Source organism: Rhodococcus sp. WB1, from assembly GCF_001700945.1.
Lineage (GTDB): Bacteria > Actinomycetota > Actinomycetes > Mycobacteriales > Mycobacteriaceae > Rhodococcus > Rhodococcus aetherivorans.
This window is the reverse complement of sequence record NZ_CP015529.1, coordinates 3,440,029-3,496,637: the sequence shown is the minus strand read 5'-3', so window position 1 is coordinate 3,496,637 and position 56,609 is coordinate 3,440,029. Positions and strand designations below refer to the sequence as shown.

Here is a 56,609-nt window from a genome sequence, read left to right as displayed (position 1 = left end):
AGAGCGGCACCGCCAAGAACTTCCAATGCCCGTATCACGGATGGACTTTCAAGAACACCGGGCAGCTCGTGGGGGTGCCGTGGCCCGACGCGTACGGACCGGACTTCGAGCGCACCGACCTGAACCTCGGCGTGGTGCCGAGGGTGGAGAGCTACCGCGGCTTCGTCTTCGGCACCCTCAACGCCGATGCGCCGCCGCTCGCCGAGCATCTCGGCCCGGTCCGCGAACCCCTCGACTACTGGATCGACCGCGCCCCGGGTGGTGAGGTGTTCCTCCGCAACTCCGCGCACCGCATGGTCTACCGCGGCAACTGGAAGCTGGCGTACGACAACGCCGGCGACGGATACCATCCGGCGTTCTCGCACCGCTCCCTGCTGCAGATGGCCGAACGGCTCGGCGAGTCCAAGGACATGACGTACTTCGGCCGCACCCCCGACCGCGGCCCCATGTACGTGCAGTACCTCGGCAACGGACACACCTTCATCGACCAGCGCCCCAGCTACGACGGCCCCGGCGCGTTCTGGGCCAACCAGCGCCCGCAACCCGGGCGGGAGGTGTTCGAGGAGCTGATCCGCAGCGAGTACCCCGACGACGCGCTGCGCTACCTCGACCTGACCGTCGGCGCCCAGATCAACCTCAACATCTTCCCGAACCTGCTCATCATCGGGAACCAGGTGCAGGTGATCGAGCCGCTCGCCGTGGACCGTACCCAGCTCACCTGGTACGCCACCACCGTCGGCGGTGTCCCGGACGAGGTCAACGTCCTGCGCATGCGCACCCAGGAGGACTTCCCGGCCTTCGGCGAACCCGACGACCAGGCCAACTTCGAGGAGGCCCAGCGCGGCCTGAGCATCCCGGAGGTCGCATGGGTGCAGATGAACCGCGGATTCGGTGTGGAGGGCCGGCAGAAGGTCGACGCCGACGGCGTCGTGACCGGGCCGGTGACCGACGAGCTGCACATGCGCGGCTACTACCAGGAATGGCTCCGGCTGATGAGCCGGTGAAGGGACACGACAGATGACCGTGCAGAGCAACGAACGCCACGACACTTCCCGGTACTCGTACTACCTGGACTCCGCCTACTACGACCACCTGGCCGAGCTGATGGGGGCCTGGCAGGAGGACTGGAGCGAACCCGATCCGCGGGTGCGCTCCGAGGTCGAGAACCTGCTCTACCGGGAGGCGCGCCTGATCGACGACGGCCGCTTCAACGACTGGGTGGAGCTGTTCACCGACGAATGCCTCTACTGGGTGCCCACCACCCCCGGCGGCGGCGACCCCCGGCGCGAGGTGTCCCACGCCTTCGACGACCGTCGCCGGCTGATGGACCGGATCTACTGGCTGCGCACCGGACTCGCGTTCTGCCAGATCCCGTCGTCGCGCACCCGGCGGCTCGTCACCAACGTCGAGGTCCTCGACACACCCGACCGCCGGCTCGTGCGATCGAACTTCCTGATCACCGAGTTCCGGGCGGGCACGACCAAGACGTACGCCGGCTGGTGCGGGCACGAACTCGTCCGCCGGGACGAGCAGTGGCGGATCGCGGTCAAGCAGGTCAACCTCGTCGACTGCGAACACGGCCACGAGAACCTGACCCTCGTCCTCTGACGGGCCCGCCATGACCGACAACACCGAACTCGACCGCCTGCGCGCCGAGGTGGACCGGCTCACGCGGCGCGTCGACCGCCTCGACCGCGAGCTCGCCGCCCACCGGCAGGTCGCCGACGCGATCCGGCGCGCGCAGTTCTGGGACTTCACCCCCTACGAACTCGTCCCGGACGGCAGCTGGATCGCCGTCGACCGCGCCGACGCCGTCGCCCTGCTGCGCGCCCTCGCCGCCACCGACCACTGGCGACCGTGGACACACACTCTGGAACCCCGAGGTGCCGTATGAAACCCCTGCTCGTCGTCGCCCACGTCGACGACCCCGACCTGACCGTCCTCGGCGACGTCGTGCGCGATCACGGCGTCCCGATCCGGATCGTCCGCCCCTTCCGCGGCGACGTGCTGCCCGCGCCGGACGAGGCCGCCGCGGTGATCTGCCTGGGCGGTAAGGAGTCCACCGACGACCCGCACGACTACCTGCTGCGCGAACGGGACTTCCTGCGCACCGCCGCGGCCACCGACGTGCCCACGCTCGGGATCTGCCTCGGCTCCCAACTGCTCGCCCTCGCGCTCGGCGGCACGGCGGTGCGCGGCAGCGACCGTGCCGAGGTCGGCTTCGTCGAGGTCACCGCCTGCGGGGCGGGGCTGGATCACCCCGTCGATTTCACCGGCACCCGGTTCTCCTTCCACTGGGACACCTTCCAGCTGCCGCCCGACGTGACCGTCCTGGCCCGGTCCCGGGACTTCGTGCAGGCCTTCGCGTTCCGCTCCGCCATCGGGGTGCAGTACCACCCCGAGAGCTCCGTCGACGGCATCGCCGGGCTCATGGCCGGCGAGCCGGACAAGGTCCGCGCCGCCGGCGCAGACCCCGACAAAATCCGTTACAAGGCACCGGAGTTCGCCGATCCCTCCCGCGATCACCTCGCCGCCCTCGTCGAGCACCTGCTCGCCCCGGCGCTGTGCCCGAGCCCCGGAGCCGGTCATGAACACTGACACCGACCTGCTCATCCTCGGTGCCGGCCCCACCGGCCTGTACGCCGCCTACTACGCCCGCATCCGCGGCCTGCGCACCGTCGTCGTCGACGCGCTCCCCGAGCTCGGCGGCCAGGTCGCCGCGCTCTACCCGGAGAAGGAGATCTACGACGTCGCCGGCCTGCCCGCGGTGAAGGGCAAGGACCTCGTCCGGCAGCTCGTCGAGCAGGCCGGCGACGACGTCGAGTACTTCCTCGGCCGGCAGGCCGTGGACCTCGATCGCGACGGCGACGTGCTCACCGTCCGCACCGACGACGACGAGCGCATCCGCACCCGCGCCGTCCTCGTCGCCGGTGGCATCGGGTCCTTCCGGCCCCGGCCCCTCGACGCCGCCGACAGGTACGCCGGGCGCGGCGCCGCGTACTTCGTCACCGACCTCGGCGACTACCGCGACCGCGACGTCGTGGTCGTCGGCGGCGGGGACTCGGCCCTCGACTGGGCGCTCGCCCTCCATCCGATCGCCGGGTCCGTCACCCTCGTGCACCGCCGCGACCGCTTCCGCGCGCACGCCGCGTCGGTGGACGAACTGCGCCGCCGCGGTGCGACCATCCACACCAACGCCGAGGTCACCGCCGCACACGGCACCGACAGTCTCGAACTCGTCGAGGTCCTGCGCCACGAGCACGGCGACACCGTGCGGCTGCCGGCGCAGAAGCTGATCGCCGCGCTCGGCTTCACCGCCCAGCTCGGGCCGTTGCGCACCTGGGGCCTCGAACTCCACGGTCAGCACATCGTGGTCGGCCGCGACATGGCCACCAACGTCCCCGGCGTCTACGCCGCCGGCGACATCGCCGAGTACCCCGGCAAGGTGCGGCTGATGTCCGTCGGCTTCGGTGAGGCCGCGACCGCCGTCAACCACATCGCGCACCGCATCGACGACGATGCGCCGCTGTTCCCCGGCCACTCCACCGACGCCGGCCCCGTCCCGAGCTGACGCACCCCCAGGAGGAACCGTGCCGTACTTCATCGGAGAACCCTGCACCGACGTCATGGACAAGTCGTGCATGGAGGAATGCCCCGTCGACGCCATCTACGAGGGCGCCCGCAAGCTCTACATCCACCCGTTCGAATGCGTCGACTGCGGTGCCTGCCAATCGGTCTGCCCGATGGAGGCCATCTCGAACGACCGCCGGGTGGACGAGACCACTCGCATCCATCTCGAGGACAACGCCGTCTTCTTCAGTTCGGTGCTGCCCGGGCGCGACGCCCCGCTCGGCTCCCCGGGCGGGGCGGTGCACACCGGCCCGATCGGGGTCGACACCCCGCTCGTCGCGGCACGCGACTGACCCCACGAACCCACCCCTCACGGAGGACCGCATGTCCACTTCAGCCAAGTTCGTCGCCCGCCACGCCCTGTACGACGCCGCGCAGCAGGAGGCCGCCGACCGCGCCCGGAACCTTCTCGCGGAGAAGGGCATCGAGATGGTCCGCCTGGCCTGGCCGGATCAGCACGGCCTGATCCGCGGCAAGACGATGACCGTCGACAGCTACCTGGCGGCGCTCGAGTCCGGCACCGAGATCACCATGGCGCCGTTCTTCTTCGACACCGCCAACGCCATCGTCTTCAACCCGTTCAGCCCCGGCGGCGGGTTCGACATGCCCGAGCTGTCCGGCAGCCCGAACCTCACCATGGTTCCGGACCCCACCACCTTCCGGGTGCTGCCGTGGGCGCCGGACACCGGCTGGGTGCTGTGCGACCTGTACTTCCGCGACGGCAGCCCCTTCCCGTTCTCCCCCCGCAGCATCCTGCGCAACACCCTCGCCCAGCTCGAAAGCGCCGGCTACCACCTGATCACCGGCCTCGAGGTCGAGTGGTATCTCACCCGCGTCCTCGACGACAAGCTCGTCACCGGCTCCCTCGGTGCCCCCGGGATGCCCGCCGACCCGCCGGAGGTCGCGGCCGTCGCCCGCGGCTACAACTACCTCCTCGAATCGCATCTCGACGAGATCGACGACGTGCTGCGCCCGGTGCGACAGGCCGTCACCGCGCTCGGGCTGCCGCTGCGCTCGATCGACGACGAGTGGGCGCCGAGCCAGGTCGAGACCACCTTCGACGTGCTCGAGGGCATGGCCGCCGCGGATTCGATGCTGCTGTTCCGCTCCGCCGTCAAGCAGATCTGCCGCCGCGGTGGCTACCTCGCCTCCTTCATGTCCACCCCGGGCATCCCCGGCTTCTACGCCAGCGGCTGGCACCTGCACACCTCCCTGGTCGACACCGTCACCGGCGAGAACGTCATGGTGCCGGGGGAGGGGGAGCTGCTGTCCGACATCGGCCGGCACTACGTCGGCGGCACCCTGGCCCACGCCGCCGCCGCGTCGCCGTTCATGACGCCCACGATCAACGGGTACCGCCGCCGTCGCCCGTACTCCCTGGCCCCGGACCGGCTGACGTGGGGCCTGGACAACCGGGCCGCGATGATGCGCGTCATCAGCGCCCCCGGTGACAAGGCCTCACATGTCGAGAACCGCGTCGGCGAGCCCGCCGCCAACCCGTACCTGTACATCGCGGCGCAGGCCGCCGCGGGGCTCGACGGCATCAAGAACAAGACCGAGCCGGGTGCCCCGTCGGTGGATCCGTACGCCGCCGACGTTCCGCACCTGCCCACGAGCCTGAAGGAAGGGCTCGCGGCCCTGGGGGCGAGCCGGTTCTACCGGGAGGCGTTCGGCGACCGTTTCGTCGACTACCTCGTCACCATGAAGTCCAGCGAGGTCTCGCGCTACGAAGCGCACCTGGCCGAGCAGCCCGACCCGCAGGGCTACGCCGAGACCGTCACCGAGTGGGAACACCGCGAGTACTTCGAACTCTTCTGACCACCGCTCCACCCACCGGCACAAGGGATGACCGCCATGAGAAGAATCTCCGTGATCGGGGCCGGCCAGGCCGGAACCCTCCTGTCGATGGCCCTGCAGGCCAACGGCTTCCAAGTAGACCTCTACACCGACAAGACCGCCGAGGAGATCCTGCACGAGACCTCCCCGACCGGCACCGCGGCCCTGTTCCACCGCTCGGTCGCCACCGAGCTGCGGCTCGGCTGCCCCGGCTACGACGACAAGGGCGTGCCGATGGACGCCCTGCACGTGTGCTTCAGCCCGAAGATCGGGCAGGAGCTGGTGCACTTCGGCTCCGCGCTCGGCGACGCCGCCGGCGGTGCCGTGGACGTGCGCCGCAAGTCGTACGACCGGATGGTGCGCCTGGCCGAACTCGGCGGCAACATCGTCGTGACATCGGTGCAGCCCGACGACCTCGACGACATCGCCGCCGGCAGCGACCTGACCGTCGTCTCCACCGGCAAGTACGGATTGTCGTCGCTGTTCGCCCGCGACGCGCGGCGCAGCGTCTACGACACCCCGCAGCGCAACCTCGCCATGGTGCTCGTGCGCGGCATCCCCACCGACGGCACCGCCTTCCCCAACCGTGTCGAGGGCTCGACGGGCGTGTGCTTCAATCTCTTCGGCGACGCCGGGGAGATCTTCTGGGTGCCGTTCCTGCACAAGTCCGGCGAGAACGTCTGGTGCCTGGTGTTCGAGGCCAAGCCCGGCGGCCCGTTCGACTGCTGGGCCGACGTCACCACCGTCGAGCAGGCCTTCGCGACCGCCTCGCGCCTGGCCCGCGACTACGCCCCGTGGGACTGGCCGTCGATGCGGAACATGGAGCCGATGCTCGACGACCCGCACTCGTGGCTCAAGGGCCGGGTCACCCCGTCCGTGCGCTCCGGGCTGGGCACCACCCCGGGCGGCCGGCCGATGATGAGCCTCGGCGACACGTCCGTCGCCTACGACCCCGTCGCCGGTCAGGGCGCCGGCTCCGGCATCCGGCAGGCCGGGCACTACTTCGACGCCCTCCTCGCCCGCGGCGACGGACCCTTCGACGCCGATTGGATCACCCGCACCTTCGAAGGCGTCTACGAGGAGCACATCGCCGGCACCTACCGGTTCACCAACCTGCTCCTCGAACCGCTCGGCAAGACACCGCAGCGGGTGCTCACCGCGTGCTTCGCCGACCAGCGCCTCGCCACCCGCTTCGCGCAGGTCTTCGACGCACCTCCCACCGCCTTCCCGTGGCTCACCGAGCGCGCGGCCGCCGACCGGTGGATCGGCGAGCACACCGGTCGCCGCCCCGGCGCGGTCGTCGCCGCCGGCACCGCGAAGATCCTCGCCGGGCAGGTCCGGAACACGCTGCGCGGCAGCCACTTCCCGCGGGCGGTGAGCGCGTGATCGCCACCCTCGCCGAGCGCGACCGGCGCTGGCGGCTGCTGCACGAGCGGATGGAGCGCGACGGTTACGACGCGCTGCTGTTCGCCGCCGCCGACTACCGCGGCCACAAGGGCGCCCTGCGCTACCTCGCCGACTACAACCTCTCGCACCGCTTCGGCTACGCCGTCCTGCACCCCGGCGCCGCGCCCACCCTCGTGCTGCCGAAGAACCTCGAGGGCGGCCGCCGGCCCCGCACCGGCTGGATCGACGACTACGTCTACGCCGAGAAACTCTCCGAGGCGCTCGTCAAGACCCTCACCCGGGGTGCGGCACCGGCCCGCGTCGGCATCGTCGGCATGGGGCAGGTCATGAAGGTCGAGGACTACCTGCACCTCACCGAGGAACTGCCCGGCACCGTGTTCGAGGACGCGAGTGCGATGTTCGAGCAGGTCCGCGCCGTGAAGACGGCCGCCGAGATCCGTGGCGCCGAGGAGTCCGCGTACATCGCCGACCGCTGCTTCGAACGGCTGCTCGAGATCGCCCGCCCCGGCACGACCGAACGCGCCGTCGCCGCCGAGATGTACCGCGTCGCCTACTCGCTCGGCGCCGAGGACCCGCTGTTCCTCACCATGTACGCCGACGACGAGCCGACCGGCCCGTGCCCGACGTTCGGGGCCCCCGGCGGCCGGGAACTCACCGCCCACGACGTGTTCACCTTCAGCTACGAACTCGTCGGGCCCGCCGGCTACTGGATGGAACTGTCCCGCATGGTCACCTTCGCCCCGCCCACGCCGGAGGTGCAGCGCCTCGCCGACGCGGTGTGCTCCGGCCTGGCCGCCGGAAGCGCCGCCCTGCGCCCCGGCACCACGATGTCCGGTGTGCAGCGCGACGTCATCGCCGCGATCGAGCAGCACGGGGTCAGGTCGTCCTACTGGTCCGGCCACGGCCTAGGCCTCGACGTGCTCGAGGAGCCGTGGGTGGGCCTGGAGATGGTGCAGGACAACGAGAACCACGAGGCCGTCACCGCCACCGCCGAGGGCATGGTGATCGCCCTGCACCCCATGCTGTGGGACGCCGACTCCGGCGCCATGGGCTACATGGCCGACACCTGCGTCGTCGAGGCCGGGCGCACCCGCACCCTGTCCAAGTTTCCGACCGAGCTGTACCGGGTCTGAGAGAGGTAGAGCAATCATGACCACCCTGGAACGCCCCACCGCCGGCACGGCGGGCGGCACCGCCATCGACCCGATCCTCGCGTCGGTGCTGCAGCGGCGCGTCGACGCCATCGCCAAGGAGATGGCGACGATGCTGATGCGCTCGTCCCGCTCGCCGATCTTCAACGAGATCGGCGACCTGGTGACGGTGCTGTTCGACAAGCACGGCCGCACCCTCGCCCAGGCCGAGTTCGCCGCCATCATCGCCTTCGGCGCCCAGCCGCCACTCGAATACATCATCGACTACTTCGGCGACGACATCGCCGAGGGCGACGTCATCCTCCACAACGACGTCTACACCGGCGGCAACCAGAACGCCGACACCGGCGTCTACCTGCCCATCTTCCACGAGGGCGAACTCGTCGGCTGGGCCGCCGCCAAGGGCCACATGGCCGACATCGGCGGCATGACCATCGGCGGCTACAACCCCAGCGCCACCGAGATCTGGCAGGAGGCCCTGCGCATCCCGCCCGTGAAGATCATGGCCGGGGGAGTGCTGCGCAAGGACGTGTGGGACTTCGTCGGCGCCAACATCCGCATCGACTTCGTCATGGAGGACATCAAGTCCATGGTCGGCGCGTGCACCGTGGGCTCGCGCCGCCTCGTCGAACTGCTCGGCCGCTACGGCCGCGGCACCTTCGACGCCCACATGGACTACATCCTCGACAGCTCCGAGAAGCAGGTCCGTGCCGAGATCGGCCGCTGGCCCGACGGGGTGTACCACGGCGAGAGCTGGATGATCTCCGACGGCCTCGACCCCACTCGCCGCTACAAGGTCGCCTGCGACATCACCGTCTCCGGCGACGAGGTCACCTTCGACTTCTCCCGCACCGACGATCAGGCCCCCGGCATCACCAACATGCCGCCCGCCTCCGCGATGGGCGCCGTGCGCATCGCGTTCCTCATGCTCGTCGCCGCCGGCGGCATCAACATCCCCACCAACGACGGCCTGTTCCGGCCCGTGCACACCGTGTTCCGGCCCGGCTCGCTGCTCAACCCGCACTTCCCGGCCGCGACCATCTTCGGCAACCAGATGTGCGACGAGGTCGTCGACGCCATCATGTCGGCCCTCGCCGACGCCCTGCCGGACCGCGTCACCGCCGGGTGGAACAAATTCATCTGCACCGCCCTCAACGGCACCGACCCGCGCACCGAACAGCCGTTCGTGACCCTCACCGTGTTCCAGCGCAACGGCCCCGGCGCCATGAAGGGCACCGACGGGTGGGACGCGCTCGGCTTCACCGGCACCGCCGGGCAGATGCGCTCCCCGGACCCGGAGATGTTCGAGCTGTCGAGCCCGCACTTCCTCGAATATCACGAGTACCTACCGGATTCGGCCGGCGCCGGCCAGTGGCGCGGCGGCCTCGGCACCCGCTCGGCGTGGCGCTGCTACGGCGACTCCGAAATCGGCGTCACCATCGGCGAATCCGTCGAATCCGAGGGCGGCGCCCCCGGAGCCGGCCTGTTCGGCGGCGGCCCCTCCGGCATGAACCGCATGACCGTCGAATACCCCGACGGCACCACCCACGAGTGGGGGTCGAAGGAACTCGTCGAGCTCCCGTCCGGCTCGGTGGTCCGCTCCGTCAGCGGCGGCGGCGCCGGCTACGGCGACCCGCTGCTGCGGCCCGCCGACCTCGTCGCCGACGAGGTCCGCAACGAACTGCTCTCCGCGGAACAGGCCCGCATCCGCTACGGCGTTGTCGTCGACGCCGCCACCCGCACCCTCGACGCCGAGGCAACCGCTCAGCTGCGCAACACCCGGAAAGGCGGACAGTGACCATGTCGGCAACACCCAGCATCCGCATCGGAGTCGACGTCGGTGGCACCTTCACCGACTTCCTCGTCGTCCACGAGGACGGCACCCGGCTCGTGCACAAGACCAGCTCCATCCCCTCCGACCCGTCCACCGCGGTCGTCAAGGGCCTGACCGAGATCGCCGAGCGGCGCGGGGAGACCCTCACCGGCCTGCTCGCGCAGGTCCACACCATCGTGCACGGCACCACCGTCACCACCAACGCCCTGCTCACCCGCACCGGCGCCAAGACCGGCCTGCTCACCACCGAGGGCTTCCGCGACGTGCTGCAGATGCGCGACGGCACCCGCGAGGACGCCTACGACAACCGGCTCACGCCGCCGGCGCCGCTCGTGCCCCGGGCGCTGCGCCGGCCCGTCGGCGGCCGCCTCGACCACGAGGGCACCGAGGTCACCCCGCTCGCCACCGACGACGTGCGTGCCGCCGCCGAACTGTTCCGGCGCGAGGGCGTCGAGGCCGTGGCGGTGTCGTTCATGCACTCGCACGCCGGCGACGAGCACGAACGACAGGCCGCCGACATCCTCGCCGCCGAGCTGCCCGGCGTGTACCTGACCCGCTCGAGCGAGCTGCTGCCGCAGGTGCGCTACTACGACCGCACCAGCACCGCCGTGCTCAATTCCTATGCGGGACCGATCATCACGCGCTACCTTCGGGTGCTCACCGAGGCGCTCGACGCGGCGGGATTCACCGGCATCCTGCTGCTCATGCAGTCCAACGGCGGCGTCGCCACCCCCGACGAGCTGGCCCGCCGTGCCGCCCTGTCGCTGCTGTCCGGCCCGGCGTCCGGGCCCACCGCCGGCCTGCTCGAGGTCGCCCCGCACGGCTGGGACCGCTGCCTGACCGTCGACATGGGCGGCACCAGCTTCGACGCCGCCGTCGTCAACGACGGCCGGCCGCTCGTGATGACCGACGGGCAGATCGACCGCGGCCGCATCGCCCTGCCCATGGTCGACATCCACACCATCGGCGCCGGCGGCGGCAGCATCGCCTACGTCGACGAGGGCGGCCTGCTGCGCGTCGGCCCCGAGAGCGCCGGCGCCGTCCCCGGACCCGCCTGCTACGGCCGCGGCGGCACCCGCGCCACCGTCACCGACGCCGACGTCGTCCTCGGCTACGTCGACCCCGCGAGCTTCCTCGGCGGCGACATCCCCCTCGACCGGGAGGCCTCGATCGAGGCGATCCGCCGCGACGTCGCCGAACCCCTCGGCATCTCCGTCGAGGAGGCCGCCGCCGGCATCTACGACGTCGTCAACGTCGGCATGGCCGCCGGTGTCCGGGAGATCACCGTCCGCCGCGGTCTCGACGCCCGCGACTTCCCGATCGTCGTCGCCGGGGGAGCCGGGCCCGTCCACGCCGCCGCCATCGCCCGCGAACTCGAGATCCCCGTGCTCGTCACCCCGCGCGAGTCGTCGATCTTCTGCGCCGCCGGCATGCTCGTGTGCGACTTCCAGCACGACTTCGTGCAGAGCCACAAGGCCGAACTCGCCGCCCTCGACCCCGGAGAACTCCTCGGGATCTGGAACGACATGGCCATGCGCGGCCGCAAGATCCTCGCCGAGGAAGGCGTCGCCGACACCGAGGTGACCCTGCAACCCTCGCTGGACATGCGCTACCGCGGCCAGTGGTACGAGATCAACGTGCCGCTCGACCCGTCGTCCCTCGACGGCGTCGACCTCGCCGACGTCGCCGAGCGGTTCCACGCCATGCACGACACCCTGTTCGGCTACCGCTCCCCGGACATGCCGATCGACGTGCTCAACATCCGGCTCAGCGTCGTCGGCACCACCCCCAAGCCGCGCCTCGACAGCGCCGTCGTGCCCACCGGCGACGGCACCGGGCGGATCGGCACCCGCCCGATCTGGTCGGTGCTGCACCGGACGATGGTCGAGGCCGCGGTGTACGACGGGCACGGCCTCGGCGTGGGCGCACACTTGGAGGGGCCGGCGATCATCGAACTGGGCACCAGCAGCGTCGTGGTGCCCGACGAGTTCGCCGTCGAGGTCGACGACCGCGGGTCGTTCGTCCTCCGCTACCGGCCGGCGGCGTCCTGAACGCCGGGCGGGTTGCCGATACGAGGGTGGAGGCCGCCGCACGGGCGGCCGAGGAGGTGCAGGGGGCCATGGACATCGAGTTCCCGTTCGACGGTGACGACGACGATCGCACCGTCGCGACCGATCTCGCCGACGTCGCCGAGTCCCTCCTCGCCGTCGACACGGTCGAGGCGATCCAGGACCTGTGCATGGACCTCGTCCCGCGGGTGCTGCCGTCCCGTGCCTTCGGCATCTACCTGTTCGGCGACTCGCCCGGCCGCACCCCGCTGGCCGCCGCGGAGGGCGTCAGCGAACGCTTCCTGACGCTGTACGAGGAACTCGGCCGTCACCAGGACCCCGTGCTGCGCACGCTCGAGCAACGCCGCCGCCCCACCCACAGCAGCCGGCTGATGAGCGAGAACACGTGGACCGAGTCCCCGTTCTTCCGCGACGTGGCCCGCCTGCACGACATGCGGATGGTGCTCGAGGCGCCCATCATCGAACGCGGCCACGTCGTCGGCACCCTCAACTTCGCCGACAACGACCGGCTCGCGCTGGCGTCGCCCGCGGAGATCGCCGTCGCCGGCGCCCTGGGCCGGCTCGTGGGTGTCGCGGTCACCGAGGTGGCTCGGCGGGAGGCGGCCCGCGCCGTGCAGGACGACCTGTGGGCCGCGCTCGACCTGTCGAGCGAGGCCACGGTCATCCTCGATCTCACCACCGGGCAACGCCAGGTCAACGCCGCCGCGCGGACCCTGCTCGGCCGGGTCGGCATCAGCGAGCCCACGCTCTGGCTGACCGGGCTCATCGAAGCCGGCGGGCCCGGCCGCGACGCCGACGCCGGCATGCGGCAGACGTTCGTCCTGGACGTGCGCCTCGACGGGGTGTCCCGGCACCTGCAGGTGCAGAGCTGCGTCACCGACCGGGGCGGCGCCCGCCGCGTCGTGGCACTGCTCGAGCTGTTGCCCGCCGCACCGGGCGTCGCCGCGCTACCCGACCACCTCGCCTCGCAGCTCTCCGCCCGCGAACGCGAGATCGCCGCCCTCGCCGTCGCGGGCCTGCAGGACCAGCAGATCGCCGAGAAGCTCTTCCTCAGCCGCTACACCGTCAAGCAGTACCTCAAGACCACCTACCGCAAGCTCGGGATCCGATCCCGGCTCGAGCTCACCCGCGCCGCCCTCACCGGCGAACCCGCCGACGACGGACCGCGCCCCACGACCCCGGAGCAGCCATGACCACCACCGCCCCCACTGCCGTCGTCACCGGCGGCGCCACCATGATCGGCGCGGCCGTCGCCGAAGCCCTCGCCAAGGACGGCTGGTCCGTCGCGATCGTCGACGTCGATCCCGCCGGCGGAGCCGTCGCCGACCGGCTGGGCGAGCAGGCGAGCTTCCACCGCACCGACCTCACCGACGACGAAGCCCTCGCCGGCACCGTCGCCGCGATCGCCGACCGTCACGGCGGCATCGACCACCTCGTCAACCTCGCCTGCGTCTACCGCGACAACGGGCCCGCCTCCACCCGCTCCGACTGGCTCGCCACCCTCGACGTCAACGTCGTCAGCGCCGCCGTCCTCACCGGGCTCGCGCTGCCGTGGCTGCGCCGCTCCGACCGGGCCGCCGTCGTCAACTTCACCTCCACCTCCGCGCGCGTCGCGCAGGCCGGGCGCTGGACGTACCCCGTCAGCAAGGCCGCCATGGTCCAGCTCACCCGCAACATGGCCCTCGACCTCGCCGCCGACGGCATCCGCGTCAACTCCGTCTCGCCCGGCTGGACCTGGTCCAACGCCATCGACCAGCTCTCCGGCGGGGACCGCGTCAAGGCCGACCGGGTGGCCGCGCCGCTGCACCTGCTCGGCCGCACCGGCGACCCGGCGGAGGTGGCTGCCGTGGTGCGGTTCCTGCTCTCGCCCGAGGCGTCGTTCGTCACCGGAGCCGACTACGCCGTCGACGGCGGCTACACCGCCATGGGCCCCGAACGGGCCGATCAGCTCATGGCCGAACTCGCCGGACAGGAGTGACGCCATGACCACCCACGGACTCGATCTCCGCGACCTGCGCAACGCCTTCGGCCAGTTCGCCACCGGCGTCACCGTCATTACCGCGCGCGGTGCCGGCGCCCGGCGGGCCGGCATCACCGCGAACTCGCTGACCTCCCTGTCGCTCGATCCGCCCCTGCTGCTGTTCTGCCTCGCCAACCAGGCGCCCAGCTATGAAACGTTCTGCACCGCCGAGTATTTCGCAGTCCACGTGCTGGGGGTCGAGCAGCGGGGGCTGTCGCAGCGGTTCTCCCGGCCCGCCGAGGACAAGTTCGCCGGGCTGCCGGTCGACGAGGGGCCCGGCGGGGTGCCGCTGCTCGGCGGATGCCTCGCCCGGTTCGTGTGCACCCGCGAAAATGCTTACGTGGAGGGCGATCACACCATCTTCGTCGGCCGGGTGCGGGAGTACGAACGGGGAGAGGACGAGCCGCTGCTGTTCCACGCCGGCAGTTACCGGCTCGCGGCACCCCGGGAGGCCGTGCCCGGGTGCGTCGCCCGCTCGCCGGCCGCTCGGTAGGGCCGTCAGCCGCGCCGCCTGCCGCACCCGACGGCCGGGCGCGCGTCCATCACTACCGCCACGCCCTGGTCGGACTGTCGTCGACGTCGACGAGCAGGTGGTTCCCCGAGTCTCGGAAGATTCGGTGCCGGAACATCACTCGAATCATCGCCACCGGAACGCCCCTTCCTGTCCTACTCGCCGGCTTCGATGATCGTCCGGAGGGTGGTGAGTTGCTCGGGGGTGATCCCCGTCGGTTGCATGACCGCGTTCCACCCGTCGACGTACCCGGAGGTGTATTTGTGGCCGTGGCCGCCCGGGACACCGGTGGAGAACGGCAGGTCCGCGGTGACCTGCCAGAACGTCACGAACGGCATCCAGAACATCTCCTCGAGCACATCCTGTCCGGGTGGCTGACCGATCCAGTCCGGTTCGCCGAGGATCAGATTCGGGCTCCACCAGACGATCGGGTCGGACGGATGCATCAGGTACAGGACCCGACTGCCGTCCCAGGGCGTGTCCGCGGGAGGAATCTCCGTCCGGGGATCGTTGGTGAATCGCACCGTGCGCCCGTTCTGGTAGACCGGCTCGATCTCCGGGCTGCCCGGGGCACGCCGATCGCTGAATTCCCGGAACAGGGTGTTGAAGTTCGGGGGGCCGACGAACAGCGTCCCCGAGGTGCGGTTGCGCAGATCGTATTCGCCGCTGAAGGCGGTCTCGCCGCCGAACGAGCCGAGGCTCTCTCCGGCGACGAACAGCCGGGGGCGGTTGTCCTGTGGCAGTTTCGACCACACGTCGTAGACCGCGTCGAACAGATCGCGACCGGCTTGCCGGGCCTTGGATTGATCGACCAGATAGGAGATCCACGACGGCAGGTACGAGTACTGGAGCGCCACGGTCGCCGCGTCGCCACCGGTGAGATACTCGAACGAATCCACCAGCGCGGGGTCCACCCACCCGCTTCCCGTGGTGGTGATCACCAGCAGGTTCCCCCGCTGGAAACCTCCGGCACGGCTGAGGTCCTCGACCGCCGACGCCGCCCGGGATTCGGAGTCGTCGGCCGACGCCAGTCCGGCATAGGCCCGGATCGGCTCCAGGGCCGGGCGTTGGGCGAACTGTGTGAGCTCCTCCGTGGAGGGGCCGGAGCCGATGAAGCTGCGCCCCTGCCACCCCAACGACTCCCACGGCACCACCGATCCCGGTCCGCCCGAACGCAGGCCGGTCGTGGGCTGCTGTATGCCCTCCGGGGTCATGGTGTCCCGCACCGAGAACGCCGAGTTGGCGACACCGACGAGGCCACCGAGCAGCACACCCGACACGACCGCATAGACGAGCCAGGCGACCGCGAGCCACCCGACCACGGTCGCCGCGCGATGTCCGATCCACCGGTTGAGCAGAGCGGCCAGCCAGCGATACAAGCCCCGGACGCCGCGCCCGACCGCCAGGAGGAGACCGAACATCACTGCAGCCACGACGGGGGAGAGGACCACGAGCGCGACGTTGTACTCGGTGACCCCCATCAACCCGCGGATCTCGTGCTGCCAGTACTGACCGACGGCGAAGGAGCCGACGAACAGCACCGCCGCGGCGACGAGGAAGACCAGCCAGGAGCCGCGCCGCGGACGTCGAGGGCCTCGGTCGGCGAATGCGCGCCACACGAACGCCGCGAACACCCCCAACCCGTAGCCGATCGCGGCAGTGATGCCACAGATCATGCCCTGGAGCAGGCCTCCGCGTGGTAGCAGCGACGGCGTGAACGACAGGCACGCGAAGATCAGTGCGCCCCAGCACCCCGGAAGGGTGACGTACAGCAGCTTCCGGCGGCCCCCGGTCTCGGGCGACCGGCTCTCGTCGTCTCCTTCCGCGGCCTCGACGGTCGCGGCGCGAGCTCCGGAGCCGGGAAGACCTGCACCGGTGTTCGCCGTGTCGGGCGCGCCCGGCGCCGAATCGTCCTGGGCGCCGGTTCCCTGTTGTGTCATCGCTGTCCGCCTATGTGCGACCGGTCCGGGACGAGCGAGAAGCATTCCCGATTTCGCGCCAGGCCGACTTCTCGATCAGCAGGGGAACGAAGGTCCGGATCTCCTCCTCGGCCTGGTCAGTAGTAGTCGGCTCGCGGGTTCCAGGTCGAGATCGCCCAGATCACCACCACGTCGAGCGCGATGATCAGGATCGACCACCACGGGTAGTACGGGAGCCACAGGAAGTTCGCGAGGATCGACAGCGCAGCGATGACAATTGCCGACACTCGTGCCCACGTCGCGCCGCTGATCAGGGCGATGCCCACGACCACCATCACCACACCGAAGACGATATGGACCCACCCCCAGGTGGTCAGGTCGAATTTGAAGGTGTACTCCTGGCCCTGGACGAACACCTCGTCCTCGGCCACCGCCGCAATCCCTTGGAAGAACTGCAGGATGCCGATCGTGGCCATGATGACCGCGGCCCCGATCGACGTCCCCGCGGCGATGCCCTGTTTGACGGACATGCCTTCCTGATCGGCACGCACGTTCTGAGACATGATGCTCCCCTTCCGAGGCGGGATTGGTCTCGCCCAGTGTGCGCTTCGGCTCTGTTTCTCTGCAGTGGCTTCGGGCCTTTTTCCCGTTTCGAAGCGGTCACGAGACCGGCATGCGCCGGGGGCGGGTCGGTGTCCCGATGCCGCATGTGCAAAAACCGATGCGGGTTGCCGCGCGCGGACTATCGTCGAACAGGTGGTGGGTGGTGCGCCCGCCGAACACTGGTTCCGTCGCTGAAACGAGGCTCCTGGTGACCGATTCCGATATCGACGAGATGGGTCCGGTCGACTATCTCGTCATCGAGTTTCCTGCCGATCGCCCTCCCGACGGGTCGGCGCTACCGCTCCTGCGCGACCTCGTCGAGCGCGGCATCATCCGGGTGCTGGACCTGGCGTTCGTCCGCAAGGACCCCGACGGCTCCGTCGCCGGGATCGACATCGCCGAGGTCGGGCTCGAGGGCGAGTTCGACGTGACCCTGTTCGCGGAGGCCGCCTCGGGTCTGCTCGACGACACTGATTTCGCCGAAGCCGGAGCCGCGCTCGAGCCGGGCTGCTCGGCAGCCGTCCTGGTCTACGAGAACACCTGGGCCGCGCCCTTCGCGCGGGCACTGCGTCGCAACGGCGCCCAGCTCGTCGCGTCGGGCCGCATCCCGGTGCAGAGCATCCTGTCGTCTCTGGACGCCCTTGGATCTGAAAGCTGAAGTAGAGCAAAGTAATTCGAATCGACATGCCATTCGAGTACCCGAGGAGTGCACCATGCCCGGACTGCTTCGCGGAGTCGCCCGTACCGCCGTGGTGGCCGGAACCGCCACCGCCGTGTCCAACCGGGTGTCCCGGCGGCAGGGCCGGCGCTGGGCGGCGCAGGAGCAGGCTCCATACGACCGCGATGCGCAGTACCCGCCCGAACCTGCCCCGACGCCGGCCGCCCCGGCGGCGCCGGGAGGGACGGACCGGATCGCCGCATTGAAGGACCTCGCCGAGCTGAAAACACAAGGCGTGCTCACCGAGGCCGAGTTCGAGGCCGAGAAGGCCCGGATCCTGGCGTCCTGATCCCTCCGCTCGATCGGCACGGCGGCCGGCCGTCGCCGGCGGGTCGGCCGGTCAGCGAGGGCGACGCCGCGGCGCGGCAGCGGGCTCAGCCGCGCCGCCTGCCCCACTCGATCGCCGGGCACGCGTCCATCACCATCGCCACGCCCTGCTCGGTGGTGCGCCGGAACGCGTCCTCGTCGATCACGCCGAGCTGGAACCACACGCCCTTCGCGCCGATCGCGACGGCCTGGTCGGCGAACTCGCCCGCCGACTCCGACCGGCGGAACACGTCGACCACCTCGACGGGGAACGGGACGTCGGCGAGGGACGCGTAGCCCTGCTCGCCGAGCACCGTCGGCGCGTTCGGATGAATGGGGACGATCCGCTTGCCGCGCTCCTGCAACAGGCGCGCGATCCGATACGCGGTCCGGCCGGGATTGCCGGACAGCCCGACCACCGCCCAGGTGTCGCAGTCGTCGAGCATCAGGTTCACAGCCTTCGGGTCCTGCCAGGACGTGCTCATGGCAGCAAAATTACCCCTCGTCGGCGCGGGGCGGACATCGTCGCGGCACCCGGTCCGACCCACCGAAGGCCGACTCGTCCGGCCACCGCCGAACCCCTGCCCGTACTCTGGAGTACAGAAACTCGAGTCGTGCCGCGTTGGACCCGTCGCAACACAGCTCACCGATGCGTACGGGGCGCAGCACAGAAATGGACGCAGTCGAGTGCAAGATACGGCCGGTCGAGGCATCCAAGCCTTCATTTCCGAGGTCATCCAGCGCGGGGGCCGCGCCGAGCGGCTCGAGCACCTGCCGCGCAACCCGGTCCAGGTGTGGGGCGTCGACGGGGACAGCTGCATCGTGCGCGTCCGCGCCAAGATCGACGGGGACTGGCAGGCGCGACGGCAGGACGCCCTGCCGGACGCCGACGACACGGGCTCGCAGTTCTGGGTCTTCGTGGACCTGGGGAGCACCCCGGTGACGTACTTCGTGCTTCCGTCCGACGAGGTCGCGGCGGGGATCGCCGCCGAGGTCGACATCTGGATGGCCGATGCGCGCGGCCGGACCCGCACCGGAAGCCACGCCATCCCGCTCAGCAGCGTCGCCCACGGCAAGGACCGCTGGGACCTGCTCGGCCTGACGCCGGCCAAGGACACCACCCGCTACACCGACGACGACGCGGCCGAGGCCGAGCAGGAGCGGCTCGCCCGCAACCGCGCGCGCAAGGCGAGCGCCTCGGGCAAGGCACGCGGGGCGGCCGAACCCGAGGTCGCCGAGGACCCGCGGCTGCCGGTGCTCGCCGACTGGGACGGCTACCGGGTCAAGGGGCGGTTCGACCCCGCCACCGGCGTCCTCGAGATCACGGCCGGTCCGATGGAGGGCCGGCGGTTTCCCGATCCGACCACCGCCGCCGTCGCCGTCGCCAGCTACCTCAGCGGTGACGTCGAATCGTGCGACGGCGGCATGTTCTGGCGCCTCGACCAGCCGGAATCCACGCCGTTGGGGGCGCACCTCGCCTGACGGCACCCGAGGTTTCCGCCCTGTTCGCCGTCGCGTCGACTCCGGGGTGCCCAAGGGCAACCCGAACCCGTTCGACTATGGTCATACTCGACGTGTGCGCCTGAGCACGTCGGCGAACGGAAGTGAGAGATCATGGGCAGCCCTCGTGGGGCCGAGCGAATAGCCGAATACCCGAGGCCCTCGCACACCCTGCTGCACATCACCGACACCCACCTGGTCGGCGGAGACGAACTGCTCTACGGGACGGTCGACGCCGACGCCCGGGTGCGGCAGATTCTCGCCGATATCCGCGCGTCCCAGGTACAGCCGGACGCGCTCGTGTTCACCGGCGACCTCGCCGACCGCGGCCAGCCCGACGCCTACTCGAAGCTGCGCGGCCTCGTCGAGCCCGTCGCGCAGGCACTCGGCGCGCAGATCGTGTGGGCCATGGGCAACCACGACGACCGCGCCACCTTCCGCGAACTGCTGCTGGATCAGGCGCCGTCCACCGGCCCGATCGACCGCGTATACGACGTCAACGGCCTGCGCATCATCACCCTCGACACCTCGGTGCCAGGCTTCCACCACGGCGAGATCTCGCAGGAACAGCTGAACTGGCTGGCGCAGGAACTCGAGACGTCGGCGCGCTTCGGCACCATCCTCGCCATGCACCACCCGCCGGTGCCCAGCGTGTTCGACCAGGCCGTGCTCGTCGAGCTGCGCGACCAGGCCGGCCTCGCCGAGGTGCTGCGCGGCACCGACGTGCGCACCATCCTCGCCGGGCACCTGCACTACACCACGACCGCGACCTTCGCCGACATCCCCGTCTCCGTGGCCTCCTCGACGTGCTACACCCAGGACCTCAACGTTCCGGCCGGGTGCCAGCGCGGCCACGACGGTGCCCAGGGCTTCAACCTCGTGCACGTCTACCCGGACACCATCGTCCACTCCGTGGTGCCGACCGGCAGCTACATCACCACCGGCCGGCCGTCCACCGCGGAGGACGCGGCCCAGCGTCTCGCCGAGGCCGGAATCCGCATCCCCGAGAACCCGGACGTCACCGTCCGCGTCTAGGCGCGCGCCGCACAAACTCGGACGGTCGGTACCGGCGTCGCCACGGCCGGCCTACTCGGCGGGCGCCAGCACGATGTCGAAATCGACGCTCGCCCAGCTGCGCCCCGCGAGGTCGTGTCCGTCCGGCGGAGTCTCCTGGGCCGAGTGCTGGACGAAGTCCTTGACGAGCGAGTCCTCGACACCGAACACGCTGTCGCGGTCGAGGTAGTCGCAGCCGTCGACGAAGATATGGGTGACGAGCGTTCGAAGTCCCGGCGCGGACACCATGAAGTGCAGGTGGGACGCGCGTATCGGTGACCGCCCGGCGGCTTCGAGCAGCCGCCCGACCGGACCGTCGTGCGGAATCGGGTAGGGGGTGGGGGTCAGTCCCCAGAAGCTGTACCGGCCGTCGTCGCCGGTGAACAGGTGAGCGCGAGCCGCGACGCGCTCGTCGCGGTACTGCACGTCGTACAGTCCATCCTCGTCGGCCTCCCACACCTCGAGGCGCGCGCCCGGCACAGGCCGGCCTGTGAGGTCGCGGACGGTGCCCTGCACTCGGCACGGTTGGCCCTTCGCGCCGAACGTCAGGTCGCCGTCGGTCTCGATGCGCGGTGACCCGTCGACGAAGAACGGCCCGAACACGGTCGACGCGGTGGCGTCGCCGATGGCCTCGTTGTTGACGGCGATGGTCTGCATCGAGACACCGAGGACGTCCGAGAGGAGGACGAACTCCTGGCGTTTGTCGTCGGTGATGTGTCCGCACTCGGTGAGAAAACCGACGGCGGTACTCCATTCCTGCTCGGTGAGCCGTACCTCGCGCACGAATGTGTGCAGATGCTGGACGAGCGCCTGCATGAGCTGACGCAGGCGCGGCGAACCGGTGTTGTCGAACGACGCGACGACCCGGTCGACGAGGTCCTGCTCGCGTCGTGCCTGTTCGGGCGATACGGAGGGCACCGCGTCGAGTGGGCGGGCGGTCGGGTGGAACGGCTCGTGAGTGTGATCGGATGGGGTGTTCACGGAGTCCTCCGGGTCTGCCGCCCCGACCACGCCGCGTACAGCAGCTCGGTCAGGTTCCGCGGCGTGACGGGTGTGGGATTGGTATCGGGAACGGCGGCAAGGCAGCGCCGCACCGCGTCGGGAAGATCCGCCTCGCGCATCCCCAGCTCGGCGAGAGACGTCGGAGCGTTCGAGCGCCGCCGTAGTTCGTCGAGCGCTGCGGAGGCCGCGTCGGGATCCGTCGGGGTCGGGGATCCCAGCGCGACGGCGAGGCGCCGGCCGAGCGTGGGGAGCGACGCGGCGTTGAAGGCCAGCACGTAGGGCAGCACGACGGCGTGGGTCTGCGCATGCGGCAGACCGTACGCGCCACCGAGGACGTGGCAGATCTGGTGGTGCATGCCCGCGCCGGCCGACGCGAACCCCACGGCAGCGAGGTACGCGCCGTACAGGCAGCGGTCGCGGCCGTCGATGCCGCCGGGGTCCGCGACAACCTCCGGCAGGCCGGTGGCGAGGGCACGGGTGCCCTCGAGGCAGAGCGCGGCATTGATCGGATCGGCGCGCGGGGCCCACAGCGAGTCGATGCAGTGGGCGAGCGCGTTCAGGCCGCTGGCCACACTGAGATCGACCGGCAGGCCGACGGTCAGCTCGGAGTCGTAGATCACCGAGGCCGGAAGGACCGCGTTGTCGGCGCCGGTGGTCTTCACCCCCTTCTCGGTCAGCCCCCACACGTTGGTCGCTTCCGAACCGGCGTAGGTCGTCGGCACGGCCACGATCGGTAGGCCGGTGGTCATCGCGACGGCCTTGGCCAGGCCGACGGCCGATCCTCCGCCGATACTGACGAGGGCGTCGGCCTCGGCGTCGATTGCGGCCCGCCGTGCTCGTCGCGCAACCTCGACGGGGACGTGCGGATGGACCTCCGACCAGCGGTAAACCACCGGCAGGTCCCCGGCGATGCGGTCGGCGAGGGCATCTTCCGCCGCCGATGCCACGAGCATGACCCGCGCGGCGCCGAGCCGATCGATCTCGGCCGCGAGGTGGCGGCGTGCGCCTCCGGCCCCGAACACCACGCGCTGCGGAAGGGACTCATGGGTGAACGACAGTCCCATCGGTCACGCCTGCCGGTGCAGGATTCGGAGCATGGCGTCGCGCAGTGCGGCCACCGGGTCGTCCGCCACACGGTGTGCTCGCCATCCGATGTGGGTGTCCGGCCGGACCAGGACCGCACCGTCCTCCGCCACCTCCCGCAGCCTGTTCCAGTCGAAGTACAGGTCCTGTACCTGCTCGCCGGCTCCGATCACGATCGGGACCACCTCGACGCCGAGTTCCTCCGAGACCTTCGCCGCCGCGCCGGCCCACGCCCGGCCGGTCTTGCCGGTGAAGAGAGTGAACTGCGTGTACTTCGCCAGATCGTGCGTGGACATCTTGCTCGTCGAACTGCCTACCCAGCAATGCGGCAGGCGCACACCGGGATACGTGTGCGGCTCGTAGTAGAGTTCCGGATCCCGCGCGGGGGCGGGCAGGACGCTCCCGTCCCCGGCCACCGCGGTGGAGCCGGCGTAGTTCTGCCCCAGCTCGACGCCGAGAGCGTTGAATTCGTAGTTCTTGAGCTCCATCGCCGCCGCGAGCGCCTGCCTCTTGGTGGCACCTTCGGGTGTGTCGGCCCGGAGTTCGGCGAGTTCGGCCTGCATGTGTTCGACCGTCGTCACCCGAGTTGTGCCGAGGGCTTCGAAGATTCCCACGAACTCCCGACTGGACTTGTTGGCGCGCCTGACGATCTGCTCGGCAACAGGGACACGTTCGACCGAGTAGGTCTCGAGTAGTCCCGGACCGGCGCGTCCTTCCAGCACGGCGGCAATCTTCCAGGCGAGGTTGTAGGAGTCCTGGATGGAGGTGTTGGAGCCCAGGCCGTTGCTCGGCGGGTGACGGTGGGCCGCGTCGCCGGCGATGAAGACCCGGTGCGACTGCATGTGCGTGGCGTACATCTCGTTGTTGCCCCACAGCGAGTAGCCCGTGATCTCCACGTCGATGTCGTCGCGACCGATCATGGTGCGGACGATCTCCCGGGCGTGATCGTCGTTCATCTCCGGTGGCGGCAGCTCGATGTCGTAGCCCCACACCGCGAGCCACTCGTTCCACGGGCGCACCATGCGGACGAGTCCGGCGCCGATGCCGCCGACATCCGAGCCGGGCTGCACCACCCAGTACAGCACCGAGGGGCGGTGCGCGACGAGGTCGGTGAGGTCGGCACGGAACGTGATGTTCATCGAACCGGCAATGTCCATCCGGCCCTCGAACGGCAGGTCGAGGGAGGCTGCGATCGTGGAGCGGGCGCCGTCCGCCCCGATCAGATACTTGGCCCGGATGTCGAATTCGCGGCCGTCGAGCCGATCGAGAACACGGACGGTGACCCCATCGGCGACCTCGGAATGCGAGAGGTACTCGGTCGAGAACCGCGTCTGCGTACCGCGGACCGTGGCGTTCTTCACGAGGATCGGTTCGAGATGCGTCTGCGGAATGTCGCAGTTGAGGGACGGCGAGGCGAGCACGTAGTCGGCCTCGCGTGCGGGGTGGGTACCCCACGCCAGGATCCGCCCGAGTTCCTCGCCCGCCAGGGCGGTGCAGAACACGGTGTCACCCATGATGGCGTGGGGGGACGCCTCCGCAAGGACCTGCTGCTCGATGCCCACGTCGCGGAAGATCTCCATCGTCCGCTGATTGGTGATGTGAGCGCGTGGCGTATTGGCGGTCCACCGGTACTTGGTGATCATGATGTTGTCGATGCCGAGCGTGGACAGGAACAGTGCGGCGGAGGCGCCGGCGGGGCCGGACCCGACGATGGCGACGTCGGTTTCGACGACCGGGCCACGGGGAGGAGCGGTCTCGGCGAGACCGTCGTGAAAGACAGGCATGGGTTCTCCGAAGGCAGGGGTGACGGGCGGCGGGTATCAGTCGTAGTAGCGGAAGATCACCTCGGCGACGCAGGCGGGCTTGTCGCCGTCCTCGATCTCGATGACGCACCGGTAGACGGCGTCGACGCCGCCGTCGAACGGCACGGTGTCGGCCAGGTGCAGGTCCAGCCGTACCCGCGTGTCGACCGGAACCGCGGCCGGAAAACGAACTCTGTTGAGACCGTAGTTGAGTCCGAGGGAGCAGAAGGACGTATCGATGGTCTGCTGGATGAGCCCGCCGATCAGCGCCAACGTGTGGTAGCCGTGCGCGATGATCGATCCGAACGGGGACGCCGCGGCGCGCTCGGTGTCGAAGTGGATCCAGTTGAAGTCGTGTGTGGCCTCACCGAATCCGCGGATGTGCCGGTGGTCCAGCGTCACCCACGGACTGGAGCCCAGATGTGTGCCGACGTGCTGGGTGAGATCGGCGGTGCTGCCGAAGACGATCATCGTTCCTCCTGGGACGGGACGGGTGCGGGGCTGTCGGATCTCGGGTCGAGCATCTGTTGCACGCCCCGGCGGTCGAGCTTGGAGTTGGCCAGGAACGGGAGCTGGTCGCAGAACCGCACGCTCTTGGGGATCTTGTACGAGCTGAGGCGCTCGCGAAGGAACCTCTTCACTTCTTCCTCGGTCGGGGCGTGCCCGCGGGCCGGGACCGCAAGCATGTGGGCGGCCTCGCCGAGGTCGGGATCCGGCACGGCGGCCACGGCGGCGAGCTGGATGCCGGGGTGGTTTTCGACGGCCTGCTCGATCTCCATCGGTGAGATGTTGTAGCCGCCCGAGCGGATGAGCAGTTTCGAACGACCGGCCAGGACAAGGTTTCCCGAGTCCTCGAAGTATCCGAGATCGCCGGTGCGGAGCCATCCCGTCGGCGTGATCGCTTCGGCGGTCTTGTCGGGCTTTCCCCAATACCCTTGCATCAACGGGTTGCGTCGTACGAGGATCTCGCCGGGTTCGCCGGGGCGGTGCCCCGGGATCGGTTCGATCCGGATTTCGATGTCGTCGAGCGGCTTGCCGACGGTGCGGGTCGCCTCCGCAGGGGTGATGTCCCGATCGGTCATGGTGATGCACCCGATCTCCGTCATGCCGTAGGAGGCGCCGACGACGGGGATCCGGGCGGCGAGCCGTTCCGCCAGGCTCACCGGCAACGGACCGACCCACCACAACCGCTCGAGCGAGCCGAGGTCCGCGGTCTTGAACCGATCGTGTGCCATGAGCCTGTTGAGCATGGTTTGGATGACTCCCTGCCAGAGGGTGACCTTCTCCTGCTCGATCGCGTCGAGTGCGGCGCCGGCCTCGAAGCGCGGCAGCTGGACGAGGGTGCCGCCGGACAGAATGGCGGACACGACTTCGTTGCCCTGACCACCGATGTGGTCGATCGGCATGAGCGACAGGATGCGTGGCGCCTCGACGGGAGTGTGGCGCAGGAGCGCGGAGAAGGTGAGGATGCCGCGATGGGTCACGACGGCGCCCTTCGGGTCCCCCGTCGTCCCGGACGTGTAGACGATCGACAGCGGGGCGTCGGGATCGACGGGCCGCGCGACGGATCGTGCGGGAACCGCCTCGAAGGGCACTGGCCCGCCTGGCTCGTCACCGAGACGAACGACGGCACGAATGTCGTGGCGTTCCGCGGCCCGATCGACGAGGGCACCGAACTGCGTGCCCTCGAATCGTTCCACGGTGACAAGGACGGAGGGCGTGGCGTCCGTGAGGATGTAGTCCAGTTCCTTCTCGTTCACCCGCGTTCCGATCCCGAGGAAGAGGGCGCCCAACCGGGCGCACGCGAGATAGACGGCGACGACTTCGGGGCGCGGGTACGAGAGCATGCCGACCCGGTCGCCGGGGCACACCCCCAGCGCTTCGAGACCGGCGGCGGTGCGTTCGGCCTGTTCCCGCAGTTCGCCGTAGGTGCAGCGGAACGAACCGTGCACGACGGCCTCGCGATCGGGGTGGGCGGCGGCGCGGCGGGCGAACACGTCCCAGAGGCTGGTGTTCGAGGTGCCGGGGCTGGGATGAGGTTGATCGATCATGATGGTCCTCGGCGTGCGGTGATGGTCAGAATCGGGTGGACGGCGAGAAGCGCTCGGCGGAACCGGATGTCACCCGGCTGTCCAGCCACATTCCCGGTCGGGTCCACCAGCGCGCGGCGAACGCCGCACCCCATTGCGCGGCACGGTCGAACACGGTGTTCGCCTCCATCTGGGCGAGCGCGCCACCGGCGGCATCGGCGTTGAAATGCCCTGCACGGCGGCGTGTCTCGCCCGCCGCGCCGACCTGTTCCCGGGCGGCGGCGTCCCCGCCGTCGCGAGCTGCGGCGGCGAACGCCTCGATCGCGGCTTGCGCGTCGCGCACTCCGGAGTTCAATCCGCGTCCGCCGCCGAACGGTGCGAACAGGTGCGCCGCTTCACCCGCGAGGAACACCCGGTTGTGCGGGTCCGTGAATCGAGCGGCGACCGCGCGGTGGAATCGATAGCGCGAGACCCACGCGATGCGATCGCGGTAGCGTTCGCCGAGGATGGCCGCGACCCAGGCGGCGGTGCCGTCGGCCGACTGGAGGGCCTCGACGTCGTCGTCTCGGCGTGCCTGGAGGTCGAGGCGCCACCCGCCCTGGAAGGGCAGGACGAGAACATTGCGTCCTTCGACCGCCGGGTGCCGGTAGTGGAACTCCCGCACGAGGGGCAGCGGGTCGTCGGCAACCTCGTCGACGTCCACGATGACGAAGGACGCGTCGGACCGCGGACCCTCCATGCCGATTCCCAGCGACGTGCGTACCGCGGAGTGCGCACCGTCGGCGGCTACGACGTAGTCTGCGTCGATCGTGCTGCCGTCCACGAGGTGGACGGTGACCCCGTTCTCGGTGGACGATACGCTGCCGACCCGACTGCTCCACCGGATCGGAATCCCGGCCTTCTCGACGTGCTCGAGCATCGCCCGCTCCTGCAGCCGCTGCGAGATGCTGGCGCCGAACGCGCCGTGGGGCGCGCGCGGAAAGGTCCGTTCGTACACGGTGCGGCCGTGGTACGTCGAACGGATACGCGGCCAGGTCACGCCCTCGTGGGCGAGCCGCGCGCCCAGGCCGGGGGAGAATGCGTCGAGCTGGTCCAGCGTCTCGCGGTAGAGGTAGGTCGCGCGGCTTCCGGGTCGGAGCCGGTTGCTGTCCTCAGCCTCGAGGATTGTCGTCCGGAGGCCGTGTGAGTGCGCGGCGAGGGCCGCCACGAGTCCGACGGGGCCGGCGCCGACGACCACAACCTGAATTCGTGGCGCCGAGGTCGGGTCCGGGGGAGAGGGGGATTCGGATGTCATGGCTTCGACTGTGGCCGGACCCGGATCGGTGCTCAATGGATGACTCGTCCAGCGATCGGGCCGGGTGTTGTGGGCATCGACTCGAGGCGGTGGGCACGTGGACGCGACCCCGAGGGGCGCAGGCGGTGCGACGGGCGTGATTCGTTGACAGGGTGCCGGTCGGTGGATAGCCTCATTGGAACGATCGTTCTAGCCAGCTTGGAGGCGTTATGGCAGGAGATCCTCGTCCCGGACTGGAATGCCGCAGTGTTTCGGCGCCGGACGATCGTGCGGCTACCGCATCGTTGCTCGGGCGGGCATTCGAGATCCTGGGTGTATTCACTCAGTCCCGACGGTCCATGACGCTGAGCGAACTCGCGCGCGGAAGCGGGTTGCCCAAGTCCACGACGCACCGTCTCCTCGCGATGCTGCAGGAGGTGGGCGCCGTCGAGCGTATCGACGACCGGTATCAGGTGGGACTGCGGTTGTTCTCGGTGGGACTCTGCTCCGCCGAGCTCGAACTCCGTGACGCTGCGCTGCCGTTCCTCGAACGAATCCACCGGGCCACCAGGCAGACCGTGAACCTTGCAGTCCTGCGCGGAAACGACGTGGTCTATCTGGCGAAGATGACCGGTAGTGCAACGTCGACCCCGGCCTCGGTGGGTGGCAGGCTGCCGGCTCATGCCACGGCGGTCGGCAAGGCTCTGCTCGCACACACACCCCTCGGCCCCGCGCCGTCGCGATCTCGCGTCCTCGTCCCGCGCACACCCAGCACGATCGTGCGTCCGGACGACCTGCACACGTGTCTCGAGCGCGTCCGCATCTCCGGGTACGCGCTCGATCGCGAGGAATCTGCGAAAGGCCTGGCGTGCGTAGGGGTTCCCGTCCTGGTGGGCGACGATGCGGTCGCGGCGATCTCCGTGGCGTTTCCGAGCGGGTACGGCACCGGAGAGCAACTCGTCTCGCCGTTGCGGGAGGCGTCGGCCGCGATCGGCCGGTCGCTCGGGGCGCGTTACGTATCTGTCTAGACGAGTCGAGGGAGGTGGGGACCGGATCCATGGCCGGCGCGGAGGCAATTTCACAGAACAGTCGCGATCACCTGATGAACGTCGCGGAGGAGTTGATGGCGGCTCAGGGCTACCACCGGACCTCCATCGCGGACATCCGGCGTGCATCGGGGCTTCCCGTCGGATCGATCTATCACCACTTCAAGAGCAAGTCCGGCCTGCTCGCCGCGGTGATCGAGCGGGGAAGCCGGAGGTTCTTCGCCAATCTTCCTCGGGCGGTGAATATTTCCGGATCCACCGAGGAGGCGATGCGCGCGTACTGGTCGGCTGCGGCCGCAACCATAGCCGAACACATCTCGTACTTCCAGCTCGAGGCGGACATCGTGTGGCACGGGGCGGCCGACCCGGAACTCGCCGCTGTGGTGGCGAAGGCCACCGGCTATGCCCGCGACCAGCTGGTGGACGTCATCGAGCCGTTCGCGCAAGAGGCCGGTGTGGTGGACCCGCGCGCGCTCGCGGTCGAACTCGCCCTGACCAGCGTGACGTTCGTGCGCGGCGCCGTCATCGAGTCCGGGGGGGGACGCGGCGTACCTCGAACGCAAGATCGGCGCCCTCTACCGGTTGTTGCGCGCCGACATCGTCGCCCAGGGCGCCGATCGCGGCGCCGGCCCGTAGGAGCGCGGTCGCGCGGCCCGCGTCAGCGGCCGTCCCGGCGTCCCACGACGGTGCTCAACCGCAGCGCCAGCAGCAGGAAGAAGCGAGCATCCGGGTCGTCGAGATCGACGCGGAGCAGCTTGCCGACGCGTTCGATGCGGTAGCGCAACGTGTTGACGTGAACGTGCAGTGCACGGGCCGTTTCGGCCGCTCGCCGGTCCTTCTCCAGATACGTCTGCAGCGTGTGAAGCAGATCGGAGCCGTCGCGGATGTCGGCGCGCAGCACCGGAGCCAACGATTCCTCCGCCGCGGCCGCCAGCGCGTCGACTCCGCCGACGTGCGCGAAGAGGCGGTACATTCCGAGAGACTCGACGGTGACGACGGCGCGTTCGCGTCGTCCGTGGACACCGACGCGCAGCGCGAAGCGGGCCTCGCGCACGGCCGCGGGATAGTCCTCGGCCCGGCGACAGACCGGACCGATGCCGGCGCCGAGCGCGTGTGGGCGGCACTCCTCGACGATCGCAGCGAGGTGCGTTGCGAGGACGCTCGATTCCGCGTCGCCGCGCACAGGCCACAGCACGAACGCGTCGCCCTCGAACGTGGTCAGCTGCGCGTCGGGGACCCGAGTCCGCACCCGCCGGCCCAGGGTGTCGAGCAGTGCCCGATCCACGTGCCGGTCACCTCCCACGGCGACGACCGCCCGAGGGACGCCGAGATCGAGCCCGACCAGCAGAGCCCGATGCCACAGCCGGCGCAGCTCGTCCTTCGACCCGTCCAGCAGGCTCCGCACCAAGTGATCGGTGAGGCGGATCTCGGTTTCGAGGGCGGCACGGTGCCGCGCGAGGTCCATCCCGACGAGAGCCGCCAGCACGCGCACCGAGTCGTCCCCGGTGGCGGCGGCCCCGCGCAGGGTCAGCATTGCGTTGTCCGTTCCGGGGACGCGGAACTGCCGCACGCACCCCGTCGTGCGGCTTCGGTCGACGGTCGGGTTGCCCGGCCGCGGCGGGCGGCCGTTCGGCCCCTCGAGGTGCACCGATGCGCCCCACGCGTCGCCTGCGAGTTCGAGACAGTGGTCGAGGCCGGCACCGGAGAGCATCGATTCGGCCGTGGCCAGATACAGCTCCCGCTCGGCGCGGGACCGCTCGCGGTCGTCCTCGAGTGTCCGCAGGTCCTGCGCGGCGCGTGCTCGTTCCACGGCCCGCTCGCGCAGCTCCCCGGCCATCGACGCGAGACCGGCCAGCGCGCGCAGCTCCTCCGACTCGACGGGGCGGCGTGCGCGCGACACCACATACAGCACCGAGTCGACGTGTGCGGCTCCGCTCACCGGCACCGCCGCCGCCGAGACCAGTCCCTCTCGTTCCAGCAGCTGCCGCATCCGGGGGATCGCCCGGGGGTCCGCGCTGTAGTCGGGTGTCGACACCGGTCCGCCGCTGCGCAGCACCTCGCCTCCGAGCCCCCGGTCGGGCGGTATGTGGCTCAGGGCATGGACTTCGGGCTGACTCAGACCCGACCCGGCCACCATGTGGAGACCGTCCTCGCGGGCGTCCATCCAGAACGCCGCGTCGGCACGCGCGGTGGCGCGCGCCGAGGTGAGTGCCGCGCGCACCACGTCGTCGGCACTGTCGGCCGCGACGATGTCTCGAAGAGCAGTCAGGATGTCGGTGTACTGAGCGCGCCCGGATCGTTCGACAGGCATGGCGGTGAGCATACGCTCGACCACGGCCGTGCTCCGGCGGATTCGCCGTGCCGATTCGGGTCCGCAGATGAGAGAAACGCTGGGCCGCATCACACTTCACAGGACCGTCTCGGTCGGAGTTCCGGCGCACGGAACAGTCGATGGACGGCGGTGTCCACGCGAACCTACTGTGATCCGTACAACATGCCTGCGGAGTGGGGCACCTCCCAACCGCTCCGTGAAGGAGATGGCACCTTGACCCGAAACAAGCACCACGTCGTCGTCGGCGCCGGCGCCGCCGGCCTGGCCGCGGCGTCGGCGATGAGAGACAACGGATTCGCCGGTCGAATCACCGTCGTCGACGCCGACCCTCACACACCCTACGAACGCCCGCCACTGTCGAAGGAGTACCTCTCCGACCGCAGGCTGCGGGAGATAGTGGCCGAGACGGAGTACCGGCGCCTGGACATCGAGTTGCGCCTCGGTGTCGGGGTGTGCCGGCTTCGACCGTCGGACCGGCGCATCGACACATCCGACGGGGAAGAGCTTGTCGCGGACCGGTTGCTGCTCACCACCGGCGTGGCGGCACGGCGGTTGGACGTCCCCGGGGCCGCCCTCGGAAACATCCTCACGCTGCGAGATGCGGCCGACGCCGCGGCCTTGTCCGCCCGGCTGAGGGCGGGTGGGCCGCTCGTCGTCGTGGGTGGAGGGTTCGTCGGCCTCGAGGTCGCTGCGGCCGCGGTGGACCGCGGAATCGACGTCACCGTCGTCGAACTCGGCGAGCTCCCCCTTCTGGCGGCCGTCGGCCCGGAGATCGCCCGGCGCATCTGCCGGCTGCACACGGAACGGGGGGTGCGCATCCTGACGCGCCGTACGGTCGACGCGTTCGCGGGCTCGCGCGCAGTGGAGTCGGTGCGGCTGTCGACCGGCGAACGTCTCGACGCGGCCACCGTCGTCGTCGGGTGCGGTGTCGTCCCCAACGACGGTCTCGCGAGACAGGCGGGAGTAGCCTGCGCCGACGGCATCACCGTCGACGACCTGGGCCGCAGCAGCGACCCCTGGATCTGGGCGGCCGGAGACATCGCCGCGCACGTCAACCCGCACCTCGGTCACCGGGGTCGGATCGAGCACTGGGACGTGGCCCGCCGGCACGGTGCAGCCGTCGGAGCGTCGATGGCGGGCAACGCGACCGTCAACCGTGAAATCCCCTACTTCTGGTCGCACCAGTACCAGCACACGCTGCAGATGTACGGGCGCGGGCGGCCCGGCGACCGCGTGATTGTCCGTGACTCGTCCACCGAACCCGGATTCGTGGCCTTCTGGGTGCGCGACGGGCGCGTTGCCGCCGCAGCCGCCCTGGACGAGCCGCGCGATGTCCGATCGGCAAAAATCCTGGCGGAAAACAGGATTGCAGTTCCGGACGAGACTCTGCGGTTCGCCGGTACCGACCTGCGCAGGCTGGTCCGCCAACTGAGGAGCCCGGACGCCCGGCGCGACATCGACGTCACCGGGTGATCCCGAAACAGACGCGACCTGAATCTATTCCATAACCGGATTCGCCCGGGCCGGGCGTTTCAGGTGCCCCGTGGCGTGGTCCCGCTAGCCCCGGCCCGGGGTGAAATCTGGCACACCCGGACGTAGAGAGGATGACGATGACGACAACAATGGAGACTTCGGACGTCGAAGCCGGCGGTTTCCGCATCCGGCTCAACAGAGCCGGCCCGCGCACCGGGGAGACGATTCTGTTCCTGCACGGATCGGGGCCCGGTGCCACCGGGTTGTCGAACTATGCCGCGACCGTTTCCGCCTTCGCGGACGACTACGACTGTCTTGTGATCGACCAGGTGGGCTGGGGCGACTCGAGTCACCCGGCCGAGCTCCCCCCGAGCGGACGTGTGCGGCAGCTCGTACTGAGCAACCTGGCGCTGGTCGACGCCCTCGGCCTCGACAGCGTGCACCTCGTGGGGAACTCGCTGGGTGGGGTCGTCGCCCTGAACATGCTGACCGTCGCCCCGGACCGGATCGGGAAGGTCATCGGAATGGGGGCCGGTGGCGGCGGCAACCCCGCCCCGACCGGGGAATTGCTCAAGCTCATCGAGTTCTACAACGACCCCACGCTCGAGAGCATGAAGCAGCTGATTTCGTACATGCTCCACGATCCGGACCTGTTCGGCGACGAGATCGACTCGATCGCCCGGGACCGGCTCGAGACGGCGCTGCGTCCGGACGTGCGTCGATCCCATCTCCTCACCTTCGGGCTTCCGCAATCCGGTCCCGGGCTTCCGGGCCTACGTGTCCCGGAGACGTCGCTGCGGCGGATCCGCAATGACGTCCTGCTGGTCCACGGCCGCGAGGACTCGGTGGTCCCCGCCGAGAGCAGCGAATGGCTCGCCCGGCGAATCCCCAACGCGCGCCTGCATGTCATGCCGCACTGCGGTCATTGGGCGCAGATCGAACAGGCCGATCGGTTCGTCCAGCTCAGCACGCTGTTCCTGCGCGGCCGGATCTGAGATGTCAACGAAAGGAAATCCCGTGAGCACTGTGAAGGCTCTTGCATACCTGCGTGTGCGCGGCCCCGTCGACGAGTGGAGGGAGTTCGGCACCCGAATCGTCGGAGCCCAACTCGTATCGTCCGACGACCCCACCGAGGCCCGCTTCCGGTTCGACGAGCGTGAGTACCGGCTGACGGTCGAGGACGGTCCCCCCGGGGCGGACGCCCTGCTCGCCCTCGGGTTCGAGACGCGGACCAGCGAGGACCTCGACGCGCTCGCCCGCCGCCTGGTCGCGAACTCGGTCCCGGTCTCGGAGGATGCCGATCTGGCACGTGCACGGCATGTGCAGCGGCTCATCGCCTTCGCTGACCCCGACGGCAACCCGATCGAGGTCGTGTACGGCCATCCGCACGACCACACCCCGTTCGTGTCGCCGCGGGGAATCGACTTCGTCACCGGCGATCTCGGCCTCGGGCATGTGTTCCTCTTCGCATCCGACGCGCAGCGATCCGCCGAGTTCTACCAGTCGATGCTGGGCTTCCGCCCCAGCGACACCATCGCCTTCGGCCCGACCAATGCAGTCTTCTTGCACTGCAATCCGCGTCACCACACGGTGGCGCTCGCCGCCATCCCGGGCTTCGAACCGGGGATCGGCCATGTGATGCTCGAGCTCAGCCGCCTCGACTCCGTCGGCCGGGCACTCGATCTGGCGATGGAGACGCCAGGACAGGTCGTCCGCGCCCTCGGGGAACACACCAACGACGCGATGACCTCGTTCTATCTGTCCACACCGTCCGGGTTCGCGATCGAGTACGGATGGAACGGCAGACTCGTGGACGACGACTCGTGGACCGTCGGCCACTACCGGTCGGCCAGCACGTGGGGCCATCAGGTCCTTGCCGACGTCCCCAGCGCCGTGGCAGTGGGGGCCGACGATGAGTGACATCCATGCGCTGGTCGACCCCGCTCACGGCCTACTCAATCCCACCATCTACACCGACCCGGGCATCTACGAACTGGAGCTCGAGCGGGTGTTCGGCCGGACCTGGCTCTTCCTCGCGCACGACAGTCAGTTGCCGAAGCCCGGGTCGTTCGTCCAGACGTACATGGGTGAGGATCCGGTTCTGGTCGTGCGCCAGCGAGACGGCTCGGTGAAGGCGTTCCTCAATCAGTGCCGGCATCGGGGAATGCGTATCTGCCGATCGGACGAGGGCACGAGTCGCGCGTTCACGTGCACCTACCACGGCTGGTCGTACGACCTCGAGGGCAACCTCATCAACGTGCCGCAGCAGCAACGCGGATACCGTGACCGGATCGACAAATCCTCCTGGGGCGCCACGAAGGTCCCCCGCATCGCGAGCTACCGGGGGTTCCACTTCGGCACCTGGTCGGACGAGGTCCCGGACTTCGTCGAGTATCTGGGCGAGATGGCGTACTACTTCGACGCGACCATCGATCGATGGGACAACGGCATCGAGTTCGTCAAGGGCGCCGCGAAGTGGGTCATCGACTGCAACTGGAAGCTGCCGGCGGAGCAGTTCGCCAGCGACATGTACCACGTCGCGATCTCGCATTCGTCGGCGATGCTGGCCCTGCACGAGGATCCGGCCTTCCACGGTCTGCTCAACCCACCGCCTGACGCACCGGGCCGGCAGTTCGCCGGTGACGGCCACGGATCGGGGAGCTTCTGGCTCCCCGAATTCGGCCCCGACCTGCACGCAGGCCCCGAGTACAGCGCCTGGCAGACAGCCAACCGCGACGAAGTCTTCCGGCGGATCGGCGCCGACCGCGCCGTGAAGGTCTCGGGGCACAATCTGATCTTCCCGAACTTCTCCTGGCTCGGACCTGTAAACACGATGCGCGTGTGGCATCCGCGCGGTCCCGGACAGATCGAGGTGTGGGCATGGACGTTCGTGCCGAAGGATGCCTCGCCGGAGGCCAAGGCGGGAATGCGGCGGGGCACCCAGCGCTCCTTCAGCCCGGCCGGGGTCTTCGAGACCGATGACGGCGAGAACTGGACCGAGGTGCAGCAAGTGCTGCGAGGCTGGAAGTCGCGCAGCACCGAGTTCAACGTCCAGATGGGGATGGGATTCGAGGAACGCGACAGTCACGGTCTTCCCGGCCTGTCCAACGATGTCTACAGCGAAACCGCCGCCCGCGGGTTCTACCAGCGGTGGCTGGATCTCGTCGACGGCCTGCCGTGGGACGAAATCCTCCGCCGAGCCGACGAGGCCAAGCGCTCCGAACACGCAGGAGAGAACCGATGACCACCGACACCCGCAGCGCCGACGGGCTGCCCGCGGCCGTCCAGCGCGCCGACGTGCATCTGCAGCACGCGGTCGAACAGTTCCTGTATGCCGAGGCGGAACACCTCGACAACCACCGCTACCACGAATGGCTCGAGTTCTTCGGGGAGGACGTGCACTACTGGGCGCCCACCCGCATGACCCGCACGTTCCGGGAACGCGACGCCGAGATCTCCGGCCCGGACGAGGGCGCGTTCATCGACGACGACTTCCCCTTCCTGCGGGGCAGGGTCCGACGGCTGACCTCGGGCCTGTCGTGGTCGGAGGAGCCCCCGTCGCGCACCCGGCGGTTGCTGACCAATGTCCGTGTCGCGCACCGCGAGGACGGCGATCTCGACGTGGTGTGCAACTTCTGGGTCTACCGCAGCCGGCTCGAGCGGCACCAGGACTGGTTCGTCGGTGAGCGCTTCGATGTGCTGCGCCACCACACCGGCACCCTGCCCTTCAAGATCCGCGAGCGCCGGATCGTCCTCGAGCAGACCACGATCCTCGCCCCCAGCATCAGCATCTTCCTGTGAGGTATCCGACGATGACGGCTGAATCATCCAGTGAGAACACGCGGTGGGTTCGTGTCTGCGCGGTCGGCGACCTCGACGACGACGACGCGGTGCGGCTCGACTCGCGTTCGCCGGTGTCGGTGTTCAGGTCGAACGGGGAGTACTTCTGCGTCGACGACACGTGTACGCACGAGACGTACTCCCTCGCCGACGGATGGATCGAGAACTGCGTCGTGGAATGCCCGCTCCACATGGCGAAGTTCTGCCTCCGAACCGGCCGGCCCCTGAATCCGCCCGCGACGACCGCGGTCGGCACGCACCCGGTCCGTATCGAGGGCGGCGACATCCACGTCGGACTTCCCGACTCGTACGAACTGAAGGAAGGAGCCCGTAGTGGGACGGCTTGACGGAAAGTCGATTCTCGTGACCGGCGGCGGATCCGGGCTCGGCCACGCCCTGGTGAGACGGTTCGTCGAGAACGGCGGTCGCGTGACCGTGCTCGACAGGTCGGAGCAGAAGCTGACCGCACTGCGCGAGGCGTTCGGGACCAGCGTGCGCACCCTGACGGGCGACGTCACCTCGTTCGCCGACAACAAGCAAGCAGCCGATCTCGCCGTGCGCGAGTTCGGTGCTCTCGACACCTTCGTCGGCAACGCCGGAGTCTGGGACTTCGGTCGTTCGCTGCTCGACGCGTCGCCGGAAGAACTGGGTACCGGGTTCGACGAATTGTTCTCCGTCAACGTGAAGGGCTATCTGCTCGGTGCGAAGGCCGCAGCGCCGCACCTGAAGTCCTCCCGCGGCAGCATGATCTTCACCCTGTCCAACGCGGCCTTTTTCCCGGGCGGGGGTGGGCCGCTGTACGTCTCGTCCAAGCATGCCGGCGTGGGACTCGTGCGCCAGCTGGCGTACGAACTTGCCCCGGAGGTTCGGGTCAATGCGGTTGCTCCCGGCGGCATGGCCACCGACCTGCGCGGGCCCGGCGCGATGGGGCTCGCCGATCACTCGGTGGCCGAGGCCATTCCGATCCGGCAGATGGTGCGCGACAACGGAGCTCTGCAGATCGAGGTGGAACCCGACGATTACGTGGGCGCCTACCTCTATCTCGCGTGCCGTGACGATTCCGCGACCGTGACGGGAACGGTAGTGGACGTCAGCAGCTGGGGAACACCCAAGAGGACCGACGCCGTCTGACGGCGCAGCGACCGGGGCGGGTCTGTCGTTCGCGACAGACCCGCCCCCGCGTGTATGCGGATTCCGGGTCACGCCGGGCTGCCGGCACGTTCCCCCAGCAGGTCGAGGGCGATGTCGACGATCATGTCCTCCTGCCCGCCGACGAGCGCGCGCCGCCCGACCTCGAGCAGGAGGGTGCGCACGTCGATGCCGTAACGCTCCGACGCTGCCTCCGCGTGGCGGAGGAACGAGGAGTACACGCCGGCGTAGCCGAGGGTGAGGGTCTCGCGGTCCACCCGGACCGGCCGATCCTGAAGCGGCCGGACCAGGTCGTCGGCCGCGTCCTGCAGCGCGAACAGGTCGCTGCCGTGGGTCCAGCCCTGCAGGTCGGCGACGGCGACGAACGCCTCGAGCGGGCAGTTGCCGGCCCCGGCGCCGTGGCCGGCCAGGGAGGCGTCGACGCGAGTGACCCCTTCCTCGACGGCGACCACGGAGTTCGCCACCGACAACGACAGATTCTCGTGGGCGTGGATACCGATCTCGGTGCCCGGGTCGAGCACGCTCCGGTAGGCCCGAACCCGTTCGCGTACCCCGTCCATGGTCAGACGACCGCCGGAGTCGGTGACGTAGACGCAGTGCGCGCCGTAGGACTCCATCAACTTCGCCTGTCGCGCCAGCTCGGCGGGCGGTGCCATGTGGCTCATCATGAGGAATCCGGAGACGTCCATGCCCAGCTCGCGGGCCGTCGCGATGTGCTGGGCCGAGACGTCCGCCTCGGTGCAGTGGGTGGCCACGCGCACCGAGCGGACCCCGAGCCGGTAGGCGTGCTCGAGTTCGCGGATCGTGCCGATCCCGGGCAGGAGCAGCGTGGTGAGACGCGCCCGGGACACGTTCGCGGCCGCGGCCTCGATCCACTCCCAGTCGGTGTGGCTGCCCGGTCCGTAGTTGAGGCTGCCCCCGGCCAGTCCGTCGCCGTGGGCGACCTCGATGGCGTCGACACCGGCCGCGTCCAGCGCGGCCACGATACGGCCCACGTCGTCCGGGGTGATGCGGTGCCGAACGGCGTGCATCCCGTCCCGGAGCGTGACGTCCTGGATGAACAGTTCGGTCGTCATCGGGTGGTCTCCAGTTCTGCCGCGCGCGCGGTGTCCGTCTCGGCGGCGGCCTCCGCGAACCGCAGGGCAGCCGAGGTCATGATGTCGAGATTGCCCGCGTACGCGGGCAGATAATGGGCGGCACCCTCGACCTCGAGGAATACCGACACCTGGTGGGTGGGTGTGGCCGGGGCGCCGTCGGCGAGCAGGGTATGCACCGGTTGCCCCTGCGGAACCGGGGTGATCTGCACCCGCTGCTTGAGCCGGTAGCCCGGCACGTAGGCGGCGACGTCGGCGACCATCCGCTCGATCGACTCCCGGACGGCGTCGTGCACGACCGCGCTCGGCTCGGAGATCAGGCAGAACACGGTGTCCCGCATGATCAGCGGCGGCTCGGCAGGGTTCAGGACGATCACCGCCTTGCCCCGGGCCGCGCCGCCGACCGACTCGATCGCGTGCGCCGTCGTCTCGGTGAACTCGTCGATGTTCGCGCGGGTGCCGGGTCCGGCGGACTTCGACGCGATGGACGCGACGATCTCGGCGTAGGCGACGGGCGTGACGCGCGAGACCGCCGCCACGACGGGGATGGTTGCCTGCCCACCGCAGGTGACCATGTTGACGTTCGGGGCGTGCCGGTGTGCGTCGAGGTTGACGGCCGGAACGACGAAGGGGCCGATCGCTGCGGGCGTGAGGTCGATCAGCCGCTTGCCGTAGGGTTCGAGCGCGCGGGCGTTGGCCCGGTGCGCCTGTGCCGACGTCGCGTCGAACACGAAGCCGATCTCGTCGAAGTTCGGCAGGCCGATCAGGCCCGCCACGCCGTCGGCGGTGGTGGGGACACCCAGCCGGCGGGCGCGGGCCAGGCCGTCCGAGTCGGGGTCGATGCCGACCATGGCGCCCATCTCGAGATTGGTCGAGTTCCGGATCACCTTGATCATCAGGTCGGTGCCGATGTTGCCGGAGCCGATGACGGCCACCTGTGTTCTGCGGGTGCTCATGTGTGGTCCTCCTCGGTGAAGGTCGCGGTCACCGAACCGAGTCCGGTGATGTCCGCGGTGACGGTGGAGCCGGGGTGGACGGGCGCCATCGGCCCGAGAGCCCCGGACAGGACGATCTGCCCGGCGCGGAGCGGTTCACCGAACCGGCGGGCGGTGTCGGCGAGCCACGCCAGGGCCCGCAGCGGGTCGCCCAGGCAGGCCGCGCCGTTCCCGGTGGACACCGCCGCGCCGTCGACACGCATCGCCATCTCGGTGTCGACCGGTTCGAACTCGTCGAGCCCGCGGCGCCGGGTGCCGAGGACGAACAGCCCGGACGAGGCATTGTCGGCGACTGTGTCCCCGAAGGTGATGTCCCACAATGCGATCCGGCTGTCGACGATCTCGAGGGCGGCGACGGCGTAGTCGACGCTGTCGCGGATACGCCGGGCGTCGAGCGGGCCGTCGGCGAGGTCCTGCCCGAGCACGAAGGCGATCTCCGCCTCGACCTTCGGTTGCAGCAGGCGGTGGAAGGGCACGGGTTCGTCCTCGGTGTACTGCATGTCGTCGAACAGGACACCGAAGTCGGGCCGGTCCACGCCGAGTTGCCGCTGGACCGCCGGTGACGTGAGCCCGATCTTGCGACCGACCACACGAGCGCCGGCGGCCGTGCGTGCCGCGTTCAGTTTCGTCTGGACCGCGTAGGCGCGCTCGATGTCGGAGCTGCCGATGAGGTCACGCACCGGCGGGCACGGTGAGTGGGTGCGCACCGCGTGGTCGATCCGGATGAAGGCCGCGTGTACAGCCGGATCGTCCGTCGCGGCGCCGCCGGAGGGCGGAGCCGGCATGTGGTCGGTTCCTGGGGAGGGGGTCATGGCGGTCCCGGAAGGTCGAAGGGAATTGGCCTGCTCACTGTCGCCGGGCGAGCCGGCATCCGGCCAGGAAAGTGTTCGACTCAGTGGAACGTACAGTGGCGGGTGACCCGAATCGCCAGGTCACCGGACGAAAGGGTGAATGCGGTGCACACTCCCAGCGACATGCAGATCGACCCGAACACCGTGCTCGGCAAGGTCGTCACCGTGCTGTATGCGTTCACCGTCGACGACCACGGGCTCAGCCTCGCGGAACTCGGCCGGCGCACCGGCATCCCCAAGGGCACCCTGCACCGGTTGGTCTCCGACCTCGTCAAGGTGCGCCTTCTCGACCGCACCCAGGCCGGCTACCGGCTGAGCGGGCAACTGTTCGAACTCGGAATGCGGGCGTCCACCGAACGCAGCCTGATCGAGGTCGCAACCCCGTTCATGGAGGACCTATACGAGCGGACGCACGAGACGGTGCACCTCGGCATCCTCGAGGGCACCGAAGTGGTCTACATCTCCAAGATCGGGGGACACCGGCAGGCCCGCTCCCCGTCCCGTCTCGGTGGCCGAATGCCGCTGCACTGCACGGCCATCGGAAAGGCCCTCCTCGCATACTCCGATCCGGAGATCATCGAGAGGGTGCTCGCCGGGCCACTCGAACGGCGCACACCGAAGACGCTGTCCGGGCCCGGACTGCTGCGCGCACAGCTCGAACGCATCGTCGACGAGGGGGTCGCGTACGAACGCGAGGAATCCGCGATGGGCATCACCTGCGTCGCTGCGCCGGTACTCGACCCCGACGACCGGCCGATCGCGGCCCTCAGTGTCACCGGTCCCGTGGCCCGCTTCCATCCCGAGCGGCACGCCACGTCGGTGCGCGCGGCCGCGGCCGGCGTCGCCGCCACCCTCGCGCGCCGCGCGCGGATGTCGGAGCCGGAATGAGACGGGGCCGCCCCGTGCCCCGCGGCCGGCCCGGCAGTTCCGGCAGGGAACCCCGGTCCCGTCGCGGAGGCGGACGAATCGGACAGCGCGTGGGGCGTTCGTCGTCTAGGCTGCCGCGCATGACATCGATTCCGGTGAATGTGGACAACTTCGTTCGCGCGGAGACGGATCGGATGTTTCTCGATCTTCAGCGGGACGCCGGGGGCATCAATGTGCTCCGGCACAACCGGGAGCCCGCCTCGGTCGAGCAGCAGACGGTGATCCGGATGAACCGCGACACCCTGTACAGCCTCGCGATCGTCGACACCTCGGGGGGAGCGACACTCACCATCCCCGACGGCGGTCGGCGGTACATGTCCGTGATGGTGGTCGACCAGGACCACCATGTCGATCGGATCCTCCACGACCCGGGAGAGCACAAGTTCACCGCCGACGAGTTCCCGACACCGTACGTCGCCGTCGCGGTGCGGATTCTCGTCGATCCTTCCGATCCGGACGACGTCCGCACCGTGGTCTCGCTCCAGGACCGGTTCCGTCTCGAAGTCGGCTCGTCGACGCCGTTCGCGGCGCCCGACTACGACCGTGCGAGCCTCGACGCGACGCGGGAGGCGCTGCTGGCGCTGGCACGAGGACTGACCGGCTTCGATCGGATGTTCGGTGCCCGGAACGCGGTCGACCCGGTCCGGCACCTGATCGGTACCGCCGCCGGCTGGGGCGGCCTTCCGACCGAGGAGGCCGTATACATCGGCGTCGATCCGGGACTGCCGGTCGGAGAGTACGAGTTGACCGTCGGCGATGTGCCCGTCGACGGCTTCTGGTCCGTCTCGGTCTACAACGCCGAGGGCTTCTTCGAACCGAACGAGCACCACGCCTACAGCATCAACAACCTCACAGGCGTGCCGAACGCCGACGGCTCGATCACCGTCCGTTTCGGTGGCGGCGACGGTGCGGACCGCGCCAATTACCTTCCCGTCACGGAGGGGTGGAACTATCTCGTTCGCCTGTATCGCCCGCGTGCGGAGGTCCTCGACGGAAGCTGGGTGTTTCCCGCCCTCGCCTCGTCACCGAACGGGCGGTGAGCGTCGACGCCGGTCCGGCTTCGTCCCCGAGTTCGCGTTCACCCGGCCGGGCCGCCCCGCGGATAAGCGGGGCGGCCCGGTGCGTCCGAGGGCGCAGGTCACGCCCGCCTCGGGTAGTCCATCTCCCACGGCGCCGGGATCGGGTAGTACCGCTCCAGGAACTGCGTGACCTTGGCCGTCCGCAGCTCGAGGTCGACCTCGGGCACGCTGCCGTCGTTGAGGCAGAAGAAGTCCATCTTCCGCGTCGCCAGCAGCGTGTCCAGCTCGCGCAGACCCGAAACCATCGTCGTGTCGACGTATCGCATGCGGGCCGTCGTCTGCTGCACCGCCCGGCCGGTCATCAGCGCGTAGTAGTGGTAGAACGAGTTCGTCACCGAGATGTTCTCCGCGGCCCGGAACGTGCTCGCCGCCGTCGCGGCGAACTCCTCCGCGAACTCCCGCTCCATCTCCACCATGATGCTCTTGCGCAGGGGCACCGGCGTGTGTTCGAGGTGCCGGGTGATCGTCACCCCGAACCGGTCCTCGAGCAGCCGGCGATTCACGCGTGCCGCGTTCTCGAAACCGCTGCGCTTCTTGTGGTTCCGGCCCAACCCGATCCGGGTGTCGGCCTCGATGAACTTCGTGACCCCGCCGGCGGAGAAGAACATCTGCGGATCCACCGCGCGGCCGAAGAACATGTCGTCGTTCGAGTACAGGAAGTGCTCGGACAGACCCGGGATGTGATGCAGCTGGCACTCGACGGCCTGCGAATTGTGGGTGGGCAGCACCGACGGGTCGGCGAAGAACTCCTCGCTGCGCACGAACGTGACCCGACCGTCGTCGGCGAGCCAGTCCGGTCGCTCCGAGTCGGTCGCGACGAAGATCCGCCGGATCCACGGCGCATACATGTGTACGGAGCGCAGCGCGTACTTCAGCTCGTTGATCTGCCGGAAGCGCGCGGGGGAGTCGTCGCCCTCGCCCACCACGTAGTTCTGCATGCGCTTGGCGCGCTCGGCCTGCCACTCCTTCGACGAGCCGTCCACCCACGAGAACACCAGGTCGATCTCGAACGGGACGTCCGCCGGATGGGTCGCGAACATCCCCTCGATCGTCGGCCACGTCTGCCCGTAGCGCTCGACGGTGGTGCGGGTGATCTCCTCCCGCGGCACGCTGCGCCGGGTCAGAGCGTTCTCCTTCGGCAGGAGGATTTCGTCGTCGGTGTGCGACCACAGCTCGATCTGCACCCCGTTCGACGCCCCGTACCGCAGCCCGCTGGTCAGCTCGACTCGCGGCCGGAACAAGCGGAACGCCCGATCCTTGGAACTGTGGGAGAGCCGGCCGTCGGCGACGAGCACCGGTCGGCGCCGCTTGGCGCCGACCGTCTTGGAGTAGAACGGTTCGTCGGTGCACGCGGCGACCAGCGCGGCGCGCAGCTCCTTGCGGTCGGCCCAGTCCACCGCCAGCACCGGGCGCGCGCCGTCGCCGCGGACCAGCAGATAGTCGATGCCGGCGTCGTCGAGGACCCGGCGCACGAAGTACAGATCCTCGAGCATCGCCTCGTGCGGCGTGGTCGTCGAGATGGGGATCGCATAGCGATCCCGGAACCACACGATGTCCGGGTGGCCGTGCAGCCGGGGCCGCTCGGACGCGAGCGGGGGAGCGTCCCCGACGCTGTGGGGCAGGGGGACGAGATGAACGGTGTGGGGGGCCGGCGTATGCGTCGGAGTGCTCCTTTCCTGTGAAGGGATTTCCCGTGAAAGATCCCGGGAACGAGAAGTTTGATTCTAGTTCACTATTGCAACTTCAGGCACATCGTGAAGGCGCAGGCGGGACGACGACCCCGGAACCGGCGGCCCGTGCGGGGTCCAGTTTCGGGACTTCGGTCCCGTCGAGGCTCAGCCGACGTCGGTCGGCCCGATCCATTCGGGTTACTGCGGGGCGCCCGCGCCTACAGCGCCTCGAGATGGGCGACGACGTACGGCCACGGGATCCGTTCCTGTTCGAGCCGCAGACCCTCGGTGCGCACCACCGCGAGCGCGTCGCGTTCCGGTCCGGTCAGGTGTGCGGGCGTGTGCGGGGCGGGTGACGCCTCGGGCACGGCGAGGTCGCGCCACCGCTCGACGGTGCCGCGGTCCATGAGCAGGCTGCGCACGTGCGGGAGGCGGCCGCGGAGCCGGTCGAGGATCGCGAAACCGTGCGTGTCCAGGTCACCCCAGTACACGACGTCGGAGGCGGCGAGCCACGGCACGTCCGCCAGCTCGTGCACCGCGTAGCCGCCGCCGTGCACCGCCACCGTCGCCGGCAGCTCCGGCAGCGCGTGCAGGCCCTCCTTGTTCTCCAGGATCAGGGTGCGGGCCGGCTTCACCGGCAGTGCCGCCAGCTCGTCGAGCGACGTCGCGAAGATCCGGGGCGCCCCCGCCAGCAGCGCCCGGTCGCACACGGCCACCTCGCACATCCGCGGCAGCGACCGCACCCCCAGGTCACGATCGCCCCGCACGCCGTCGAGCAGCGTCTCGACCAGGCCGCGGTGCCGCGACACCCATTTGGTGTCGACGCCGGGCACCGGCAGCTGGCGGACGAACAGCCCCGACGACGGATGCTCGGCCAGCCAGCGCACCGCCGCGACGAGCCGCGCGAAGTCCGGCTCGTCCAGCTCCAGCCAGCGGGCATGCGTCGCGGCGATCGCTGTCGCGAGCGCCGCGGTGCCGGGGCCGAGTCCGTCGAGCAGCCGCGCCTGCCGTTCGGTGAGGGTGCGCCACTCGGGTGCTCGTGCGGCCGCGGCGGCGATCTCGGTCGCGCCCGAAAGCAGCAGGCGCATCGGCACTTCCTGCGTGCCGAAGCTCGGCCAGCGCCGCGTCTCCCACTCGACCCGCCCGGCACCCGGGTAGCCGTGCCAGGCACGCACCCACGCGACGACGGCGTCGGGATCCTGCGCGACCCGCCGCTCGGACGGCGGATGCAGCCCGATCGACAGCGAATCCGATTCGGCCGCAGTGGGATCGGTGATCCATCGGGTGCGGCGGCTGCGGTATGCAACCTGGGCCTTGCCGGCGACCGCGGACGGCGGCACGCACAGTGCGCTCACGTGCCGTCCCCGCGGATCGGCAACAGTGCGATCTGCGAGTAGCGCTTGTCGCGGATGCTCACTGCGGCCACGCCGTCGATGTAGTCGTCGAGGGTCTGCAGCAGCTTGAGCGGGGTGGCGAGCACCATGTGGAACCCGAACTGGGTGAACACGTCCAGCGCCCGTCGCGTGTAAGCGGGGTCGGCGCGGTCGAACGCCTCGTCGAGGATCACGGTGCCGTAGCGCGGCAGCTCCTCGCCGGCGGCGGCCAGCTGATAGCGCAGCGCCGCCGCGAGGCAGAAGAACACCAGCTTCTGCGCCTGTCCACCCGACAGACCGGAGCTCGAGTCGTGATAGTTGGCGTCGTTGCCCTCCGGGTCGACCTCCACCCCGATGAATCCGACGTGCAGGCGGGTGTCGAGCACGAGGCGCTTCCACCGCAGGTCGGCGGGCTCGCCGGAGTCGAGCCGTTCGAGCACCGCCGCCATCTGTTCGAACCGCCGCTCCGCCGCGGCCCGGTCCTCCTCCTTCCACGCGCCGCTCGTGATCTGCAGCAGCTCCGCCAGGAACTCCGACGCGGCGGGGGAGCGCCGGTCCTTGACGTCGATGCGCAGGATCCGGTCGGTGTCGAACGGCGAGCGGCGCAGCGATTCGTTCACCGGCTCGATACGTGAGCGGATCTCACCCGGAGCCTTACGGATCGCGCGCGCCAGCTCCCCGATGTTGCGGTGCGACTGCTCGCGCAGCAGCCGGAAGAACTCGTCCTCGTAGGCGGGCAGGCCGTCGCTGCGCAGCCGGGCGAGCACCGCGAGGGCGTCGTCGACGTACTCGGCCTCGGAGCGCATCTCGGCGCGCCGCGCCTCCCACTCGGCAAGGTAGCCGGTGAGGATGGCGGTGATGCGGCGCTCGGCGTCCGCGGTGTCGTGCTGCGCGGACCGCATCTCCACGTTGATCGCGCGACCCACCGTGCTCAGGGCCCGGTCGATGTTGTCGACGGTGACGCGGCGGACCGCCGCGGCGAACCGGGTCCGGATGCGCGCGAAGATCGGGTCGGGCACCGCCGTGCCGGCGTGGGCCTGCGCCTCGTCGAGCCGCGCCTGCACCCGGGTCAGCTCGTCCCGGTGCTGTTCGAGCTTGGCCAGCGCCGCGGTGTGCGCCTGCCGGGCGGCGCGTTCCTCGCTCTCGGCGCGAGCCAGATCCGCGGTGAGCGTGGCGTATTCGGTGTTGCCCTGCATCCACTCGCGCAGCCGCTCCTCGATCGCGTCCACCGCGTTCCCCGCCGCCGCGACGTCGACGTCGGCCCACGCGGACTCGCGGATCACCGCGGCGGCCTGCCGGCGCTGCTGGATCGCGGACTCGGCGCGTTCGAGAGCCTCCTGCCGCCGTTGCAGCGCGTCGACGTCGGTCTCGGCGTCGCCGATGCGCCGGCGCAGGTCGGCGAGCTTGGCCTCGTTGTCGAAGCCGAGGACCCAGCGGCTGCGGTCGTCGATGCGTCGTCGGTCGTCCTTCTCGTGCCGGTCGCCGCCGTGCTTGACCTGTCCGGCCTGGGTCACGCCCCGCGGGACGCGGCGCAGGTCGTCGGCGGTGTCGACGCACGTGTAGTCGAAGCGGTCCGCCAGGTGGTGCTGCAGCCACGCGGCGAGTGGGCCGGGGCGCACCTCGAGCTTGCGGACGAGCGAGCCGTCGGCGGTGGTGGGTGCGTCCGGCGCACCGACGCCCGTGCGGACTCGCCGGTACACGAGGCGGGCACCGAGATGGTGTGCGTCGACGGCGGCGGCCACCCGCGGATACAGCTCGTCGGGCACCAGCAGCGTGCGCCCGAACCCGGCCAGGACACGCTCGATCGGACCAGTCCACTCGGCGTGCTCGGCGCGCACCGCGATCAGCTCGCCCGCGAAGTGCAGGGCGTCCTCACCGAGTCCGGCCGCCGAGCACACCAGTTCCCGGGCGCGCAGCAGGTCGGGATCGAGGTTCGAGCGGCGCCGGGCCAGGACCTCCCGGTCGGCGATCAGTTCGCGGATCGTCTTCCGGCGCTCGGCGAGCGCGCCGGCCACCTCGTACAGCTCGGCCCTGCGCGTGTCGGCGGTCGCGTCGAGCTCGCGCAGTTCCCTCTCGAGCTGGGCCTGCAGATGCGCGAAGTCGTCCGCGGTGGCCGGTGTCTCCGCCTCCCAGTGCGCGAGGGCGATGTCGAACCGTTTGCGTTGCTGGGTAATTCGTTCGAGCGCGGTCTCGGCGGTCTCCTTGTGCACGCGGAGGGTCGCGAGCCGGCCGTCGCCGGCGCTCTCGGCGCGCACCCGCAGATCGAGGGTGCGTTCGCCGGCGCGGTCGGCCTCGTCGGCGGTCTTGTCCGCGGCGGCCTGCAACAGACCGGTCTGCGCCCGCGTCTCGTCGAGCCTGTCGCTGAGCAGGTCCACCGTCATCCGGGCGTGCACCGCGTCGAGGTGATCGGTCTCGTCCTGCAGGTCGCGCTGTGACTGCAGGCCGCTGCGACGGGTGTCGGCCAGCGCGACGAGCGGCTCGAGCGTCTCGACCTGACGACGGGCGTCGACGACGACGCGATGCGCCTCGCGCAGCTCGCGGAACTGCGTGGTGGCCCGCTCGGCCATCGCGAACGTCGGCGGCTCGTCGAGCATGTAGTCGCGCAACAGCTGGTCGAGGCTGTTCAGGCTCTTCGCGGACAGCGTGCGGTGCAGCAGCCGCTGCGCGGCCTCCGACGAGATGCCGAGCTTGGACCGGAACGCGCGGGCGAACGGCGCGTAGCTGGGGTTCACGACCGCATCAGGCCAGCGCTTGCGGATGCCCCGGGTGTCGATTCCCCGCGTGACGAACGGTTCGAGGTCGGTCAGCTCCACGTCGGTGTCGAGGATCAGGTGCAGGTGCGAGATCTCGTTGTTGGCGTTGGCGCCCCGGCGCAGGTGCATGAGCTTGACCAGGGTCACCGGGGCCGCGCCGTCGGCGGCGTTGTACGTCAGTGCGACCGCGCTCCACGTGGCGCCGGTGCGCAGATACGAGGCGGTGAGCGCGTCGGTGTCGGCGTCGGCCTCGCGCCGCCACGCCCCGCGGATGTAGCTGACGAAGTTGCGGCCCGACCCGGCCGCCGACTCCTGCGCGGCCGCGTTGAACCGCACGCTGCCACCCGGCATGAGCACCGTCGAGATCGCGTCGATGAGCGTCGACTTGCCCGAGCCGGACGCGCCCGTGATGAGAAAACCCTTGCGGGCCACGGGAATGTCGTGATGCCCGTGCAGGGTGCCCCAGTTGACCACCTGCACCCGCGCGAGCCGGAACTGGCCGGGGTGGATGGGGGCGGCGCTCACGGCGCGTCCTCCTCGACGATGCGCCGGAAAACGGCCTCGACGGCGGCGACCTGATCGGCGTCGAACAACTGCCGCAACACCGGAGAGACCTCCATCCGGCCCTCCGTGGACGTCGACGCCAGCAGCGTGTACTTCTTCAACTTCTCCCACGACGCGTTGACCCGTTTGCGGAAGCCGGCCGGATCGGTGCTCGTCGCCGCGCGGTACATCTCCAGCTGCCCGGCCACCTCGTCGAAGTCGACGATCACCCGCTCGCCCGGCTGGGCGCGCAGCAGCCGGTGCCGCAACGCCAGCAGCATCACGGTGTCCATGAACGTGAGCCGCTCGGTGCGCAGCACCGTCGGGGCCTTGTGGTCGCCCGTGTCGGCGGGGCGGGTGAACGCGAGCTCATCGTCCTCGTCGACGACGAGATCGAGAAACACGTCCGCGAGCCGGGACCGCAGCACCCGCTCGTCGCGGATCACCGTCCGCCACACCTCCGGGTGCTTGTCGGCGGTGACGAGCGGTCCTTTGAGCAACTGCACCAGCGCGCGCCGGGTGTCGAGATCGAGTTCGCCGGTGTCACCCGGGTACAGGCCGGTGCGTGTGGTCGATTCGGTCATGACGCGTCCTCGGTGATGCGGGCGGTGAACTCGGTGTCGGTCGGGTCGAACAGGTGCCGCCGCACCGTCGCGACGCGGGTCGCGCCCGACGGGGACGTCCACGCGATCTCCTCGGTGCCGTCGACGCGGTGACCGTGCTCCGCGGCGAGCACCAGCAGACCCACCGCGCTGGCCAGTCCCTGCGTGGCGGGATGATCGCGCAGCACGTCGCCGATCGTGGCGCTGCCGCGGGAACGTAGCGTGGCGGCGACGTTGCCGGCCAGCTCGTCCATGTCGATCTCAGATTCGCGGACGATGCGGCGCAGCTCCTCCAGATCCACCTCGCCGACCGGCTGCGTCACCACCGGCTCGGCCACCAGGTCGTCGGCCGGGTTGTGCAGCCGCAGCGCCGCCACGGAGTCGATGCCCATGCCGACCCGCACCAGCTCGAGGTCCAGCAGGTCGTATGGTTTGCGGCGCTGCGCCACCTGCAGGGCCTGCTGCTGGGCCGAGCGCAACAGCCGCTGCAGACGCCGGTGCTCCTCGTAGTGGCGGGACTGCACGAAGTGGCGCAGCGAACGCGACAGCGACGTCATCGTCGCGTGGACCTCGCCGCCGGCGTCCTCCATCTCGGTGAGCAGGGTGCGGAACCGGTTGCGTTGCTCGGTGGTGAGCTGCTGCGCGAACGGGCGTTGCAGCACCGCCTCGATCCAGTCGTCGAGCTGCGACGACCGCTCCGGGTCGATGATCATGTCGTAGAAGCCGGCGAAGCTGCGGCCGGCGTCGGAGCTGCCGATCAGATCGACCCCGCGGAACACCTCGCCGAGAGTGTCGCCGCGGTCGCCCTCGTCGTCGAGGATCCGGGCCCGCAGTTCCCGGTTGAGCGCCTCCAACTCGGCGCGCACCCGCGCGAAGTCACCCGGGATCTCCCCGGCCAACGCCAGGATCTCCGCGGACCGTTCCACCGCGCGGTTCCCGTCCAACACGGGAAAATCCCCGGACTCGACGGCGGCGATCTGCCGGTCCAGCTCGTCGCGCTCGGCCCGCAACGCCGCCAGGCGGCTCTCGCTGCGAGGGTCCGAGTCCCGCGCCAGCGCCTGGAGCTGGCTCGACAGGGTGGTCAGCCGCGACTCGGTGACCGAGCTCGTGGCGGTCGTCAGGCCCGCGGCGAACGTGAGCGCGGCGAACGTCGCCTCGGTCGGTTCGAGGGTCTCCTCGCGGGCGTCGGCGCTCGCGCGGCGCAGCAGGTAACCCGCGCGCACCCAGTCCGCACAATAGGCCTGACCGGTGCGCGGCAGCTCGAAGCCCTCGTCGCGCAGTTCCTGCAGGTCCGCATCGAGGCGGGCGAACAGCTCCGGGGCCGGCAGCCGTCGCGTGCCGCGGTCGAAGTGCCGGCCCAGCAGCTCCAGCACCGCGGCCGCATTGTCCGACCGCAGCAGCGCCCACGCCGGGTGCTCCTGACGCAGACGCGCCAGACGGTGCAGGTCGGCGGTGGACACGACGCTCCCTCCGGTGTCGGGTTCGACCATGCTGACACATGGGGGCGACAGCGTCGCGGGCGTGGGCCGGCGAACCTGGGCGGGTTCGAGGTCGGCTACCGGGCTCGAATGCAGACAGGATGCTGGGTCAGCGGGTGCGCGACTCGACGTCGTCGAGGACGGTGACGATGCGCTCGGCGGTGTGCGCGAGGCCCACGCACCACTGTGACTCGGGCAAGTACTCGACTTCGGAACCGAACACCACCTGGCCGAAAAGCATCACTCCATAGGAGGTTTCGACGCTCATATGGCAACTCTCGGGATAGGACGTGTTGGTCTTGAGTATTGCGCGCCGGCCGGCAATCTCGGTGGGGACAACGTTGTCGCCGTTGTCTGCGGTCTTTTGCAGTTCTATCGCCCAGTCGAAGTTGGCCGACCTCACGGTCAGCCCGTAGGCCGCCACCCCGGGACGCTTCACCGTGCCGTCGTAGGAGCAGCCGAGCATCGTGTAGTGGGTCGCCGCGAAGTCCGCGTTGTTTTCGGATCTCGGGTCGTAGCCGGCGGAAATGAGCACGTCGTCGGGAATGTCGAGGCACGGGTCGAAGGCGACCAAGGGGCGGTCGGACTCGTCCACCAGTCGCGGCACGCGAGTCGTGGTGGCCGGTGTGCTCGGTGTCTTGCTCGCGGTGTCCGTGGTGGCGGTAGAGTCGGCGCAGCCGATCAGCGAAGCGAGGGCCAGAAGTGCACCTGCCGCGGCGGCGCTGCGAAATGCGGTCACCGCCCACCCTGACCCGACGCGTTGAGGACGGCGCTCCAGTCGTGTTCCGTAGCCAAGAATCCCTCGCCGCCTGACGCGAACGTCTCTCGCATATTCTCGAGTACCGCTGCGAATTGTTGGAGGCGTTCGAAAAGCGATTCGGGTGTCCCGCGGGCTTTGCGTACGAAGCCGGTGCGGAGGTCTTCGGCCGACTTGAAGCCCCCGAAGCTCGGTGCATCGGCCAAGTCGCTTGCGTGCCGTGCCGCTTCGCGGAGCGTCTCGAGCATGGTGTCGCAGATGGCGACGATCTCCTCGATCGTCCGCGGTTCCAAACGAAGTCTCTCTGCCATGAATCCCCCCGGTATCAGTTGGCCCGGGAACTGTAACGCATTCGTTTGCAGGTCACGCGGGATTCTCTTTCGAGAATGGGGGGTTGAGACGCCTGCGCCCCGACCGAGCTCGCGTGCGATTCGGTCGGGACGGTTCGGTTCTCGTCGGCGGGGTCGGTGTCTCACAGCGCCAGTGTCAGGCCTGCTTCTGCGAGAGTGTGTGCGGTCAGGCCGGAGGCGAGCATCCAGGCGGAGTGCTTGTCGAAGGTCGGCGCTCCCCGGTCGCCCACCACGGCGAGAATCAGTGCGATCAGTCCGCAGTGCCGGCGGCGTCGAGCTCAAAGCGGATGCACAGATGTGCGCGGGGAGCATCGAACCTCCGTGGATAAGCCACGATGACGGGTCAGATCGCGAACAACAGCGCGCCGGTACCGATTGCGACGGCGACGCAGTAACCGAAGAATCCCAGACCGCTGAAGTTCGATCCTTTCGCCGCATGGCGATGACGATGCCGAGCGTGACGGCCCCGTCGAGCACCGCCCTGACCAGCACCATGCACAGCGTCGAGGCGGAGCCGAGCAATCCCACGACAGCGTGAGGTCCACCTGTACGCCCAGACCGGCGTCACCTTGGACATCGAGGCCCAGGCTTCGTGCGCGAGACGGTCGGGAAGTTCGACGCGTCGGCCGAAGCATCCGCTCATGGCAGGCGGCACGCGTTCGTGCACTACACGGTGCGGAGCATGACGGCATCACGTTCGCGCGGCGTCCAAGATCTTTTGTGCCCGCTCTGCGACGGGGAGATCCACGAATTCACCTCCGGGTAGCCGGACCGCCGCTCCGCCGGCCTTCTCGAATGCGTCGACCACTTCGCGGGCCCAGTCGATGTCGTCCTGTCCCGAAGTGAAGGTGGCATGGATGGCCGTCAGCTGAGCGGGGTGAATTGCGGACTTGCCGAACAGGCCGAGGCTGCGACTGTGGGCGGCCTGCTGGATGAGTCCGTCATTGTCATCGAGGTGGGGGTAGACGCTGTCGATCGGTGGGGCGATGCCGGCGGCGCGCGCGGCGACGACGAGGTGGGATCGCACGTACTGCATCGGTATGTTCCCGTCTCCCGTGCCGAGGTCCTTCTGCAGGTCGATACCGCCGAGTGCGAGATGCGTTACCGCCGGGTGACCGGCGATATCGAAGGCATTGGCGACCCCTTTCGCGGTTTCGATGGCGCAGATCAGGGGTTTTTCCGGGGCCCGGGCTGCGACCCAGTGAACGTCGTCGAGTGTTTCGACCTTGGGGATGCGGATGCCGTGTGCCGATGCAGCGACGGCATGCAGATCAGCGGCGGCGAGTCCGGTTCCGGGGGCGTTGATTCGCACCCATGCGGTCCTGGTGGTGACGACGGATGCGACGTTTGCCCTGGCGGTCCGCTTCTCGGAGGGCGGCACCGCGTCCTCGAGATCGAGGATGACGGCGTCGGCGCCGGCGTGGAACACCTTTCCGAGCAGATTCAGGTTGTGGCCAGGCGCGAAGAGGTAGCTGCGGTTCATCAAAGGACGCCCTTCTCGGTGAGTTCGGTCATTCGTTCCTGGTCGATGCCGAGGGTGTCCCGGTAGAACTCCTGGTTGTCCTGCCCGAGGCGGCGGCCGGGGAACTTGATCGCGCCCGGAGTCCCGAGCATGCGAAGCATGACGTTCTGCATCTTGATCGGGCCGAGGTCTTCGTCGTCGACGGTCGTGATGCAGTCACGGGCGAGGACCTGCGGATCACTCATGAGTTGCGCGACGTCGTAGATGGGTGCGAGCGCGGCGCCGACCCGTTCGAACTCGGCCGTGACCTCGTGCAGGGGTCTGTCTGCGATCCACTTCGCAACCGCGTCGTCGAGCAGTTCGCCGTTGCGGCTGCGTTCGCCGGCAGAGTCGAACCAGGACTGCTCGACGATGTCAGGTCGGCCGACCAGGCGCATGACCCGCGCGGCGACAGAGGTGGCGCTCGCGGAGACGGCAACCCACCGGCCGTCCTTGGTGAGGTAGGTGTTGCGTGGGGCGTTATTGGGGGAGCGGTTGCCGTTGCGGCCGGCGATGGTGCCGAGTTGGTCGTAGGCGGTGGGCCCGGGGCCGAGAATTCCCAGGAGTGGTTCGAGTAGTGACATGTCGATGACCTGTCCGCGGCCGGCCGAGCCGTTGCGGTGGAGGAGTGCGGTCACCACGCCGAATGCGCCGGCAAGTCCGGCAACGCCGTCGGCGAGTCCGAAGGGCGGCAGCGTCGGTGGGCCGTCCTCCGTCCCGGTTTGGTGGGCAAAGCCACTCATCGCCTCGGCCAGGGTGCCGAATGCGCGGCGCTCGGCGTAGGGTCCGGATTGGCCGAACCCGGTGACGCGGAGCAGGACCAGTCCCGGATTGACGGCATGGAGTCGGTCCGGACCCAGCCCCCACTTCTCGAGTACGCCGGGGCGGAAGTTCTCCACCAGCACGTCGGCATCGATCACGAGGTCGCGGAGTATCTGCTGGCCTTCGTCGGTGCTGAGATCGAGAGTGATGCACTTCTTGTTACGGGCGATGACCTTCCACCACAGTCCGTGGCCGTCCTTCCGGGCTCCGTGTGAGCGGGCGGGATCGCCCGAGGGGTGCTCGATCTTGATTACGTCCGCGCCGAAATCACCGAGGAGCATGGCGGTGATCGGTGCGGCGTAGACGGTACTGATGTCGAGGACGCGGAGGCCGTGCAACGGGCCACGTGTCGGAGGAGGGCTGTCGGCTGTGCTCGTGCCAGGGTGGTCGTGGGTCGAGTAACTGTCGCTCGGGTGTGCAGTCATAAGCTGTCCTCGGATGGTGGGGAAGGTCGATACAGGTGCGGCGCTCGACAGCGGCCGGGGTGCACGAGCGCGGACCGACGGGTGATGCCGGCAGGGTCATGGCGCGACCGAAAAGTCCGTGGCGCCGGGGCCGCCACCTCGAGATTGCCATCCCTCCGGTTCAACTACAATCACGGGCATATCGACAGCAGTTAACTTTGTCTAAAGTCAGGGGTGGCGCGTGCTGGATACGGCCAGGATGTTCACACTGCGCACGGTCGCCGCGCACGGGTCGATCACCGCGGCGGCGTCCGCGCTCGGGTATACCACTTCGGCTGTGTCCCAACAGATCGCGAAGCTGGAGAAGGAGGCGGGACAGCCGCTTCTGGAACGGCACGCGCGAGGCATCGTGCTGACCGAGGCCGGAAGCTCGGTGGTTCGGCACACCGAACGTATCCTGGTCGAGCTGGAGGCCGCCGAGGCCGAACTCGCGGAGATCAAGGGGCTGCGGGCCGGTGTGCTGGCGATCGGCACCTTTCCCACGGCCGGATCGTCACTGCTGCCGCTGGTGGTCAAGGAGTTCAAGACGCGGCACCCGGGCGTCGATCTGAAGGTGCTCAGCGGCCGGTTCGCGCAACTGGTCGACGCCCTGCGCCGGCGGGAGACCGAATTGTCGTTGCTGTGGGACTACGAATGGAACCGGATCGACGACCCCACGTTGACCTACCACCACCTGATGAACGATCCGACCGTGTTGCTGGTGTCGGAACGGCACCGTCTGGCCGACCGCGACTCGATCCGGATCACCGAACTGCGCGACGAGTCGTGGGTGGTGCGCGCCGACGATCACCCGGTTGCCCAGACACTCGAAAAGCTCTGTCAACAAGGTGGTTTCATGCCTCGGACGAGCGTGTTCGCGCATGACTACGGTGAAGTACAGGCGATGGTGGCCGTCGAGCTCGGTGTGGCCATCGCGCCGCGCCTGGCCGTGCTCAACCTCCGGCCCGACGTCCGGTCGATTCCCCTCGCGACCCGCCCGCCGCAGCGGCGCATCCTGGTCGCGCATCTGACCGAGCGGCGGCTGAGCCCGGCCGCGCAGGAAGGAATCGCGGTGTGCACTGCCGCCGCCCGCCTACTGCAGGAGGGATTCGAGGCCGGATAGGGGCCCGACCCCCCCGGAAGGATGCCTGTCAGTTCCGGCGGATGCCGAACGCGTCGGCGAGGCGGGTGATCTGCTCGGCCCGCCCGAGGCGGGGTAGGTCGCTGCCGTCGCGGATGATGCGGCCGCGGGCTTCGAAATCGGCCAGGAACTGCCGCGCCCAGGTGACATCCGACGGTGTAGGGCTGATGGCCTCGTTGATCACCTGCAGCTGATCGGTGTCCAGGCACAGCTTTCCGGTAAGGCCGAGGGAGACGGTCACTGCGGACTGTTCGCGCAACACGGTGTGGCCGTTGCTGACGGTGGGGCCGTCGATCGGTCCGGGCAGCCGGCCGACCCGGCTGGCGACCACCAGTCGGGAGCGAGGGTACGCCATGGCGAGGTCGTCGGCGCTCGTGCCGGTGTCCCGGCGATAGTCGCCGCTGCCGAAGGCGAGCCTGAACACGCCGCGGGCGCGGGCGATAGCGCCGGCCTGCTCGATGCCGAGGGCGGATTCGACCAGGGCAAGAACTGGGGTGCCTCCGCCGAGTCGGTCGAAGGTTTCGGTGATATGTTCGGCCGCTTCGACTTTCGCGAGCATTACGCCCGCCAGTCCGGGAAGGCCGGCGAGTCGATCGACGTCGTCGCTCCAGTACTTCGAGGATCGGTCGTTGATCCGGACCCA

General features: G+C 69.6%; 52 protein-coding genes and 1 pseudogene (2 of these 53 only partly in view). 30 read left to right on the top strand and 23 right to left on the bottom strand.

The window, feature by feature from the left end; translation table 11 throughout:
* From A4U64_RS15400 to A4U64_RS15335, 14 genes are all read left to right on the top strand, one after another.
* On the top strand, positions 1–1,004 hold the 3' portion of the coding sequence (locus A4U64_RS15400; protein WP_006944801.1) for an aromatic ring-hydroxylating oxygenase subunit alpha. 280 nt of this gene lie to the left of the window's left edge; 1,004 of the gene's 1,284 nt are visible here — the last part of the coding sequence; the start codon falls outside the window, past its left edge; its stop codon occupies positions 1,002–1,004.
* A gap of 13 nt (positions 1,005–1,017) precedes the next feature.
* Positions 1,018–1,608 (top strand): aromatic-ring-hydroxylating dioxygenase subunit beta, encoded by a 591-nt coding sequence (locus A4U64_RS15395; protein WP_006944802.1) that lies wholly within the window; start codon positions 1,018–1,020, stop codon positions 1,606–1,608.
* A 10-nt stretch (positions 1,609–1,618) separates the two neighbouring features.
* The gene (locus tag A4U64_RS15390; protein WP_029542639.1) at positions 1,619–1,894 is read left to right on the top strand and encodes a hypothetical protein; all 276 of its coding nucleotides are present in this window, start codon (positions 1,619–1,621) and stop codon (positions 1,892–1,894) included.
* Complete coding sequence (locus A4U64_RS15385; RefSeq protein WP_065922790.1) at positions 1,891–2,598, top strand: type 1 glutamine amidotransferase; 708 nt, start codon at positions 1,891–1,893, stop codon at positions 2,596–2,598. Before A4U64_RS15390 ends, A4U64_RS15385 begins: the two co-directional genes overlap by 4 nt.
* Positions 2,588–3,571, top strand: a complete 984-nt coding sequence (locus A4U64_RS15380) for an NAD(P)/FAD-dependent oxidoreductase (protein ID WP_043800071.1) — start codon at positions 2,588–2,590, stop codon at positions 3,569–3,571. Before A4U64_RS15385 ends, A4U64_RS15380 begins: the two co-directional genes overlap by 11 nt.
* 19 nt (positions 3,572–3,590) lie before the next feature.
* Positions 3,591–3,923 (top strand): ferredoxin, encoded by a 333-nt coding sequence (gene fdxA / locus A4U64_RS15375; RefSeq protein ID WP_029542645.1) that lies wholly within the window; start codon positions 3,591–3,593, stop codon positions 3,921–3,923.
* A 31-nt stretch (positions 3,924–3,954) separates the two neighbouring features.
* Positions 3,955–5,448, top strand: a complete 1,494-nt coding sequence (locus A4U64_RS15370) for a glutamine synthetase family protein (RefSeq protein ID WP_043800073.1) — start codon at positions 3,955–3,957, stop codon at positions 5,446–5,448.
* A gap of 36 nt (positions 5,449–5,484) precedes the next feature.
* Positions 5,485–6,852, top strand: a complete 1,368-nt coding sequence (locus tag A4U64_RS15365; protein ID WP_146034277.1) for a styrene monooxygenase/indole monooxygenase family protein — start codon at positions 5,485–5,487, stop codon at positions 6,850–6,852.
* Positions 6,849–8,006 (top strand): M24 family metallopeptidase, encoded by a 1,158-nt coding sequence (locus A4U64_RS15360; protein ID WP_029542651.1) that lies wholly within the window; start codon positions 6,849–6,851, stop codon positions 8,004–8,006. Before A4U64_RS15365 ends, A4U64_RS15360 begins: the two co-directional genes overlap by 4 nt.
* Positions 8,007–8,022: 16 nt before the next feature.
* Positions 8,023–9,822 (top strand): hydantoinase B/oxoprolinase family protein, encoded by a 1,800-nt coding sequence (locus tag A4U64_RS15355; protein WP_065922788.1) that lies wholly within the window; start codon positions 8,023–8,025, stop codon positions 9,820–9,822.
* A 2-nt stretch (positions 9,823–9,824) separates the two neighbouring features.
* Positions 9,825–11,909 carry a hydantoinase/oxoprolinase family protein gene (locus A4U64_RS15350; RefSeq protein ID WP_065922787.1) on the top strand — a complete coding sequence of 695 codons (2,085 nt, stop codon included), beginning with the start codon at positions 9,825–9,827 and terminating at the stop codon, positions 11,907–11,909.
* Between the two features lie 68 nt (positions 11,910–11,977).
* Entirely contained in the window at positions 11,978–13,120 is a 1,143-nt protein-coding gene (locus tag A4U64_RS15345; protein WP_157127588.1) for a LuxR C-terminal-related transcriptional regulator, read from the top strand.
* Positions 13,117–13,905, top strand: a complete 789-nt coding sequence (locus tag A4U64_RS15340; RefSeq protein WP_006933109.1) for an SDR family oxidoreductase — start codon at positions 13,117–13,119, stop codon at positions 13,903–13,905. Before A4U64_RS15345 ends, A4U64_RS15340 begins: the two co-directional genes overlap by 4 nt.
* A gap of 4 nt (positions 13,906–13,909) precedes the next feature.
* Positions 13,910–14,440, top strand: coding sequence for a flavin reductase family protein (locus A4U64_RS15335; RefSeq protein ID WP_065922785.1), 531 nt, complete (start codon positions 13,910–13,912; stop codon positions 14,438–14,440).
* A 173-nt stretch (positions 14,441–14,613) separates the two neighbouring features.
* On the opposite strand, the gene A4U64_RS15330 is transcribed toward A4U64_RS15335, so the two are convergent.
* Both A4U64_RS15330 and A4U64_RS15325 read right to left on the bottom strand, forming a co-directional pair.
* A complete protein-coding gene (locus A4U64_RS15330) occupies positions 14,614–16,398 on the bottom strand; it encodes an alpha/beta hydrolase (RefSeq protein ID WP_231385878.1) in 1,785 nt (594 codons plus the stop codon).
* 116 nt (positions 16,399–16,514) lie between these two features.
* A complete protein-coding gene (locus tag A4U64_RS15325) occupies positions 16,515–16,940 on the bottom strand; it encodes a DUF7144 family membrane protein (protein ID WP_006933103.1) in 426 nt (141 codons plus the stop codon).
* 248 nt (positions 16,941–17,188) lie between these two features.
* Between A4U64_RS15325 and A4U64_RS15320 the strand changes: the two genes are divergently transcribed.
* Positions 17,189–17,638: a DUF6325 family protein gene (locus A4U64_RS15320; RefSeq protein WP_029542667.1), complete on the top strand. Its 450-nt coding sequence runs from the start codon at positions 17,189–17,191 to the stop codon at positions 17,636–17,638.
* A 55-nt stretch (positions 17,639–17,693) separates the two neighbouring features.
* Positions 17,694–17,987 (top strand): SHOCT domain-containing protein, encoded by a 294-nt coding sequence (locus A4U64_RS15315; RefSeq protein ID WP_029542669.1) that lies wholly within the window; start codon positions 17,694–17,696, stop codon positions 17,985–17,987.
* An 85-nt stretch (positions 17,988–18,072) separates the two neighbouring features.
* On the opposite strand, the gene A4U64_RS15310 is transcribed toward A4U64_RS15315, so the two are convergent.
* The gene (locus A4U64_RS15310; protein WP_029542672.1) at positions 18,073–18,489 is read right to left on the bottom strand and encodes a CoA-binding protein; all 417 of its coding nucleotides are present in this window, start codon (positions 18,487–18,489) and stop codon (positions 18,073–18,075) included.
* A 202-nt stretch (positions 18,490–18,691) separates the two neighbouring features.
* Between A4U64_RS15310 and A4U64_RS15305 the strand changes: the two genes are divergently transcribed.
* Positions 18,692–19,486 carry a hypothetical protein gene (locus A4U64_RS15305; protein ID WP_029542674.1) on the top strand — a complete coding sequence of 265 codons (795 nt, stop codon included), beginning with the start codon at positions 18,692–18,694 and terminating at the stop codon, positions 19,484–19,486.
* Positions 19,487–19,618: 132 nt separating this feature from the next.
* Positions 19,619–20,539 carry a phosphodiesterase gene (locus A4U64_RS15300; RefSeq protein WP_006933091.1) on the top strand — a complete coding sequence of 307 codons (921 nt, stop codon included), beginning with the start codon at positions 19,619–19,621 and terminating at the stop codon, positions 20,537–20,539.
* A 51-nt stretch (positions 20,540–20,590) separates the two neighbouring features.
* Here the strand turns inward: A4U64_RS15300 and A4U64_RS15295 are convergent, their stop codons facing one another.
* Genes A4U64_RS15295 through A4U64_RS15270 form a run of 6 tightly spaced genes read right to left on the bottom strand, consistent with a single transcriptional unit; the run spans position 20,591 to position 27,768 of the window.
* A complete protein-coding gene (locus tag A4U64_RS15295) occupies positions 20,591–21,538 on the bottom strand; it encodes a dioxygenase family protein (RefSeq protein WP_180986988.1) in 948 nt (315 codons plus the stop codon).
* On the bottom strand, positions 21,535–22,623 hold the full coding sequence (locus tag A4U64_RS15290) for a maleylacetate reductase (RefSeq protein ID WP_050034933.1): 1,089 nt from the start codon (positions 22,621–22,623) through the stop codon (positions 21,535–21,537). The genes A4U64_RS15295 and A4U64_RS15290 overlap by 4 nt, the downstream gene beginning before the upstream one ends.
* Before the next feature lie 3 nt (positions 22,624–22,626).
* The gene (locus A4U64_RS15285) at positions 22,627–24,426 is read right to left on the bottom strand and encodes an FAD-dependent oxidoreductase (RefSeq protein ID WP_050034934.1); all 1,800 of its coding nucleotides are present in this window, start codon (positions 24,424–24,426) and stop codon (positions 22,627–22,629) included.
* Between the two features lie 36 nt (positions 24,427–24,462).
* Positions 24,463–24,915: a MaoC family dehydratase gene (locus A4U64_RS15280; RefSeq protein WP_050034935.1), complete on the bottom strand. Its 453-nt coding sequence runs from the start codon at positions 24,913–24,915 to the stop codon at positions 24,463–24,465.
* Positions 24,912–26,495 (bottom strand): class I adenylate-forming enzyme family protein, encoded by a 1,584-nt coding sequence (locus tag A4U64_RS15275; protein WP_065922784.1) that lies wholly within the window; start codon positions 26,493–26,495, stop codon positions 24,912–24,914. Before A4U64_RS15275 ends, A4U64_RS15280 begins: the two co-directional genes overlap by 4 nt.
* 25 nt (positions 26,496–26,520) lie before the next feature.
* Positions 26,521–27,768 (bottom strand): FAD-dependent oxidoreductase, encoded by a 1,248-nt coding sequence (locus tag A4U64_RS15270; protein ID WP_232334091.1) that lies wholly within the window; start codon positions 27,766–27,768, stop codon positions 26,521–26,523.
* 338 nt (positions 27,769–28,106) lie between these two features.
* Here A4U64_RS15270 and A4U64_RS15265 point away from each other — a divergent pair, with 338 nt between their 5' ends.
* Together A4U64_RS15265 and A4U64_RS29165 are read left to right on the top strand one after the other, a co-directional pair.
* The gene (locus A4U64_RS15265; protein ID WP_230304440.1) at positions 28,107–28,775 is read left to right on the top strand and encodes an IclR family transcriptional regulator; all 669 of its coding nucleotides are present in this window, start codon (positions 28,107–28,109) and stop codon (positions 28,773–28,775) included.
* A gap of 29 nt (positions 28,776–28,804) precedes the next feature.
* Positions 28,805–28,927: pseudogene (locus A4U64_RS29165) on the top strand (TetR family transcriptional regulator); the annotation flags it as partial.
* A gap of 524 nt (positions 28,928–29,451) precedes the next feature.
* Here A4U64_RS29165 and A4U64_RS15255 read toward each other — a convergent pair.
* Entirely contained in the window at positions 29,452–31,104 is a 1,653-nt protein-coding gene (locus A4U64_RS15255; protein WP_050036325.1) for a helix-turn-helix domain-containing protein, read from the bottom strand.
* A gap of 234 nt (positions 31,105–31,338) precedes the next feature.
* Here A4U64_RS15255 and A4U64_RS15250 point away from each other — a divergent pair, with 234 nt between their 5' ends.
* The 7 genes from A4U64_RS15250 (at position 31,339) to hcaB (ending at position 37,569) form a co-directional block, all read left to right on the top strand.
* Positions 31,339–32,598, top strand: coding sequence for an NAD(P)/FAD-dependent oxidoreductase (locus A4U64_RS15250; RefSeq protein ID WP_050034939.1), 1,260 nt, complete (start codon positions 31,339–31,341; stop codon positions 32,596–32,598).
* Between the two features lie 137 nt (positions 32,599–32,735).
* Positions 32,736–33,593: an alpha/beta fold hydrolase gene (locus tag A4U64_RS15245; RefSeq protein WP_065923506.1), complete on the top strand. Its 858-nt coding sequence runs from the start codon at positions 32,736–32,738 to the stop codon at positions 33,591–33,593.
* 22 nt (positions 33,594–33,615) lie between these two features.
* A complete protein-coding gene (locus A4U64_RS15240; RefSeq protein ID WP_232334090.1) occupies positions 33,616–34,518 on the top strand; it encodes a VOC family protein in 903 nt (300 codons plus the stop codon).
* Complete coding sequence (locus A4U64_RS15235) at positions 34,511–35,842, top strand: aromatic ring-hydroxylating oxygenase subunit alpha (RefSeq protein ID WP_065922782.1); 1,332 nt, start codon at positions 34,511–34,513, stop codon at positions 35,840–35,842. Before A4U64_RS15240 ends, A4U64_RS15235 begins: the two co-directional genes overlap by 8 nt.
* Positions 35,839–36,399: an aromatic-ring-hydroxylating dioxygenase subunit beta gene (locus A4U64_RS15230; RefSeq protein ID WP_006933066.1), complete on the top strand. Its 561-nt coding sequence runs from the start codon at positions 35,839–35,841 to the stop codon at positions 36,397–36,399. The genes A4U64_RS15235 and A4U64_RS15230 overlap by 4 nt, the downstream gene beginning before the upstream one ends.
* An 11-nt stretch (positions 36,400–36,410) precedes the next feature.
* Positions 36,411–36,785, top strand: a complete 375-nt coding sequence (locus A4U64_RS15225; protein ID WP_065923505.1) for a bifunctional 3-phenylpropionate/cinnamic acid dioxygenase ferredoxin subunit — start codon at positions 36,411–36,413, stop codon at positions 36,783–36,785.
* Positions 36,772–37,569: a 3-(cis-5,6-dihydroxycyclohexa-1,3-dien-1-yl)propanoate dehydrogenase gene (gene hcaB / locus A4U64_RS15220; RefSeq protein ID WP_050034941.1), complete on the top strand. Its 798-nt coding sequence runs from the start codon at positions 36,772–36,774 to the stop codon at positions 37,567–37,569. Before A4U64_RS15225 ends, hcaB begins: the two co-directional genes overlap by 14 nt.
* A gap of 68 nt (positions 37,570–37,637) precedes the next feature.
* On the opposite strand, the gene dmpG is transcribed toward hcaB, so the two are convergent.
* From dmpG to A4U64_RS15205, 3 genes are read right to left on the bottom strand one after another with little or no spacing between them, the layout of a single operon-like run.
* Positions 37,638–38,663, bottom strand: a complete 1,026-nt coding sequence (gene dmpG, locus A4U64_RS15215; RefSeq protein ID WP_050034942.1) for a 4-hydroxy-2-oxovalerate aldolase — start codon at positions 38,661–38,663, stop codon at positions 37,638–37,640.
* Positions 38,660–39,637, bottom strand: coding sequence for an acetaldehyde dehydrogenase (acetylating) (locus A4U64_RS15210; protein WP_050034943.1), 978 nt, complete (start codon positions 39,635–39,637; stop codon positions 38,660–38,662). Before A4U64_RS15210 ends, dmpG begins: the two co-directional genes overlap by 4 nt.
* Entirely contained in the window at positions 39,634–40,461 is an 828-nt protein-coding gene (locus tag A4U64_RS15205) for a 2-keto-4-pentenoate hydratase (protein ID WP_050034944.1), read from the bottom strand. Before A4U64_RS15205 ends, A4U64_RS15210 begins: the two co-directional genes overlap by 4 nt.
* Positions 40,462–40,650: 189 nt before the next feature.
* Here A4U64_RS15205 and A4U64_RS15200 point away from each other — a divergent pair, with 189 nt between their 5' ends.
* On the top strand, positions 40,651–41,415 hold the full coding sequence (locus A4U64_RS15200) for an IclR family transcriptional regulator (RefSeq protein ID WP_050034945.1): 765 nt from the start codon (positions 40,651–40,653) through the stop codon (positions 41,413–41,415).
* Between the two features lie 119 nt (positions 41,416–41,534).
* Positions 41,535–42,494 carry a DUF1214 domain-containing protein gene (locus A4U64_RS15195; protein WP_065922781.1) on the top strand — a complete coding sequence of 320 codons (960 nt, stop codon included), beginning with the start codon at positions 41,535–41,537 and terminating at the stop codon, positions 42,492–42,494.
* A gap of 98 nt (positions 42,495–42,592) precedes the next feature.
* On the opposite strand, the gene A4U64_RS15190 is transcribed toward A4U64_RS15195, so the two are convergent.
* The 9 genes from A4U64_RS15190 to A4U64_RS15150 all read right to left on the bottom strand — a co-directional run bounded on the left by A4U64_RS15190 (position 42,593) and on the right by A4U64_RS15150 (position 54,807).
* Positions 42,593–44,083, bottom strand: coding sequence for a stealth family protein (locus A4U64_RS15190; protein ID WP_065922780.1), 1,491 nt, complete (start codon positions 44,081–44,083; stop codon positions 42,593–42,595).
* 338 nt (positions 44,084–44,421) lie between these two features.
* Positions 44,422–45,558 (bottom strand): DUF3322 domain-containing protein, encoded by a 1,137-nt coding sequence (locus A4U64_RS15185; protein ID WP_065922779.1) that lies wholly within the window; start codon positions 45,556–45,558, stop codon positions 44,422–44,424.
* Entirely contained in the window at positions 45,555–48,854 is a 3,300-nt protein-coding gene (locus A4U64_RS15180; protein ID WP_065922778.1) for an ATP-binding protein, read from the bottom strand. Before A4U64_RS15180 ends, A4U64_RS15185 begins: the two co-directional genes overlap by 4 nt.
* Positions 48,851–49,456 (bottom strand): DUF4194 domain-containing protein, encoded by a 606-nt coding sequence (locus A4U64_RS15175; protein ID WP_065922777.1) that lies wholly within the window; start codon positions 49,454–49,456, stop codon positions 48,851–48,853. Before A4U64_RS15175 ends, A4U64_RS15180 begins: the two co-directional genes overlap by 4 nt.
* Positions 49,453–50,964 carry a DUF3375 domain-containing protein gene (locus A4U64_RS15170; protein WP_198163307.1) on the bottom strand — a complete coding sequence of 504 codons (1,512 nt, stop codon included), beginning with the start codon at positions 50,962–50,964 and terminating at the stop codon, positions 49,453–49,455. The genes A4U64_RS15175 and A4U64_RS15170 overlap by 4 nt, the downstream gene beginning before the upstream one ends.
* Positions 50,965–51,061: 97 nt before the next feature.
* Positions 51,062–51,691 (bottom strand): DUF3558 domain-containing protein, encoded by a 630-nt coding sequence (locus A4U64_RS15165; RefSeq protein WP_065922775.1) that lies wholly within the window; start codon positions 51,689–51,691, stop codon positions 51,062–51,064.
* Entirely contained in the window at positions 51,688–52,020 is a 333-nt protein-coding gene (locus A4U64_RS15160) for a hypothetical protein (RefSeq protein ID WP_065922774.1), read from the bottom strand. The genes A4U64_RS15165 and A4U64_RS15160 overlap by 4 nt, the downstream gene beginning before the upstream one ends.
* A gap of 730 nt (positions 52,021–52,750) precedes the next feature.
* Positions 52,751–53,542: an HpcH/HpaI aldolase/citrate lyase family protein gene (locus A4U64_RS15155; RefSeq protein ID WP_065922773.1), complete on the bottom strand. Its 792-nt coding sequence runs from the start codon at positions 53,540–53,542 to the stop codon at positions 52,751–52,753.
* Positions 53,542–54,807 carry a CaiB/BaiF CoA transferase family protein gene (locus A4U64_RS15150; protein WP_065922772.1) on the bottom strand — a complete coding sequence of 422 codons (1,266 nt, stop codon included), beginning with the start codon at positions 54,805–54,807 and terminating at the stop codon, positions 53,542–53,544. Before A4U64_RS15150 ends, A4U64_RS15155 begins: the two co-directional genes overlap by 1 nt.
* A gap of 220 nt (positions 54,808–55,027) precedes the next feature.
* On the opposite strand from A4U64_RS15150, the gene A4U64_RS15145 reads away from it, so the two are divergent.
* Entirely contained in the window at positions 55,028–55,948 is a 921-nt protein-coding gene (locus tag A4U64_RS15145; RefSeq protein WP_029542709.1) for a LysR family transcriptional regulator, read from the top strand.
* 28 nt (positions 55,949–55,976) lie between these two features.
* Here the strand turns inward: A4U64_RS15145 and A4U64_RS15140 are convergent, their stop codons facing one another.
* Positions 55,977–56,609 carry the 3' portion of an HpcH/HpaI aldolase/citrate lyase family protein gene (locus A4U64_RS15140; RefSeq protein ID WP_065922771.1) on the bottom strand. The gene runs 213 nt beyond the window's last position, so 633 of the gene's 846 nt are visible here — the last part of the coding sequence; the start codon falls outside the window, past its right edge; it ends in the stop codon at positions 55,977–55,979.

What these genes read in the sequence shown, in the direction of transcription:
- A4U64_RS15395 (WP_006944802.1), top strand. Translation starts at nt 1,018, where the DNA reads ATGACCGTGCAGAGCAACGAACGCCACGACACTTCCCGGTACTCGTAC.
- A4U64_RS15390 (WP_029542639.1), top strand. Translation starts at nt 1,619, where the DNA reads ATGACCGACAACACCGAACTCGACCGCCTGCGCGCCGAGGTGGACCGG.
- A4U64_RS15385 (WP_065922790.1), top strand. Translation starts at nt 1,891, where the DNA reads ATGAAACCCCTGCTCGTCGTCGCCCACGTCGACGACCCCGACCTGACC.
- A4U64_RS15380 (WP_043800071.1), top strand. Translation starts at nt 2,588, where the DNA reads ATGAACACTGACACCGACCTGCTCATCCTCGGTGCCGGCCCCACCGGC.
- A4U64_RS15370 (WP_043800073.1), top strand. Translation starts at nt 3,955, where the DNA reads ATGTCCACTTCAGCCAAGTTCGTCGCCCGCCACGCCCTGTACGACGCC.
- A4U64_RS15365 (WP_146034277.1), top strand. Translation starts at nt 5,485, where the DNA reads ATGAGAAGAATCTCCGTGATCGGGGCCGGCCAGGCCGGAACCCTCCTG.
- A4U64_RS15355 (WP_065922788.1), top strand. Translation starts at nt 8,023, where the DNA reads ATGACCACCCTGGAACGCCCCACCGCCGGCACGGCGGGCGGCACCGCC.
- A4U64_RS15350 (WP_065922787.1), top strand. Translation starts at nt 9,825, where the DNA reads ATGTCGGCAACACCCAGCATCCGCATCGGAGTCGACGTCGGTGGCACC.
- A4U64_RS15345 (WP_157127588.1), top strand. Translation starts at nt 11,978, where the DNA reads ATGGACATCGAGTTCCCGTTCGACGGTGACGACGACGATCGCACCGTC.
- A4U64_RS15340 (WP_006933109.1), top strand. Translation starts at nt 13,117, where the DNA reads ATGACCACCACCGCCCCCACTGCCGTCGTCACCGGCGGCGCCACCATG.
- A4U64_RS15335 (WP_065922785.1), top strand. Translation starts at nt 13,910, where the DNA reads ATGACCACCCACGGACTCGATCTCCGCGACCTGCGCAACGCCTTCGGC.
- A4U64_RS15330 (WP_231385878.1), bottom strand. Translation starts at nt 16,398, where the DNA reads ATGACACAACAGGGAACCGGCGCCCAGGACGATTCGGCGCCGGGCGCG.
- A4U64_RS15325 (WP_006933103.1), bottom strand. Translation starts at nt 16,940, where the DNA reads ATGTCTCAGAACGTGCGTGCCGATCAGGAAGGCATGTCCGTCAAACAG.
- A4U64_RS15315 (WP_029542669.1), top strand. Translation starts at nt 17,694, where the DNA reads ATGCCCGGACTGCTTCGCGGAGTCGCCCGTACCGCCGTGGTGGCCGGA.
- A4U64_RS15310 (WP_029542672.1), bottom strand. Translation starts at nt 18,489, where the DNA reads ATGAGCACGTCCTGGCAGGACCCGAAGGCTGTGAACCTGATGCTCGAC.
- A4U64_RS15300 (WP_006933091.1), top strand. Translation starts at nt 19,619, where the DNA reads ATGGGCAGCCCTCGTGGGGCCGAGCGAATAGCCGAATACCCGAGGCCC.
- A4U64_RS15290 (WP_050034933.1), bottom strand. Translation starts at nt 22,623, where the DNA reads ATGGGACTGTCGTTCACCCATGAGTCCCTTCCGCAGCGCGTGGTGTTC.
- A4U64_RS15285 (WP_050034934.1), bottom strand. Translation starts at nt 24,426, where the DNA reads ATGCCTGTCTTTCACGACGGTCTCGCCGAGACCGCTCCTCCCCGTGGC.
- A4U64_RS15280 (WP_050034935.1), bottom strand. Translation starts at nt 24,915, where the DNA reads ATGATCGTCTTCGGCAGCACCGCCGATCTCACCCAGCACGTCGGCACA.
- A4U64_RS15275 (WP_065922784.1), bottom strand. Translation starts at nt 26,495, where the DNA reads ATGATCGATCAACCTCATCCCAGCCCCGGCACCTCGAACACCAGCCTC.
- A4U64_RS15270 (WP_232334091.1), bottom strand. Translation starts at nt 27,768, where the DNA reads ATGACATCCGAATCCCCCTCTCCCCCGGACCCGACCTCGGCGCCACGA.
- A4U64_RS15265 (WP_230304440.1), top strand. Translation starts at nt 28,107, where the DNA reads ATGACGCTGAGCGAACTCGCGCGCGGAAGCGGGTTGCCCAAGTCCACG.
- A4U64_RS15255 (WP_050036325.1), bottom strand. Translation starts at nt 31,104, where the DNA reads ATGCCTGTCGAACGATCCGGGCGCGCTCAGTACACCGACATCCTGACT.
- A4U64_RS15245 (WP_065923506.1), top strand. Translation starts at nt 32,736, where the DNA reads ATGACGACAACAATGGAGACTTCGGACGTCGAAGCCGGCGGTTTCCGC.
- A4U64_RS15235 (WP_065922782.1), top strand. Translation starts at nt 34,511, where the DNA reads ATGAGTGACATCCATGCGCTGGTCGACCCCGCTCACGGCCTACTCAAT.
- A4U64_RS15230 (WP_006933066.1), top strand. Translation starts at nt 35,839, where the DNA reads ATGACCACCGACACCCGCAGCGCCGACGGGCTGCCCGCGGCCGTCCAG.
- A4U64_RS15225 (WP_065923505.1), top strand. Translation starts at nt 36,411, where the DNA reads ATGACGGCTGAATCATCCAGTGAGAACACGCGGTGGGTTCGTGTCTGC.
- dmpG (WP_050034942.1), bottom strand. Translation starts at nt 38,663, where the DNA reads ATGACGACCGAACTGTTCATCCAGGACGTCACGCTCCGGGACGGGATG.
- A4U64_RS15210 (WP_050034943.1), bottom strand. Translation starts at nt 39,637, where the DNA reads ATGAGCACCCGCAGAACACAGGTGGCCGTCATCGGCTCCGGCAACATC.
- A4U64_RS15205 (WP_050034944.1), bottom strand. Translation starts at nt 40,461, where the DNA reads ATGCCGGCTCCGCCCTCCGGCGGCGCCGCGACGGACGATCCGGCTGTA.
- A4U64_RS15200 (WP_050034945.1), top strand. Translation starts at nt 40,651, where the DNA reads ATGCAGATCGACCCGAACACCGTGCTCGGCAAGGTCGTCACCGTGCTG.
- A4U64_RS15195 (WP_065922781.1), top strand. Translation starts at nt 41,535, where the DNA reads ATGACATCGATTCCGGTGAATGTGGACAACTTCGTTCGCGCGGAGACG.
- A4U64_RS15175 (WP_065922777.1), bottom strand. Translation starts at nt 49,456, where the DNA reads ATGACCGAATCGACCACACGCACCGGCCTGTACCCGGGTGACACCGGC.
- A4U64_RS15170 (WP_198163307.1), bottom strand. Translation starts at nt 50,964, where the DNA reads ATGGTCGAACCCGACACCGGAGGGAGCGTCGTGTCCACCGCCGACCTG.
- A4U64_RS15160 (WP_065922774.1), bottom strand. Translation starts at nt 52,020, where the DNA reads ATGGCAGAGAGACTTCGTTTGGAACCGCGGACGATCGAGGAGATCGTC.
- A4U64_RS15155 (WP_065922773.1), bottom strand. Translation starts at nt 53,542, where the DNA reads ATGAACCGCAGCTACCTCTTCGCGCCTGGCCACAACCTGAATCTGCTC.
- A4U64_RS15150 (WP_065922772.1), bottom strand. Translation starts at nt 54,807, where the DNA reads ATGACTGCACACCCGAGCGACAGTTACTCGACCCACGACCACCCTGGC.